We start from the raw sequence: 48,934 nt of genomic DNA on the forward strand, positions 1-48,934 counted from the left end.
TCGCCTGCTGCAGGGATACGCGCGCTTTCTGCTCATGGCGGGGGGCGCGGCCGTGCTTCTGGCGCTGGCGTCGGCGTTCCGCTGGGCGCCGGGGGCGTGGGGCGTGGTGGGCGCGATCCTCGGCGCGGCGGCGGTGGCGGGGCTGCGGATGGGCTCGGTGCAGCTGTCCAAGTTCAGCTACGTCACCATGACGGTGGTGCCGGTGGGCGCGCTTACGCTGCTGGGCGAGCCCGCCGCCGCCGTGTTCGCCGCGTGGGCGGGGACCGCCGCGGGCGACCTGCTGCGCCGCAAGGTGTGGTTCGCCTCGGCCGTGAACGCCGGGCGCGAGGCACTGGCCGCCGTGGCGGGGATCGCGGGGTACCTGCTGGCTTCGCGCGCGGTGGGGCTGGGCCCGGCGGACCTGGACCACGGCTACGCGCCGGCCTTTTCGCTGGCCGGGCTCCCCGTCCTGATCGTCTTTTTTCTGGCGTACTTCGCCGCCAGCCGCGGGCTCTTCTACTTTTCGCTCATCTTTCGCGGCAAGCTGACCGCGGCCGAGCGCAACGTGCTGCTGCGCTACGAGATCGTGTCCGCCGTGCTGGGGATGGTGGGCGCGGTGGGAGTCGCGTCCAGCTTCGCCTTTCTGGGGTGGCCGGGGCCGGTGATCATCGTGGCCTTCGTGGTGGCGACGGGGCTGGTGGCGCGGCTGCTGGTGGTGGAGGCGATTTCGTCGGAGGAGCTGCGCAAGGTGGCGGCGATGGAGTCGGTGATCACCGCCGGCATGCCGCTGGGCGAGTCGATGGCGGCCATCGAAGAGATGGCGGGGCGGCTGATCGAGTGGCGGTGGCTGCACGTGTACTCCGTGCGCGACGGCCGGCTGGTGATGATTCACCCGCCCATGGCGGACCCGGAGGGGCTGGACGCGCTGCAGCCGCTGCGCGAGCAGTCGTTCGCCACGGGCGAGGCGGTGGCGATGTCGGACCTGCACCGCGGCGGGGTGGGGGGCGCGCGCATCCCCGTGCGGTCGCTGGTGCTGCAGCCGCTGCTGTACGGACGCACCGCGCTGGGGCTGCTGGAGGTGGCGCACCACCGCCCGGACGTGTACCGCGGCCCGGAGCACCGGCTGATCGAGCGGTTCGCGCGGCAGCTGGCGCTGGCGCTGCAGCTGGACGGGCTGGTGCGGCCCATGACGGACAGCGCGCGCGAGATGGACGCGGCACTGCGTACGCTGGGCGGCCGGCTCACCAGCCTGCGCGAGAGCGGGCAGGGGGTGGCGAATACCGCGGCGGACATCCGCCAGCGCATCGCGGACCAGGGGCGGCGCACGGCGTTCGGGCTGCGGCTGACGGACGAGCTTTCGGCGTCGGCGCACGCCATGGCCACGGACGCGGGGGAGACGGCGGGGGCCAGCCGGGACACGCGCCGCCTGGCGTCGGAAAACCGCGGCGCCATCGCCGAGGCCATCGGGCGGCTGGTGGACCTGCGCGACTTCGTGGACGCGGAGGCGCGGGAAATGGGGGCGCTGGCCGGGACCTCCGCGCAGATCGCCAGCGTGGTGGAAACGATCCGCGCCATCGCCGACCAGACCAATCTGCTGGCGCTGAACGCGGCGATCGAGGCGGCGCGCGCGGGGGAGCACGGGCGCGGGTTCGCCGTGGTGGCGGACGAGGTTCGCAAGCTGGCGGACGACACGGGGCGCGCGGCGGTGCAGGCGCGCGACATGGTGGACGGCGTGCGCGGGCAGATGGCGACGGCGCTGGGGCGCATGCAGCAGGGCGCGTCGCGGCTGCAGGGGGTGGGCGACCTGTCGCGCACGGCGCTGGACTCGGTGGACCGCATCGTGGCCGCGGCGGAGGGGGCCGAGGGGCTCACGGAGCGGATGGCCGGGCGCGCGGACGAGCAGCGGCGGCGCATCGCCGGGCTGCGCGACGAGTTCGGGGCGGTGGCGGAGATCGCGGACCGCAACGGCGAGGGTGCCAGCGCGGTGGCGGACGCGGCGGCGCTGCAGGCGGAGACGCTGGAGCAGATTGAGCAGGCCACCGCGTCGCTGGCCGACGTTTCGGAGCGGCTCACCGGCTACATCGCGCGGCTGCACGAAGTCAGCTGATCGTCGTTTGATGGAGAAAAGCCGCGTCTCCGCTCGTGTGCGGAGGCGCGGCTTTGTTCATCCCCTGGGTCTGCAAACTGCCCTCACGCGGAGGCCGCGGGGGTTCGCGGAGGTCGCGGGGGGGTCAGGGCAGGTGAGGCGCGGCGAGTTCGACGCACTCGTCCAGCACGAGGGTGATAGTCTGCTGGATCGAAGCTTCGTCGAATGGTCGCAGGAGCCGCAGCGGGAACGGGGCTGCAATGGAACGGCCTTTACCCTGGGCGACGGCGGTGCCGATCGTTGCGGCGTCCAGACCAGGATCCGACTCCATCAGATCCCGAATGACAGCTCGCGCACGATCTCGGAATTCGCCCTCGTGCGGAATCGCACCGCTCGGGTCTGGCCGGGTCAGGATGGCGTGCAGGTCAAGAAAATCGCGGACTTCAAAGCGGTCGCAGATCGCATGCAGCTTACCCGCACAGAGATCTCGATAAGATGCGACCTCAATTGTTTCGGTGGTCACCTCTCGAGGGGCCAGGCGAAACGATGAACTCGCTCCGAAGTCCAGCTTTACGGCAATCCCCGAATCGGAATGCCTCGCCAGAGCCCTGGCATGCCACGCACTGGGCGAACCAACCACTTCCAGGCTGAATCCCGAATCGGCGAGTACTGGCGAGAGCACGCCAACGAAACCAGCCGCGTGGAAATCCGGATCGCCAAAGAAGTCCAAATCCTCCGACTCGCGGTGTCCCAGGAAGTACGCCGAGAGAGCGGTTCCGCCTTCAAGGTGCAGGGAGTGGATGTCATGGCGGCGTGCGGTTTCCGCGACGATGCGCATAAGTGCCGCATGCACGGGAGTAACAACTCCGGGAAGCGGGGTAAGCATTCAATTCCCGCTAGGCAGGATTGTCAAGATGGCGCACGCGCAGTTTGTCGACCATCAGCGCCCAGAACGTCCGCACGTTCCTCGGCAGGATCAATTCGTCGAATTTCTGAATCAGTGCCTCGGTGGGGACGATCCGGCGCACGTGCTCCAAATTTCCTTCGCGGAGGACGCGGCTGATGACCAGCGGATCGGTGCCATCGATCGCGACGTCCTTCTGCAGATCCCAGAACAGCTCCGGGAAGTCGCCATACGTGTACGGCCGGTCGGGCTTGTCCATCACTTGAGCTCCGTTGGGTTGTCAGTCAAGGATGCTGACTGACATACGCCAAAGCAATACTTCCGCCCCGGAATCGTGATCGAGCTGATCCGCCGCGGGAGAGCACCAGGGCAGGCGAAGGGGCGATCGCATTTCGGCTGGCGGCCCGTCTCATTTTCTAGTTTATCGCGATCGCCACGGGCTGCGTTCGGTGGATCGGGGAGTCTACGCCGCGCACGATGCCGCCGTCGAACGATTCCAGCTGCAGCACGCGGTAGATTTCCGGGAGCGCGCGGACTGCTCCCTCCCGCGCATCGATGATGACGAGCTGCTGGCGCCGGTCCAGGTTCCACCGAGGGACGGCGAGGTACCGTGAATCGTCTGACCAGACCATCGAAGGGCTGCACCGTTCCACCGTGAGGCCGGTGGAGAGGATCAGCGTGCCTGACGTCGGGGCCCCCATCGCGATCTCCCCCGCGTCCTCGATGCTCGCGGTAGTGCGCCCGTCCGGGCTGATGAGCGAGGCCGTATCGCTCCACGGAGAAATCACGTGCGCCTCCCGTCACGAATCACGAAGAACAATCCCCTTCCACCCCGCCACCCTACGCAACAATTCGCCCTGCGGAGTCCCCGCGACCTCCGCGACCCCGCGGCCTCCGCGTGAGAGCCGTTTGCGGACTTTCCGCCGGCGCAGGCCTCCGCCCGCGGCGCGGATGAGTGTGCGTACCTCCGCCACCGCGGTGTGCCCTCCGTGCTTCTCAGGGATGGCGCTCGTCGGGGAGCGGGATTTCGCCGCGGGGGCTGTAGTAGCGCCGCAGCCACGCGCTCAGCCCGTCCAGCCCGGGAAACAGCACGCGCTCGGTGACGTTGGCCTGGTCAAGCTTGTCGCGGATTTCCCACTTGAGTTCGGCGGGGATCACGATGCGGCGGTACAGGTCCGGGTGCGCCGCCAGCCAGTCGCCCATCGCGGCCTCGGGGCTCGACATCACGGCGAACGCGGCGTACTGGTTCACGATGCGCTCGTCCAGCGAGGGCGGCTCAAAGAAGAGCGCGAACGTTTCCCCGTCCAGCGCATCGAACTGCTCCAGCGTCTGCGACCGGCGCTGCAGCATCTCGACGGTGAAGACATTCGCCTGCTCAGCCTCCATTTCCGCCAGCAGCGGGGCGGGGAGGCGCGCGTGCACGGCGCCGAAGTCCACCATCCAGATCACCCCGTCGCGCGCGAACTGCTCCAGGCGCGCGGTGGCGAAGTGCATGGCCACCTGCGGCGAGAACGTCCAGTCCAGCAGGCGCGTGGGCAGGCCGTGGTGCTGCCCCAGCGCCAGCCAGTTCCACACGGAGTCGCTGGCCCGGTACTCCCGCGGTGCGTATTTGCGGAAGTTGCGCAGCAGGTGCTGCTCCATGCGCGCAAAGTCGCCGCCCAGCCGGTGCAGGCTGGTGGTGAGGGGATACGTGGCGCAGCTGACGCCGCGAAACACGTGCGGCGAGCGGATGCGCCCGATCTGCTCGTTGTACGACGCGTCGTAGAGCTGGTCGTTCAGCTCGGTCCAGCTGCGGACCCGGATCTCCTCCATCCTCCTCCTCGACCTGTCGTTTGCCCCATCCTCCGGTCTGACGCCATCCCCCCCGCGACCTCCGCGACCCCCGCGGCCTCCGCGTGAGATGCGGTTGGGGAGCCTGCGCCAGCACGGAGCGACGGAACGCGCACGAATCCGCCGCGCAGTTCCCCCGCGTACCTCCGCCAACCCCCGCGTCCTCCGCGTGAAACGGTTTTGTCCCCGCCGCCGCACGCACCAGACGATAGGGTCCGGCAACAAGCGTACGCACCCCGGTCCACCGCACGGGGAACAGATGGAATTGCGCGCGCGGGGCGTGTGCATGCATGTTGGCGCGCGACAGCGACGGGACTTCCGGGGATGACGAGGAGCGGATGGCGGAGATGATCCTGTTTGCGGGGGCGGGGAACCCGGCGCTGGCCAGGGCGGTGGCGGCGGAGCTGGGGATGGAGCTGGGCAGCTGCCGCGTGGAGCAGTTTCCGGATGGCGAAACGTCCGTGCACCTGGGCGAGTCGGTGCGGGGCAAGGACGTGTACCTGCTGCAGCCCACCTGCCCGCCGGTGAACGACAACGCCATGCAGTTGCTGATCTTTGCCGATGCCTTCCGGCGGGCGGCCGCGGGGCGCATTCACGCCGTGCTTCCGTACTACGGCTACGCGAGATCCGACAAGCGCACCGGCCGCCGCGAGCCCATTACCGCCAGCCTGATGGCGCTGCTGATGCGCGAGGCGGGGATCGACCACGTGATCACGGTGGACCTGCACACCACGCAAATCGAGGGCTTCTTTCCCGGCCCGTTCGATACGCTCACGGCCGTCCCCACGCTGTGCGCCGGGCTCAAGCCGGAGCTGCCGGCCGACACGGTGGTCGTATCTCCCGATGCCGGGCGGGTGAAGCTGGCCACGGAGTACGCGGAACGGCTGAACCTGCCGCTGGCCGTGCTGCACAAGCGCCGCGAGTCCGGATCGGAAACGCGCGTCACGCATCTGGTGGGCGAGGTGCGCGGCCGCACCTGCCTGATCATCGACGACATGATCAGCACGGGCGGCACGCTGGTGGAAAGCGTGACCGCGCTGCGCGACGCGGGGGCCAGCGGCTTTCTGGTGGCCGCCACCCACGGCCTGCTGCTGGACGGCGCCATCGACCGGCTGCGCACGGCGGGCGTAACCCGGCTGTGCGTGACGGACACGGTGCCCACCCCGGCGGACGGCGGCGGCATTCTGCACGTGGTGACGGTGGCGCCGCTGCTGGCGGGCGCGCTGCGGCGACTGTCATCCTCCACTTCGCTGGAATCGCTGTTCTGATGTGCTGCTACGACCGATCGTAGCACTTTACGACATATGTCTTGACCGCGGAGCAGTTCTAAGCTACTCTAAAACCTGATCCAATCGGTAGTTGCGGCGCGCGTACCTGTTTACGCCAGGATGCGCGCACCGCCGGGCCCGCCTGATTCCCCTCCGGACGACTGCCCGTGCCCGTCTTTCTGGTATTCGCCACCGCCATGCTCACGGCCCTGCTGGTGACCCCCGCGATCGCGCGGGTGGTGACCCGGCACGGGCTGTACGGCCACGTCCGCCCCTCGTCCGCCGAACGGCGCGTGCCGCGGCTGGGCGGGATCGCGGTGTGGCTGGCGACCACGGCGGGGCTGGTGACCAGCCTTGCCGCGCCGGGCGGGGTGACGGGACCGGACCGCTTCTTCGTGGGCGCGCTGCTGGCGGGAACGCTGCTGTTCGCCGCCGGGCTCACGGACGATCTTGTGAACCTGCGGCCCTCCATCAAGCTGCTGGCCCAGTGCGCGGCCGCGGTGGTGGCGTACGGCTTCGGGTTCCGCATCGAGGCCATCACCTTTGGCAACGGCTCCATCGAGGTGGGCGCGCTGGCGCTGCCGCTGACGCTGCTGTGGATCGTAGGGGTGACCAACGCCTTCAACCTGATCGACGGGCTGGACGGCCTGGCGACGGGGATCGGGCTGGTGGCGCTGACGACCACGCTGGCAGTGGCGCTCATGCTGGGCAACCTGGAGGTGGCGCTGGGATGCGCCGCGCTGGGCGGGGCGCTGGCCGGCTTCCTCCGCTACAACTTCCGCCCTGCGCGCATCTTTCTGGGGGACGGGGGGAGCCTGTTCGTGGGCTTCATGCTGGCGGTGCTATCCGTCCATGGATCCACCAAGAGCACGGCGGCCGTGGTGGTCGCCGTCCCCCTTCTCGTGCTCGCCCTGCCGCTGCTGGATACGCTGCTGGCCATCGTGCGGCGGTGGCTGCGGGGGACGCCGGTGTTTGGCGCGGACGAGCGGCACCTGCACCACCAGCTCATCGCCATGGGCGTGACGCACGTGCGCGCCGTGGTGATCATGTACCTGGCCGCGGCCACGCTGGCGGTCGTCGGCGTCATCCTCGCGTTCGGGCCGCCGTCGCTGGTGGCGGCCACGGCGGTGGGCGGCGCCGCGCTGTCCGTCATCCTCCTCCTGTTCGGCATCAAGCGGCTGGGCTACCACGAGTTCGTGGAGGCCGGCGCCGTGGTCCATTCGGGAATGCGCGGGCTGCGGCAGAGCATTCGCGACCAGATTCACGCGCGCGACGTGGCGCAGGTGCTGCCCCGGGCCGAGTCGCTTTCGCACGTGCAGGCCATTCTGCAGGACAACGCGGCCGCGCTGGGCCTGCTGTACGCCAGCGTGTGCCGCGAATCGTCGCGCGAGGGCGGGCGGTCGCAGCTGCCGCCGGAGTGCGCGGCGCGGGCGTGGAAGCTGGAATGCCCGGTGGACGACGATGATTCCGCCGACGATCCGTACGTGCTGCGCGTGTGGACGGAGGCGCCCGACGACCTGCGCCTGCTGACCGCGGACCGCACGGCGCGCGTTCTGGCCCACGCCGTGGGCGAGTGGCTGCGCGCGGACCGCGCCCCGCCCGCCGCCCCCGTGGCCGCCCTCCCTGACCGCACCCGCCGTGCACCCGCGCGTTCCGGCGCCTCCGCCGTCGCCTGACGCGGCCGCGCGCGACCCGCGCCCGCGGCCTCCCCTCCGGATCGTCTATCTGAGCGCCTCGGGCGCGCTGGGCGGTGCCGAGCGCGCCCTGCTGGACCTGCTGGCCAGCGTGCGCGCGGCGGAGCCGTCGTGGTCCCTGTGCGTGGTGGCGGGGGAGGACGGACCCCTCGCAGCCCGCGTGCGCGAACTGGGCGCGGAGGCGCACGTCCTCGCCTTTCCGCCGCGCCTGGCTTCGCTGGGCGACGCGGGGACGGCGGGGGGACGGCTGGGCAGGGCGGGGCTGATGGCGGGGATGGCCGCGGCCGGACCGTCCGCCGCGCTCTACCTCCTGCGCCTGCGCCGCCTGCTGGCCCGCCTGGCGCCGGACGCCGTCCACACCAACGGCTTCAAGATGCACCTGCTGGCCGCGTACGCGCGGCCGCGGGGCGTTCCCGTCGTGTGGCACCTGCACGACTTCGTGTCCGCGCGGCCGGCCATGCGCGGGCTGCTGCGCTCCGCCTCCGCGCGCTGCTCGGCGGCGGTGGCCGTCTCGGAGGCGGTGGCGGAGGACGCGCGGGCGGCGCTGGGCTCCGGACTGGCCGTGCACACCGTGCTGAACGCCATCGACCTGTCGCGCTTTCGCCCGGACGGCGAGGCGGCGGACCTGGCCGCGCGCGCGGGGCTGGCCCCGGCGGCGGACGGGACGGTGCGCGTGGGACTGGTGGCCACGATGGGGCGGTGGAAGGGGCACGAGACCTTTCTGCGCGCCCTGGCCGCGCTTCCCGCCGGTCCTCCCGTTCGCGGCTACGTGATCGGCGGCGGGATCTACCGCACGGCGGGGAGCGAGGTGGCGGTGGACGACCTGCGCCGCCTGGCCGCGGAGCTGGGGATCGCGCGGCGGGTGGGCTTCACCGGGCTGGTGGACGATCCCGCGGCGGCGATGCGGGCGCTGGACGTCGTCGTCCACGCCAGCACGCAGCCGGAGCCGTTCGGACTGGTGATCGCGGAGGCGATGGCGTGCGGGCGCGCCGTCATCGTGAGCGACGCGGGCGGCGCTCGGGAGATCGTCCGTCCGGGCCACGACGCGCTCACCGCCGCGCCGGGGGACGTGGCCGCGCTCTCCAGCGCCATCCACCGCCTCGCGGCCGATCCGGCGCTCCGCGCGGCGCTGGGCCGCCACGGGCGCGAGTCGGCGCTGCTCACGTTCGACCGCGCGCGCCTCGCGGAGAGGATGGTGCCGCTGTATCGTTCGCTCGCCGCCGCGCATCCGCCCGATTCCGGCCGATGACGACGCGCCTGCTCCGCTGGACCGTGCTCGTTGCCCTGCCCGCCGCGCTGGCCGGCTGCCTTGGCGTCCGGCCCGCGACGAGCACGGCGCCTTCGCCCCTGCGGAGCGCGGCCGCGGGGTGCTGGGAGCTGGAGATCGGCCCGCGCCTGCGGAGGCGGTGGCCGGAACCCGCGCGGGTGCGGCTGGACACGGCCGTCCAGGGCGAGCATCTGGCACTGCGCCTGCTTTCCGCGGAGGCGGATTCCGCGATGCGGTTCCACTTCCGGGGATGGGCTCCCCTGGCCGACGGCCGCGGGGTGTACCTCTGGATCGGCGACGGATTCACCGGCAGCGATGCGCGCCTGCGCGTTCGGGGGAATGCGCTCTCCGGCACGGCGGCCACGACGTCGGACGTCCTGGAACTCATCCGGCACGCGCCGGTCACCGGCCGGCGCATCGCCTGCCCGGACGAGTTGGCGCCCTGATTGCGCTTGGGCCCGTCCGCATCCATCGTCCAGCATCGACCCTCCATCCAATCTGACCATGACCGCACACAACCGAGGACTCCTGCTGACCGTGCTGGCGCTGGCCGGCTGCGCGACCGCGGCTGAACCGGCCGCCGGCCCGTCCTCCTCCGCCTCCACGGTGCAAGCCGCCGCGGGGTGCTGGACGCTCAGCATTCCCGGATCGCGCGGCGGCGCGCTGCCTCCGCTCTCCGTCCTGCGCCTGGACACCGCCGCCATCTCCGCGCGCCCGGCGGACGGAATGCGCCTGCGCCTGTTCAGCCCGGGCGAGATCAACCGGCGGATCGGCGGCCGCAGTTCGTGGATGCAGGTGGAAGGCGGCGAAACGCTGCAGATCCGCGTGGAGGATGAGCGGACCTCCGTGGAGGCGCGCGTGCGGGTGATGGGCAACCGCATGACCGGGCAGGTGCGCGGCGGCAGCGGCACCGTGCCCCGCACCTCGGACTGGATGCCCCTGCGCGGATCGCGCGTCACGTGTCCCGCGGAGCTGTCCTGAGCACCGAGCCATTGCGGGTGATGCACGTCTACGCCGGCAACCTGTACGGCGGCGTGGAGCGGATGCTGGCGGTGTTCGCGGCGGAGGCGTCCACGGACCCGCGGCTGGAGCAGTCGTTCGCCCTGTGCTTCGAGGGGCGCCTGGCGGATGAACTGCGCGAGGCGGAGGCGCCGCTGGACGTGCTGGGCCCCGTGCGCATGCGCCGCCCGCTGACCGTCGTCCGCGCGCGGCGTGCGCTGGCGGAGGTGATGGAGCGGCGGCGCCCGGACGTGGTGGTGTGCCACTCGTCGTGGACGCACGGCATCTTTGCCTCCGTGGCGCGGGACCGCGGCATTCCCGTCGCCTTCTGGCTGCACGACGCGGTCACCGGCCGCACCTGGGCGGACCGCCTGGCCAGACGGACGCGGCCGGACGCCGCGCTCTGCACCAGCGCCTTTGCCGCGACCACGCTGGAGCGGCTGTGGAGCGGCGTGCCGTCCGCCGTCGTGCATCCCCCCATCATGCACCACACGGTGGACCCGCTGCGCGGCACCATTCTGCGCGGCGTGCTGGGGACGGGGCTGGACGAGGTCGTCATCCTGCAGGCCAGCCGCATGGAGGCGTGGAAGGGGCACCGCGTGCTGATCGACGCGCTGGGCCTGATGGCCGGCAGCCCGGGGTGGACCTGCTGGATCGCCGGCGGCCCGCAGCGCCCGGCGGAGGAGGTGTACCTGGAGGGACTGCGCGCCCGCGCGGAGGAACTGGGGATCGCCCACCGCGTGCGCTTTCTGGGGCAGCGGGCGGACGTGCCGCTGCTGATGGCGGCGGCGGACATCGTCTGCCAGCCCAACCTGCAGCCGGAGCCGTTCGGCATCACCTTCGTGGAGGCGATGCAGGCGGGGCGCCCCGTCGTGGGCACCGCGGCGGGCGGTACCAACGAGGTCGTCGTGGAATCCACCGGCTTTCTGATCCCGGTGGATGACGCCGCGGCGCTGGCGGACGCGCTGCGGACGCTGGTGGAGGACGAGGCGGTGCGGCACCGGTTGGGCGCGGCGGGCCCGGGCCGGGCGCGCGAACTGTCGGACCCGCTGCGGCAGATGGAGCGGATGCGGGCGGTGCTGGCCGGCATCGTGCGGGCGGACGGCGCCAGGGCGGATGCCGCGGTCGCGGATGCCGACGCGGCGAGGGCGGGCGGATGACGGACGTGGAAGAGCGCGCGCGCCGCAGTTTGGGCACCAGCGGCGACGCCATCTACCGGATGACGGAACGGGCAGTGGCCGCGCGGCACGCCGGGCGCGGCACGCTGGTGGACGTCGGCTGCGGCGCGGGACGGCTGTGGCCCTTTCTGCGCGCCCGCTTCGACCGCTACGTGGGGGTGGACGTCGTCCGCTACGACGGCTTTCCGCAGGACGGCGAGTTCCACGCGCTGGACCTGGACCGCGGCGACGTTCCGCTGCCGGACGGCACCGGCGACGTGGTGTGCGGGGTGGAAACCATCGAGCACCTGGAAAACCCGCGCGCTTTCGTGCGCCTCCTCGTCCGCCTGGCGAAGCCCGGGGGATGGGTGATCGTCACCACGCCCAACCAGCACAGCCTGCTGAGCAAGAGCACCTTTCTGCTGCGCGGCGAGCACGTCCACTTTCAGGACTCCTCGTATCCCGCGCACATCACCGCGCTGCTGGAGGCCGACTTGCGCCGCATCGCCACCGAGGCCGGACTGGCGGAAATCGCCGTGGAGTACAGCGCGTCCGGCCGCGTTCCGGGGACGGGGAGCCACTGGCCGTCCCTGCTTTCCAACGCGTGGCCCCGCGGCTTCAGCGACAACCTTCTGCTGGCGGGGCGCCGTGCCGAACGCTGACGCGCTGGCCCCCGCGCCGCTCTGGTTCCGCGCCGCGCGCGCCCTCATCCGCCAGCTTCCCGCGGGCCGCTTCCGCGCCTTCAACCGGCTGGCCGGTACGGGGCTGCCGCCCTTTGTGGACTACCTGGGTCCCGACGCCGGGGGGCTGGCCTACCGATGCGACCTGCGCAACCTGATCGCCCGCGAGCTGTGCATCACCGGCCGCTATGCCCCGGTGGAGACGGCCATGGTGCGGCGGCTGCTTCCGCGCGGCGGCGTGTTTGTGGACGTGGGCGCCAACCTGGGCTACTTCGTCCTCGTGGGCGCGGCGGCCGTGGGCGCGGGCGGGCGGGTGATCGCGCTGGAGCCGGACCCGCGCATGGCGGCGGAACTGGAGGAGAACGTGCGCCGCAACGCGCTGGCGCAGGTGGCCGTGGTCCGCGCCGCGGCGTCGGACCACGCGGGAACGGCCACGCTCAGCGGCTACGCGGAGGATGGCGGCAACTTCGGCACGTCCACCCTGCTGGGGGATGGCGGCGGGGTGACGTTCGACGTCCCCTGCGCCCCGCTGGACGACGTGCTGGACGAGCGCGGCGTCTCCGCGGTGGACCTGGTGAAGGTGGACGTGGAGGGCGCGGAGCCCTGGGTGCTGCGGGGAATGCGGCGCGGGCTGGCCGCGGGACGCTACCGCAGCGTGCTGGTGGAACTGCATCCCTGGACGTGGACGGACCGCGACGCCACCGTGCGCGAGATGGTGGGGCTGATGCGGGAGTGCGGATACACCGCGCGGATGAGCGAATCCGCCCCCAGCGCCACCCGCCGCGCCCTGTACGGCGGCGCGGGGGAGGCCGTCTCCGTTCCGTTCGACGAGACCACGCCGCTGGGCGACTGGCCGCACGTGCTGTGGACGCGGGGCGGGGACGCCGCGTGAACACCGCCGCCCGGATGATTCCCGCCACGCGCGTGGTGCAGGGCAGGCCCCCGAAGAAGACCTTCGCCTGGGTGCCCGCCTTCATCATCTTTCAGCTGCTCTGCCAGTTGGCGCTCATCGTGGGCGACATCGGCTGGGCGCGCGTCATCGTGCGCATCGCGGCGTTCGGGGCCAGCCTGCTGCTGGTGTTCGGGCTGCGGGGGCGCGGATCGGGGTATCCCGCGGCCAAGCCGGCCATCGCGGCGCTGGCGGCGGTGGGCATCTGCATCTTCCATCCGGAAACCCGCAGCCTGATGGCGGGCGTGGCGCAGGTGGCGCTGTACCTGGCCGTGCTGGGCCCCGTGTTCTGGGTGCCGCGGCTCACCAGCATCGACCTGGCCATGCTGCGCCGCGCGGTGATGGTGCTGTGGGCGTTCCACACGGCCAGCGCCGCGCTCGGTGTGCTGCAGGTGTACCGCCCGGGCACGTTTCAGCCCCCCGTCAGCGCCGTGGTGGAGAGCAAGGGCAAGGGCTACGTGGAGTCGCTCAAGATCACCACGGCCAGCGGCGAGCGCGTATTCCGGCCGATGGGATTGACGGACGTCCCCGGCGGCGCCTCCATCAGCGGACTGTACGCGGTGCTGCTGGGCGTGGGCTTCTTCCTGACCCGCAAGCAGCCGCTGGCGCTGGCCGCGTCGCTGGGGAGCATCGGGCTGGGGGTGATGACGCTGTACCTGTCGCAGGTGCGCGCGCTGGTGGTGATGACGGGAATCGCGCTGGTGGCCGTGGCGGCGGTGCTCCTGTTCCGCCGCGACGTCAAACGGCTGTCGATGCTGATGGTGGGCGTGGTGGGCGTGGTGGTGGCGGGGTACCTGGCGGCGGTGAACATGGCCGGCGCGGCGGTGGCGCAGCGCATGGCGTCGCTGGTGGCCAGCAAGCCCGGGCAGGTCTACTACGACAACCGCGGCCGCTTTCTGGAGGACGCGCTCACCAAGACGCTGCCGAGAGCGCCCATGGGCGAGGGGCTGGGACACTGGGGGATGACGAGCAGCTACTTCGGCGGCAGCGCCCCGCAGACCAAGAACATCTGGGTGGAGATCCAGTGGGCGGGGTGGATCGTGGACGGCGGCGCGCCGTTCCTTCTCCTCTACCTGGCCACGCTGGCCGTCGCCCTGTGGACGGGATGGGGTATCGCCCGCTCGCGCCCGCCCTCCGCCGAGGCGGCGGACCTGCCGTTCTGGGGGGCGATCGTGCTGGCCTACTCCATTGGCGCCACCGCGCTGACGTTCTCGTATCCCATCTTCCTGTCCCAGTCGGGAATGGAGTTCTGGCTGCTGAACGCCACCCTGTTCGCGGCGGCGCGGCACGCCCGGCTGAGCGCGGCGGCGGCGCGCGGATGATGGCGGAGCGGAGGCCGTGGGTGATCGTGGCCGGCGACTTCGTGCGGACGGGAGGGATGGACGCCGCCAACCACGCGCTGGCCCTGTACCTGGCCCGTTCCGGGCGCGAAACGCACGTCGTGGCGCACCGCATCGCGGACGACCTGGCGGCGGAGCCCAACGTGCTCTTTCAACCCGTGCGCCGGCCGTTTGGCAAGCACTCGCTGGGCTTTCCGCTGCTGGACCGCACGGGGCGGCGGGTAGCGGCGGTGCTGGCGGCGCGCGACCCCATCGTGGTCGCCAACGGCGGCAACTGCGCGGCGGGGAACGTGGTGTGGCTGCACTACGTCCACGCGGCGTATGAGCCCGTGATCGCGGGGCGGAGGATGACGGGGTGGTGGCATGCCGCCGCCCGCCGCGCGGCGCTGGCGGACGAGGCGCGGGTGACGGCAAAGGCGGATCTCGTCATCGCCAACTCCGGGCTGACGGCGCGGCACGCGGTGGACCTGCTGGGCGCGGCGGAGGATCGCGTGCACGTGGTCCACTACGGCGCGGACCCGGACCGCATGCGCCCGCCGACGGCGGAGGAACGCACGGAGGCCCGGCGCGCGCTGGGGTGGACGGACGGGCGGCCCGTGGTGGCCTTCATCGGCGCGCTGGGGGACCGGCGCAAGGGGTTCGACACGCTGTTCGCGGCGTGGACGCGGCTGGCGGCGGACCCGGCGTGGGACGCGCGGCTGGCGGTGGCGGGAACGGGCGGGGAACTGGAGGCGTGGCGGGCGCGCGCCGCGGACGCGGGATTGGCGGACCGCATCGTCTTTCTCGGCTTTCAAGCGGACGTGCGGACGCTGTTGTGGGCGGCGGACGCCATTGCCTCGCCCACGCGGTACGAGGCGTACGGGCTGGCCGTGCAGGAGGCCCTCTGCTGCGGTCTTCCGGCGCTGGTCAGCCGGGCGGCGGGTGTCGCGGAGCGCATTCCCGCGCCGCTGGACGGGCTGCTGCTGGCGGACCCGGACGACGCCGCGGAACTCGCGGGAAAGCTGCGCGGATGGCGGGAAGGGATGGACGGGCACCGGAAGGCCGCGCTGGCGCTTTCCGCCCGGATGCGGGCGTGGACGTGGGATCACATGGCGGAGCGGATCGTGGAATGGGCGGAATGAACGAGGCGCGGTTCGATCCCGTAACGGCGTGCTGGATCTGCGGCGAACGGCGGCTTTCTCCCGTCGCCCGGGCGATCTTCGAGTTTTCCAACTACGCGGGGCAGGATCCCGAACTGCACGCGGCGCTCACGGGCGAGAGCATCGACCTGGTGCGCTGCGCGGACTGCGGCTTCGGGCAGCCGGCCGGCCTTCCGTCGCTGCCGGACTACTTCGGGCGGATGTACGACCAGCGCTGGTCGGCGGAGTGGCTGGAGGCCGAGTTCCACGACGGCACCAAGGACCTCATCTTTCACGAGGTGCTGCGCGGGCTGCAGCGGCGCGTTCCGCCATCGGAGCGAACGCTGCTGGACCTGGGCGCGCACGTCGGGCGGCTGATCCACCTCGCCGCGCAGTCGGGGTGGCGCGCGGAGGGGATCGAACTGAACCCGCGCACCAGCGCGTACGCCGAGCAGGCAACGGGATTGAAGGTGCACCGCGCGGACCTCCGCGATCTGGTGGCGGAGGGGCGGCGCTACGGCGCGGTGACGCTGGTGGACGTGCTGGAGCACATCGCGGAGCCGGTGGATGCGCTGCGGGGCGTGCACGGGGTGATCGCGCCCGGCGGATGGATCGCGGTCAAGGTGCCGCACGGGCCCAATCAGCTGATGAAGGAGCGCATTCGCGGGCGGGTGTTTCGCGGATATCGTCCCACGGTGGCGGACAACCTGGTGCACGTCTCGCACTTTACGCCGCGCGCGCTGCGGATGGCGATGGAGCAGGCGGGCTTTGCGGACATCGACATCCGCCCCGCCGTCCCGGTCGTGCCGCCGCAACGTCCGGGGATGGGCCGCGCCGCCCGCGTCGCCTTTCTGCGCGGAACCGCCGCCGTCGCCGCGGCGCTGCCGGGAGGCGCCAAGTCGCCGCTCGCCATGAACCTGCAGGCGTACGGCCGCCGGGTGTAGAAGGGCAGTGCTCAGGTTCGAGTGATAGTGCCCAAGTTCCAGTGCCCCGGTTCGGTCGCGAAGTCCCAGGAAAGGCGCTAGACGCCGACGGCGTCATCCTGAGGGAGCGTGCGTTGGACTTTCGGCGGCACCGAAGTACGGCGCGACCGAAGGATCTACTACTCGCCCGCAGGTGGCGTGCGTCTCGCGAGGGTGCCCGGCGCGGGAAGGGCAGAACCGTCGGCGGGACCGAGGCCGGGCGGGCGGAGCGGCGTTCCGTCCGGCGGTTGAAACCGCGCCTCGAAAAACACGAGTCCGCCTTCGCGGACTGGGCATCCGGCCGCGATGTGTTGCCCGCAGCGCATCCGTTGGAGCAACGGACGGAACGCGGACGCCGGAGCTCTGCGCCGAATCCGCCGCGGCGCTGAGGTCTCCCTTTCTCCCGCGGAGCGGGGGAGAGGGCCGGGGAGAGGGGGCCCCTCCGCGTGCACGACACCTTGCCGCGAGCGGCCGGTCTCGGCGGAACGATCATCCGCGCCCGGTACCGAAGAATCAGGTCCAACGGATGCCGCCCGGGGGCGGGTCCGCCGCTTTGAATGGAGGGATGGGTGGGGCAATCCGGCATCGAACTGTCCGTCATCATCGCCACGCACAACAACCTGCCCACGCTGCAGAAGGGGCTGGAAAGCTGGGCGCGGTTCGCCGCGGACCAGCCCGTGGAGCTGCTGGTGGTGGAGGACGGCTGCACCGACGGCACGCGCGAGTACCTGGACGGCCTGGCGTGCGGGGGATGGAACGGCCCCGCGTTGCGCGTGCTGCACGAGGACAACGCGCACGAACTCGTCTGCACCAACCGCGGCCTGGCCGAAGCGCGCGGCGACCTGATGCTCAGCTGGCACGATGACATGTTCATCCTGCAGCCGTGGTTCATCCCCGAACTGCTGGCCACCTTTCGCGCCTATGACGATGTCGGCCTGCTGGCGCTGAGCCGCGGCCTGGTATTTTCCCCCATCGACGAGCCCGTGGTCACCTGGGACGACACGGTGGACTGGCGCCGCATGCGCAGCACCGTGGGCCCCGCGCCGCTCAACTGGGCGCGGCTGTACGAGGTGGACGGCGTGATGCGCCCCTGGGCCGTCCGCCGCGCCTGCGTGGAAAAGGTGGGCCCGCTGGACCCCGTCTTCCGCCCGACGGAGTGGGATGAAAGCGACCTGTGCTTCCGCATCCGCGAGGCGGGGTGGAAGGTGGCCACGCATGGATACGAGCGCGACGGCGCCTACGTCCATCAGCTGAGCACCACGTACGGCCGCACGCCCTCCGCCAAGCGGCAGGAGATCGGGCTGCGGAACGGGTCCATCTTCTACGAGCGGTGGAGCGACGCCATCCGCCGGGATCACGCACGCACCCGCAAGACGTGGCTGCGGCGCGCCACGGCGGCGGGATGGGCCTCCACGGCGCGGCAGATCGCGCGGTTCGCGGCGGGGCGGCGGGACGCGCCGTGAGCCGAACCCGCCGCGCGGGGATCGCCGCCGTCTTCGGATACCTGCAGTTCGGGCTGGCGCTGGCCTCCGGAATCCTCGTCGTCCCCTTCGTGCTGGCGAAGGTGGGCGGCGAGGCGTACGGCGTATGGCTGGGCTTCGGCGAACTCGTGGCGTATTCGGCGATGGCGGACCTGGGCGTGCTGGGCGTGCTCCCCTGGCTGATGGCCGAGGCGGACGGCCGCGGCGACCGCGACGAGCTGCGCGGGCTGATCGCGGCGGGAATGGCCGCGGCGGTGCTGGCGGCCGTAGTCTTTGCGGGGCTCGCGCTGGGACTTCTCGCGCTCGCGCCGGGGATCACCGGGGTGAGCCCGGCGCAGCACCACGCGGTCATCGGCCCGCTGATGTGGCTGGTGGCGGGGATGGCGGCCGGCTACCCGGTGCGCGTCTTTCACGCCGCGCTCACCGGGCTGCAGGACGTAAGCTTTCTGGGGATGATGGGAATCGCGCAGGCGGCGCTGAACGTGGCGCTGATGATCGGGATGCTGGCGGCGGGGCAGGGCCTGTACGCGCTGGCCGCCGCGGCCACGATCCCCACGCTCGCCGTCGCCCTCGCCAGCCTGGCGCGGGTGGCGCGGATCGCGCCGGACCTGCTGCGCGGGTGGCGGCTTCCGTCGCGGCGCATGCTGGGGACGCTGACGGGGCAGGGGATCGGATCGTGGACGGCGGGGCTGGGATGGCGGATGATCAGCGCCACCAGCAACCTGGTGATTCTCGCCACCGCCGGGCCCGCCGCGGCCGTCGCCTACTCGCTCACCGCGCGCCTGGGCGACGTGCTGACGCAGATGAGCTGGCAGCTTCCGGACGCCGGCCTCGTGGGCCTCGCGCAGCTGCGCGGAACGGGCGACCGCGAGCGGGTGAACGCCATCGTCGTTTCGCTGTTCCGGCTGACGCTGCTGGGGGCGGGCGCCGTGGCGTGTTCGGTGCTGGCCTTCAATCCCGCGTTCGTGGCGCTGTGGGTGGGCGCGGACCAGTTCGCCGGGCTGGGGACCAACGCCTTGCTGGCGGGCGGCGTGCTGGCGCTGTCGCTGGGGCACGCGGTGTTCGTGACGGCGTCCACGCTGGGCGCGCGGGTGCAGATCGGCGGGGCGTCGCTGGCGCAGGGCGCGGTGCACCTGGGCGCGGCGATCGTGCTGGGGCGGATGTTCGGCGTGGCGGGCGTGGCGGCGGCGGCCATCGTAAGCACGGCGGTGGTGGCGTATCCCGCCGGGGTGCACTGGCTGGCGCGGGGGACGGGGATGTCGCACGGGGAGCTGTGGCGGCGCGCGCTGGGGCCGTGGTTCGCCCGGGCGTCGCTGCTCCTGCTCCTGGGCGCGGCGACAGGGATCGTGGGATGGCGGTCGTCGCCGATGTGGCTGCCGCTGGCCGCGGGGCCGGTGCTGGGCGCGCTCTATCTCTGGTGGATGCGCCCGCTGTACGAGGGCCTGCCACTCCCCGAGCGGGTCCGCCCCGTGCTGATGCGCCTGCGCCTGCTGACCGAGCAGGGCGGATCAGGCGTGCCGCTGCCCTGAGCGCGGCTTCCGCGCGGAAGGCGTCCGCGGCCTCCGCCATCGAACGCCAGCCTCGGCGACTATGCGGGCCGACTACCGGCTCTTCCCCGAGCGCGCGGAGGAACGAGAGCGAATGAATCCGCCGCTCAAACAGCGGTAAGCCCCGACACCGGCTGCTGGCGCATCCGGTTCGGGGCTTCAACTGCTTTGTACCGCGCGATCGCTGCCGTCACCTGCCGCCGGGAGCTGGTCTCCCTTTCTCCCGCGGAGCGGGGGAGAGGGCCGGGGTGAGGGGGCCCTCTCCGACCGCGCAGCACCCTCCAGAACCAAGCTGAGTCGCCGTTCTCCCCTCTCCGTGCGGCTGTTTGCACGGGGAGGGGCCGGGGGAGGGGCCTCCCCGTCCGGCGATAAGCGAATCCTTCCGCTGCACGACCGAACCCGGAATCTCCGCTTTCCGAGTTGCGAACCTGCACGAACTTTCGCCGCAGCGTATCAATTGCTCGCAGCTGTGGCGCGCCGCGGCGGGGCGAAGCTGACGCGGCGGCGCTCGCGCAGGCGGCCGTCGTCCAGCGCGCCCTCCACGATCTCGTATCCCATCAGCGCGAAGACGCGGCCGCGGAGGAAGATGGGACGCGCGTTGCCGTACCAGTCCACGCACGAGGCCACGCATCCATCATCCACCGCGCTCTTCTGATCCGCCACCAGTTCGCCCAGCGCGCGGAACTGGCGGTCGGCGTTGCGCAGGAATAGCACGCCGGCCGAACCCTCGGTCAGCTGCGAATACCCGGATTCGCCTTCACCGCGAAACGGCAGCCCCAGCATCCCGGAATCATCCCCGTCCGCTCGATAAAAGAAGCCGTGGCTGCGCGTCTCTCCCTCGGATGCGTTGCGGCGGACGAAGCGCTGCACGACGGACGGGCGGATGCCCAACCGGATGCCGGTCAGGTACAGGTCCTCCTCGCTGGCGCCCGCGATCACCGCGTCGCGCCCCATCACCTCGATGCGCCCGATGGCGTGCGGCAGCGTGAGCCGCGTGCTCTGGCCGTCCGCGATCCGGACGACCTGCACCGACCCCGCGGCACTCCCCGCCGCGCCCCATCCGCCCCCGGTGCCGTAGAGCAGGTGACTGCCCACGAAGCGGTTCTGCAGCGGGCCATTGTCCTCCACCGGCGGGAGCGGGCGGTAGCGCGACGCGGCCACCTGCCGCGCGCCGGTCCCAAAGGAGGAAACCGGCACGCGCAGCAGCCGCAGCGCGGACGCGCCCCGCTGCGACCGCCACATCCCGTCGCCGCTGCCGTCGCTCGACACAACGACGTTCAGCATGCCGTCCTGCTCCAGGAACGAGAACTGGTCCAGCGGGCTTCCGCGCACCGCCAGCGCGCGCGGCGCCGAGCCGTCCAGCGGCAGGCGGTAGAGCGCGCTTTCCGCGACCGGCCCCCACGAATGCGAGCCGCCGGCCCACACGTATACCGCCGTCGGAGAGACGTAGAAGACGCGCCCGGCCGACCCCAGCACCGCCGTGGACCGGCACTCCACCGGCTGCACGCCCAGCTCGCACGTGGTCACCGTGTGCAGCATCGCGCCGTCATCCGGCACGCGCGGGGCACGGTAGATCCGCGTGGCGGAAAGCGTGCGGCGGTACTCGTCGTCGGTCACGTCCGCGTGCCAGCGGCGCATGGCCGGCATCCAGTCGCCCAGCGGCTCGCCGGCATTCACGTACACGGGAGAGTAGACGACCAGCCGCGTTCCAATCAGCCGGCTCGCGTAGTTCTCGCTGGAGTAGTAGTCGCCCGAACGCAGGGAGTAGGTGTCACGGTGGCGGATGCGCCCGTCCGCGCCGATGCGGAACACCCCCAGCTCCGTTCCCTCGTCCGTGTAGCCGATGACGACGATCTGGTCGCCGGAAATCAGCATCTCGTCATACCAGCCGTCGCCGCCGCCGGGCCGGTACGCATCCACCGCGTCCACCGGGCGCAGGCTGTCGCCGCCGATGGCCAGGGTAAAGAGGCGGCCGCGGCGAAGCACCACGAGGTGGTTTCCGTGCACCTTTACGATGCCGCCCTCATCCACCCCGGCGTGCTGCGTGTTGGTGATGCCTTCCTCTTTCGCCGCACCCGCGACCGCTCCGGTAACGACCACGCTCTCCAGCGCGAGGCCCTGCTCGCAGACACTGAACGAGACGCGGGCGGAGTCACCCGCGTTCATCTCCAGCAGCGTGGTCGTCACACTGTGTCCTATCGCGGCGGCCCGCAGGGCCAGCCGGCCGCCGCCCAGCGCCGTATCGGGAACCTGGAGGCGGAACTCCCCGTCCGTTCCCGTGGTTGCCCCCCAGAGGCGGGCCGGGACGGTAACTCTGGCGCCGGCCACGGCGTTCCCGGACTGGTCCCGCACGCTGCCGGTGATCACCGCCAGTCCATTGGGCGCCGCCACGGTTCCCCGTCCCACCTGCCGGGTTTCGCCGCAGGGGACGGGCGGGGGAGCGGGTGGCTGCGCGGCGAGCCACGCCGCGTGGGCGGCCGCGCGCGCCTTGCTGGCGGAATCCGCGACGATCTGCATGCGCCGCAGATAGGCCGTCAGATCCGTCTCGGAGCGAAAGGGCGTGAGGGTGGCGCCGCGGTCCTGCGCGGCGGCGGGAAGGGTGAGGCAGAGCGCGGCCAGCAGCGGTGCGAACCGGAGTGGTTTCATGGCGGATCGGCGGGTCGGGGTGGCGGGATGTTCCGGTTCAACGCGCGAGGCGGGGCCAATCCGGACAGCGGGCGGAAACAGCAATCTCACACAGAGACGCAGAGACACAGAGAAAGGAAATGGAGAACCGGAATGCGTCTCCCGTCTTTTCTCCTCTGCGGCTCTGCTGCTCTGCGTGAGGATTTTCTTCTCAGGCGACCGCGGCGGCGGCGGCGCGCCCGGCGGTGCGCCCGCTGAAGATGCAGCCGCCCAGAAAGGTGCCTTCCAGCGCGCGGTAGCCGTGCATCCCCCCGCCGCCGAATCCCGCCACCTCGCCCGCCGCGTACAGCCCCGGAACCGGCTGCCCTTCCGCGGACAGAACGCGCGCGGACAGGTCCGTTTCCAGCCCGCCGAGCGTCTTTCGCGTGAGGATGTTGAGCCGTACGGCGATCAGCGGGCCCGCGGCGGGGTCCAGCAGCCGGTGCGGCTTGGCGACGCGGACCAGACGGTCGCCCAGGTAGTTGCGCGCACCGCGGATGGCCGTGATCTGCGCGTCCTTGGCGAACGGGTTGGTCAGCTGCGCGTCGCGCGCCGCCATCTCCCGCTCCAGCGCCGCCGCGTCGATCAGCGGCTGCGGCGTGAGCGCGTTCATCCCGCGCACCAGATCCGCCACCGTGCGCTCCACCACGAAGTCCACGCCCTTCTGCTTGAACGCCTCCACCGGCGGCGGCGCGCCGGGCAGCACGCGCCCCAGCGTCATGCGGATGCTGCGGCCGGTGAGGTCGGGGTTCTGCTCGCTTCCGGACAGCGCGAATTCCTTTTCGATGATCCGCTGCGTCAGCACGAACCAGGTGTAGTCGTAGCCCGTCTTTACGATGTGCTCCAGCGTGCCCAGCGTATCGAACCCGGGAAAGAGCGGCACCGGCAGGCGGCGTCCCGTGGCGTCGATCCACAGCGATGACGGGCCGGGAAGGATGCGGATGCCGTGCATGGGCCAGATGGGATCCCAGTTCTGAATCCCCTCCGTGTAGTGCCACATGCGGTCGCGGTTCACAATGCGTCCGCCGGCGGATTCGGTGATGGCCAGCATGCGCCCGTCCACGTGCGCCGGCACGCCGCTCAGCATCCGCGCGGGCGGCGTGCCCATCCGCGGCGGCCAGTTCTTTCGAACCAGCTCGTGATTGCCGCCGATGCCGCCGGAGGTGACGATCACCGACTGCGCACGGAGTTCGAAGGATCCCACCTCCGTCCGCGAACTGGGCGCGCCGCGGGGGGCGCTGCTGGGCTCCAGCACCTGCCCGTGCACCCCGTCCACCACGCCGCCCGTCATCGACAGGCCATCCACGCGATGGCGGAAGCGGAACGTCAGCCGGCCATCCTTTGCCGCCTGCCGCGCGCGCTGGATGAACGGCTCCACCACGGCCGGCCCCGTGCCCCAGGTGACGTGAAAGCGCGGCACCGAGTTGCCGTGGCCGATGGCGCCGTATCCGCCGCGCTCCGCCCAGCCGACGACGGGAAAGAAGCGGATGCCTCTCTCATTCAGCCACGAACGCTTCTCTCCCGCGGCGAAGTCCACGTACGCCTCGGCCCAGCGGCGCGGCCACGCATCTTCCTCGCGGTCAAAGCCCGCCGTCCCCATCCAGTCACGCAGGGCCAGCTCGCGCGAGTCACGGATGCGCATCCGCCGCTGCTCCGGCGAATCGACCAGAAACAATCCGCCGAACGACCAGAACGCCTGCCCGCCCAGGTTGGCTTCCGGCTCCTGATCCACCACGATCACCCGCTTGCCGGCCCCGGTGATTTCGGCCGCGGCCACGAGCCCGGCCAGGCCGGCGCCTACGATGATGACGTCCGCGTCGTGAGTCATGAAATGCGGTGGATGGCGGGAGTGGATGGGCGGATGTGTTTCGCGGGACCATGCGCGTCCCCAATACTGCATCGGAGAGGGGACGGAGTGCAATCCGCCGCGCCCGGATCTCCGCCCCGACCCGCGCCGGTCCCCGGATTGCAGGGGCGGCGGTCAGCCGTGACGGAAAAGGCTCCGGCTTCGTCTCGCCGGTCCAGGCACGCCGTCACCCCCTGTTCGTGAGCTCATGCCGCACACTCTGGACAACGAATCCGATTCCGCGCACCGCGGCCGCACCGCCGCCCTCGCCGACCGGCTCAAGGAATTTCAATGCGTGGTCACGCGTACGCCCATGCGCTACGCCATTCAGGCGCTGCACGCGCGGGAGTTTTCGCTCGCGCAGGTCAGCACGCTGCTGGCGCTTCGGGAGCGCGGCGCATGGTCCATCGGCGACATGGCGCAGGAGATCGGGCTGAGCCTTGCCGCAACCAGCCAGATGGTGGAGCGGCTGGTACGCGAAGGGCTCGTTCATCGCGAAGAAGACCCCGACGACCGGCGCCGCAAGCACCTGGCGCTCTCGATGCAGGGCGCCGAACTGCTGGAAAGCATTGACCGGGCGTACTTTCAGGCGATGGAAAGCGCATTCCGGCAGGTGCCGCCGGAACTGGTGGACCGGCTGGAAGAGGCACTCGGCGGCGTGATCCGCCACTTTGCCCCTGACGGACCGCCACAGATGGGGTGCTGAGCCGCGGTGGCGTAGCTCCGGCACAATACTTCCAAGGATGAAAGTATCGGGTCTGTTCAAGGCCTGATCTTTTCCGCGTCCCGCTCCATCGCGGCGCGCCGTTCCGCCCCGCGGTCCCGGGTGGAAGGCGCGCTCCGGCCGTTGATCCACCGGTGCCGGCGGGTGGAGCGGAGTGACAAGCGCGGGCCTGTTCCGGGTGCCGAGACATCCGCAAGGAAGCCGATTGATGCCGTACACGTTCTGGAAACGGCGCGCCCTGCCGCTGGTGCTGGGGGCCGTATGCACGCTTTCCGTTCCGCTCGCCGCGCAGACCGGCGAGCCGCGACCCCTTTCCCTTCGCGACGCGCTGGCCCGCGCCGCCGCCAGCAGCGAGGCCGTGGCCGTCGCGCGCGGCGGCATCACGGGCGCGCGCGGCCAGCGCATTACCGCGCGGGCGCAGCGGCTGCCGCAGATCAACAGCAACTTCAGCTACACGCGCACGCTCATCAGCCAGTTCCAGAGCGCGGCGGGCGGCGGGGCGGGGAGCGACACCACCGCGGCGCCGCCGCCGGAGTGCGCCACCCCCTTCATGCCCGACAGCACGCTCCCGCTGGAAACGCGCATCGCGCGGCTGGAGCAGGCGCTGCTCTGCCCGGCGGCGGGGCTGGGCGGGCTGGGCGGATTCGACATCAGCCGCGCCGGGTTCGGCAGCACCAACGCGTACCAGGTGGGCTTTTCCCTCAACCAGCCCATCTACACCGGCGGGCGCATCGGCGCGCAGAACCGCATCGCGGACGCGTCGCTCGCCACGGCGGAGCTGGAAGTGACGGCGCAGAGCGCGCAGGTCGTCGTCGACGTGGCGCAGAGCTACTACGACGCCCTGCTGAGCGCGCGGCTGCTGCAGATCGCCGAATCGTCCCTCGCCCAGGCGGAGCAGACGCTGCGGCTGAGCGAGCTGGGATTTCAGGTGGGCGACAAGGCGGAGTACGACGTGCTGCGCGCCCGCGTGGCCCGCAACAACCAGCGCAACGGCGTGGTGCAGGCGCGCAGCAACCGCGACATCGCCTTCTTTCGATTGAAGCAGCTGCTGGATCTGCCGCTGGACGAGACGGTCGTCCTCACCACCCCGCTCAACGACGAAATCGCCGCGACGGGGGTGACGGAGTACATCGAGCCCGGCGCGGCGGACACGACGGCGTCGGCGCGCGTGCCGGTGCGGCAGGCGGAGCAGGCCATGCGCATCCAGGAAGGGCAGGTGGCCATCGCCCGCTCGCAGGCGCGCCCAAACGTGAGCGTCGTCAGCAACTACGGCCTCACCGGCTATCCGCAGGGCCTGATCCCCACGCGCAGCGACTTCGCGGACAACCTCACGGTGGGGCTGCAGGTGGCGCTGCCGATCTTTGACGGCGGGCGCATCCGCGGCGGCGTGGTGCAGGCGCAGGGCAGCCTGGAGCAGGCGCGGGCGCGGCTGGCGCAGACGCGCGAGGGCGCGGTGCTGGACGCGCGCAGCCGGCAGGAAGCGGTGGAAACGGCGCGCGCCACCCTGGCCTCCAGCGAGGGCTCGGTGGAAGAAGCGCAGCGGGCCTACGAGATCGCGCAGATCCGCTACCAGCAGGGGATCGCGACGCTGATCGAGGTGAACGACGCGCGGCTGGCGCTGAGCCAGTCGCAGGCGGACCGCGCGCAGGCCACACGCAACCTGCTGGTGGCCGAGGTGCAGTACCGGCTGGTGCGCGACCTTCCGCTGGGCTCCGGGGCGGGGACGGCGGCGCCGCGCGCCACCGGGACCACGACGGGGGCCGCGGGCGCGGCGGGAACGTCCTCGGGGTTCGGGACGGGAGCGGGAGCGTCGGGCGCGTCGTTCGGCGGGGCGGGTGCGAGCGCCGGAGCGGCCGGCGGCGCGGGTCAGGCGGGGATCAATCCTGGAGCGGGGGGCGGGCGATGAGCGGGGATCGGGCAGGTGCGGGGCCGCGGGGCTGGATTGTGGCCGCGGCGCTGGTGACGGCGGCGGCGTGCGGCGGCAAGGAAAAGACCGCGCCGGACCCCGCTGCGCAGGGCGCGGTGCTGGAGCAGGCGGACGTTGCCACGGCCGAGATGGGGCAGATCAGCGCCGGGCCCGCGGTCTCCGGATCGCTGCAGGCCGCCACGGAAGCCGTGCTCCGCGCCGAACTGGCGGGCACCATCGCCAGCGCGGCGGCGGAGGAAGGCGAACGCGTCCGCGCGGGAACGCTGCTGGCGCGCATCGCCGACCCGCGCCTTTCGGAGCAGACCCGGTCCGCGGAGTCCGCCGTGCGCTCGGCGGAGATCGCCGCCAACAACGCGCGGCGCGACGTGGACCGCTACGAGACGCTGGTATCCGCCGGGGCCAGCCCCCGGCGCGATCTGGAGAGCGCGCGGACATCCCTGGCCTCCGCGCAGGCGCAGCTCGCCAACGCCCGCTCGCAGCAGGCGGACGTCCGCGCGACCGTGGGCGACGCGACGGTGGAGTCGCCTATCACGGGCATCGTAAGCTCGCGCTCGGTGAGCGACGGCGACGTGGTGCAGGTGGGAACGGAGCTGTACCGCGTGGTCGATCCGTCCACCATGCGGCTGGAGGCGTCGGTGCCGTCGGAGCAGCTGTACAGCATCCGCGTCGGCGCGCAGGTCGTCTTTCAGGTGCGCGGCTATCCGGGGCGCACCTTCACGGGCAAGGTGGAGCGCATCAACCCCACCGCCGACCCGGCGACGCGGCAGGTGACCATCCACGTCTCCCTGCCCAACCCGGGCAACGCGCTCGTCGCCGGGCTGTTCGCCGAGGGGCGGGTGACGGCGGAGGCGCGGCAGGGGATTCTGGTTCCCGCCGACGCGGTGGCCACGGAAGAGGGAAAGAGCCACGTCATGCGGCTGCGCGGCGGCGTGGTGGAGCAGGTGCCCGTGCAGGTGGGCATTCAGGATGAGGAAACGCGCCGCGTGGAGATCGTCTCCGGGCTGGCGGCCGGCGACCAGGTGCTCGTGGGACCCGCACGCGAGACGGCGCCGGGCACCAAGGTGCGCGTGGGGACGGCCGTCGCCGCCCCCGCACGAAAGTAGACGGCGATGTTCATATCCGATTTCTCCATCCGGCAGCCCATCGTCACCATCGTCATCATGTTGTCGCTGGTGGTGTTCGGCATCGTGGCGCTGATGGGCCTGCAGACGGACGAGTTTCCCGAGATCAACCCGCCCATCATTTCCGTGGCCGTGCCGTATCCCGGCGCGTCGCCGCAGGGGGTGGAGCGGGAAGTGGTGGACCCCATCGAGGACGCGGTGGCCAGCATCAGCGGCGTGGACGAGATCACCTCGTCGTCCACGGACAGCTATGCGCAGATCACCGTCAGCTTCCTCTTCGGCAAGGACGTGCAGGTGGCCTCGCAGGAGGTGCGCGACGCGATCTCGACGATTCGCGGCGAGCTGCCGCTGGAGATGGAAGATCCCATCATCTCCCGCTTCGATCCGAATCTTCAGCCCATCGTTTCGCTGACGCTGTCGTCCACCACGCTGTCGGTGGCGCAGCTGACGCAGCTGGCCGATCCGGGAATCAACGGCCAGCTGAGCGGCATCAACGGCGTGGCCAGCGTGGAAGTCGTCGGCGGCGTGCAGCCGGAAATGACGGTGCTGCTGCGGCCGGACGCCCTGCAAGCCTCCGGCGTGAGCGCCACGGAAGTCGTGCAGGCGCTCCAGGCGCAGAACCTGGCCGCGCCCGTGGGCCGGGTGAGCGGCGAGTCGGAAGAGCGCAGCATCCGCCTCGTCGGCCGGCTGGAGGACGCCAAGGCCTTCGAGCAGCTGGTGGTGACGGAGCGCGGGGGGACGGTCATCCGCCTGGGCGACGTGGCCACGGTGGCGGAGGGGAGCGAGGAGCAGCGGTCGCGCGCGCAGTACAACGGGCGCGAGGCGGTGGGCATCGACGTCGTCAAATCGACGGGGTTCAGCACCACGGAAGTGGCGGGGGGCGTGCTCAAGGAGGTGGAGCGCATCCGCAAGACGCTGCCGCGGGGGACGGAGCTGAACGTCGTCCGCAACTCCGGCGTGCGCGTGGAGCAGTCCGTGAGCAACGTGGAGCACACGCTGGTGGAGGGGCTCGTCCTCACCATCCTCGTCGTCTTCCTCTTCCTGAACTCCTGGCGCTCGACGGTCATCACCGGCCTGGCGCTGCCGGTGAGCATGCTGGCGGCGTTCATCCCCATCTACCTGTTCGGGTTCACGCTCAACAGCATGAGCCTGATGGGGCTGTCGCTGGCGATCGGCTTGATCATCGACGACGCCATCGTGGTGCGCGAGAACATCGTGCGGCACGTGGAGATGGGGAAGGACCACATGCAGGCCAGCGAGGAAGGGACGAGCGAGATCGGCCTGGCCGTGACCGCCACGACCTTTGCCATCGTGGTCGTGTTCGTCCCCATCGGGATGATGCCGGGGCTGGCGGGGCAGTTCTTCAAGCCGTTCGCGCTGACCATCGCGGCGGCGGTGCTGGTGTCGCTGTTCGTGTCGTTCTCGCTGGACCCCATGCTGTCGGCGTACTGGCCGGACCCGCACAAGCCGTTTGAGCAGCAGGGATGGCTGACGCGCACGGTGAGCCGCTTCAACCACTGGTTCGACCGGCAGGCGGACCGCTACAAGGGCGTGATCGCCTGGGCGCTGGACCACCGGTGGATGATGGTGTTCCTGGCCGGCGGCACCTTCGTCGCGGCGCTGGCGCTTCAGGTGATGTTCGGCGGCAGCGGGTTCGCCCCGCCGCAGGACCGCAGCGAGCTGCAGCTGGCGGTGGAAACGCCGCCGGGCTCCAGCCTGGACTACACCAGCCGCAAGGCCGAGGCGGCGGCGCGGCTGGCCCGCACGCACAAGGAGGTGGCGTACACCTACACCACCGTCGGCGGCGCCAGCGGCGCGGTGGACGAGGGGCAGGTGTACGTGAAGCTGGTGCCCAAGGCGGACCGCGACATCGGCCAGGCCGAGTTCAGCGGCGTGCTGCGGCGCGAGGTGGGGCAGATTGGCGGCGCGACGTTCTCTACGCTGGGCAGCGGCTTCGGCGGCGGGCAGAAGCCGCTTCAGGTGCAGCTGCGCGGGCCGGACGCCGCGGTGCTGACGCGCCTGGCCGAGCAGGTGGCGGACCGGGTGAAGAAGGTGCCGGGGACGGCGGACGTGTCGCTGTCCACGCGCGGGCAGCGGCCGGAGCTGGTGGTGACCATCGACCGGGCGCTGGCGGGAACGCTGGGCCTTACCGTCGGGCAGATTGCCCAGGCCATGCGCCCCGCCTTTGCCGGCGTGGACGCGGGCGACTGGGTGGACGCCGCAGGCGAAACGCGCGACGTGACCGTGCGCTTGGCGCCGGAGGTGCGGACGAGCGCGGTGGACCTGCGCAACCTGCCGCTGGTGATCGCGCCGGCGGGGGCGGGCGCGGGTGCCGGCGCCAACGCGGGTGGCGGCGGCGGGGTTCCGGGCGGGGCGACGGGTGCGTCGGCCGGGCCCACGCTCATTCCGCTCAGCCAGGTGGCCACGGTGGAAGACGGGCTGGGGCCGGCGATCATCAGCCACGTGGACCGCGAGCGCGTGGTGACGGTGGAAAGCAACCTGGCCGGGGCGGACCTGGGTACGGTGACGCAGGCCGTGAACCAGGCGGTGAGCGGAATCGCCTTTCCCGCCGGGTACGAGGTGGTGCAGGGCGGCGAGGCGGAGGACCAGGCCGAGGTGTTCGGCGCCATGTTCACGGCGCTGGGGACGGCGGTGCTGCTGATGTACCTGGTGCTGGTGCTTCAGTTCAGGTCGTTCCTGGACCCCATCGCGATTCTGCTTTCGCTGCCGCTGTCGCTGATCGGCGTGGTGCTGGCGCTGCTCATCACCGGCGACACGCTGAACATGATGAGCATGATCGGCATCATCCTGTTGATGGGGATCGTGGCCAAGAACGCCATCCTGCTCATTGACTTCGCCAAGTGGAACCACGAGCAGGGCACGCCGCTGCGCGAGTCGCTGATCGAGGCGGGGCGCGTGCGTCTGCGGCCCATTCTGATGACGACGTTCGCGCTGGTGGCGGCGATGATCCCGGTGGCGATCGGCGCGGGCGAGGGCGCGGACTTCCGCGCGCCGCTGGGCCGCGCGGTGATCGGCGGCGTGATTGCGTCGACGGTGCTGACGCTGCTGGTGATCCCGACGTTCTACGAGATTCTGTACGAATGGCGGGAAAAGCTGATGGGGTTCATGAGCCGGCGGTTTGGCGGGCACAAGCCGCCGCACACGCCGGGTCCGCACCCGCACCCCGCGCCCAGCCCGGCGGGCGACTGACGGAGCGGCGGACAATGCAGGACCGGCTCCCGCGCAGATGCGCGGGAGCCGGTTTATTCTTGCGATCAGACATCGACCCGACGAGCCGGCCTCCCGGCGGCCCCCACCCGGGCCGGCACCACCGGCCCACCCTCCCCCAAAAAAGACTGGGGGAGGGTTGGGGCGGGCGGATGGTCTGGAGTGCAGAGCGGGAATCGGGTGAGCGGATCTCGTTGAGCGGATGAATCCGCCGCTCAAACAGCGCAAAGCCCCGACACCGGCCGCTGGCGCGTCCGGTTCGGGGCTTCCAACTGCATCAGGGACGACAACAACGGAGATCGCGCCGCGGGCCGAACTCGTCGCTCGCGCCGAACGGCTCCCCCTCTCCCGCTTGCGGGAGAGGGGGTTGGGGGGAGAGGGGTGCCTCAGCATGCGCCAAACCATCCGGAATGGGGTGAGTAGCCGTTCCCCTCCATCCACTCCCTCACGAACGCAAAAGCGCCCGCCGGGGATCATCCCGGCGGGCGCTTCTCATTGCTCGCGGTCTCCAGCGTGACTGCGCGCGAACGGCGTCAGACGTTGGTGACGGTCACGCTCTGCAGGATCTTGCCCTCGCGCACCAGCGCGTACCCGGTCAGCTTTCCCTGCTTCTTCCACGTGTTGGACGGGTTCTGAAACGCCCACACCTCGTCCCCCTCGGTCGCCTGCCGCTTCAGCTTCTGCCACGCCATGCGGATGCGCAGCGCGGCCATGTCCGGCAGGTGGCGGTGATAGGAAGTCGGCGCATTTTCAACCCGCTCCGTAAGCCACTCTTCAATGATCTTCATCGGTCCCGCCTTCGAACTGGTTTGACCCACCCCCGACGCGTCCGCCCGGGGAAAGGCATCCGCTTCCAGACCGTCAGGGCGATGGAAGAACCTGACCCTCGCAACCTACCGCAACCGCACGTTCCCCGCCACCGCCGTCCATCTCCTCTGCCTGCCCCGCCGTCGCCCGCCGCCTGTGCGGATGCATCGCGCCGTGTGGCGCAGCCCGGACGCGCCCGGCCGGGTCAGGCCACGTGCACGGAGCCGCGCGTTTCACGGGCGCTGGCCACGGCGTGCAGCAGGTTTTCGGCGTAGAAGCGGATCTTGTCGGCGGGGATGCCGGTGGCGGCCTCGATCTGCCCGGCGGCGTCGCGCACCGTCCGCGCCTCGTGCCGCAGTTCATCCAGACCGTCTTCGCGGACGATGAACCCCCACTCGCTCCCCAGCGACGGCAGCAGCGTCAGGCCGAGATCCTTCATCACCGGCGTGCCCCACAACTCCGTGCGGTACGACTCATCGCCGATCATCCCGCCGCCGGGGCCGAGCTCCACGTGCACCTCTCCACCGTCCGGGCTCGCGGCCCATACACTCACGTTCAACGTCATCGCGCGTACCCGATCCAGATGAAGTGCGTTCGTCGTGGATGAAGCCGGCGGCGACGGGAGCCTCGTCTGAAGGCGACTGAAGTCGCGGCAACAACGGCGCGAAGTCCGCCTGCGCGGACTGTGCCGGCGGCCCCCGCGTGGTCCCGGACGATGGCGCGGCCGCGGCGCCACGAGGGAATGAATTCCCCGCTGGTGAAGCACAAAGTCCGCCGTCGCGGACTGCGGCGGCGGCTCCAGCGCGGGGGGCCGGCCGTTTGTGCCGGGCGATCCTTGCGGCGCCCGCACCGCTGCCGCGCGCCCGAACCTCTGCCCTGGCTCAGCTTGGCCCACGTGCCGACTCACGCCGCCTACGGCGTCATCCTGAGGAGGCGCCGATGTAACTCTCTGCCGCGCCGATGCTTGGCGCCGACGAAGGATCTACCATCCGCCGGTCCAACCGTCCCACGTCCACCGAACTCGCCCCACGATGCAGTTGAAGCCCCGAACGGCGCCTGTGGGCGCCGTGTCGGGGCTTACCGCCTTCGGGAGCGGCGGATTCATCCGCTCCCGAAGGCCGCGCGACGCAACCTGTCCATCACCCGCCGCACGCCATCCTTTTCCTCTCGCCTCGCACCTGATCGATCCCGTATCTCCGCCCTGCGTCTCCGGCCGCATGATCGCCTCGCATCTGATCGATCCCGCATCTCCGCCCGGCGTCTCCGCCTCGCATCTCCGCCCCCGCACCTTGTCGATCCCGCGTCTCCGACCGCATCGCCGCCTCGCACCCTGTCGATCCCGCGTCTCCGCCTCGCACCTTATCCGCCCCGCATCTCCCGCGAACGCCGGCACTCGTGACTCATCCACCACGCGCGTCCCTCACTCCGGCGCGCCGTTGAACCGGGCCGTGAACCGCTCCATGCGCGCGCGGTTCACGCCCATGTCGCCGCGGCCAACGCGCGATGCTGACCGAAAACGAACCACGCCCGCCGTGCTGTCCACCAGGATCTCCACGTCATCCACAAACCGCATCAGCCGGCTGCGCGACTCCGCGTGCAGGTAGTCCGCGCGCTCGTCCACGATGCGCGTGCGCGGTTCCCGCAGCAGCGCGGCGCGGGCACGCTCCAGCGCCGCCGCGGGCGTGTCGCGAAAGGGCAGCGGCGGCATGGCGTGCACCGCATCCGCCGCGTCCGTCGACACGCAGTTGGGCGAATCGGGGCACGGGCCCAGCGGTCCGCCCGGCGTGGCCAGCCCGCGCGGGGCGGCGTTGCATCCGGCCAGCAGAAAGGCGGCGAGAGAGGTCATGGCGCGTCGTGTCATGTCGTGAACCGGCAGCGGGGTGCTGAAGCGGGGGCGACACCGGTTCTTGCACAGAGCCTGCCGCGCCCAAACGTTCTCATCAACCGTACGGACGCCGGATGCCCGCCAACAATCACGACCTGCACGGAAACGCGCCCGACACCTCGTCGGCGGTGCTGATCATCGTGGACATGATCAACGACCTGGAATTTCCCGGCGGCGACGAGCTGGTTCCGCAGCTGATTCCGGTCGCGGAGCGCATCGCGTCGCTCAAGGCCCGCGCCCGCAAGGCCGGGATCCCCGTCGTGTACGCCAACGACAACTTCGGCAAATGGCGCTCGGACTTTCGCGAAGTGGTGGATCACGTGCTCAACGGCGACGTGAAAGGCAAGCCGCTGGCGGAGGCGCTGCGTCCGGATGAGGATGACTACTTCGTGCTAAAGCCCAAGCATTCCGCCTTTTTTGCCACGACGCTGGATACGCTGCTTCAGTACCTGGGCGCGCGCCACCTGATTCTGACCGGCGCCACCGGCGACACCTGCGTGCTCTTTACCGCCAGCGACGCGTACATGCGCGACCTGCACCTGCACGTTCCCGCGGACTGCACCGCGTCCATCGATCCGGATGAAAACGCCCGCGCCATCGACTACATGGCACGTGTTCACCACGCCGACGTCACGCCGTCCGGCGAGCTGGACCTGCAGAAGCTCGCCCGCGCCTGAATGCCGTCTGGCGCCACGCGCGTCCGCAGGCGGCTACCGGGCGGCCGGAGCGGGCGCGCGGTCGGGCGCGGAATGGGGAAAGCGCTCCCGCCAGTCCGGCGTGACCGGGTGCGTCTGGCCAGTGACCGCGCTCCAGCCGCAGCGGGCCACGTTGCCGGGATGGAAGGCCGAACCGCAGTTGCCCATGGTGTACATGGGCCCGAACGACATGGGTTCCCGCGGCGGCGGATGGATGGCGGCGTAGCCGCTCCACCCCGCGGCGATCGCGAGGCACGCCAGCCCGGCCAGCGCGACGCGCGTTTGCAGAGGGCCGCGCCACCGTCCGCGGACGAGCCTCACGGCGAGGGTGACGAGGTAGATGGCTCCCGCCGCGCCCGCCCACTGCATGGCAAAGAGCGACAGACACACCCACGACGACACGGAATACTGCGGCTGCACCCGCGCCGCCTCATCCACGCTCAGGCCCAGGCGCCGGACGGAATCCGCCATGCGCGGATCACGGGCGAGTTGCGGCACCCGGGCATGGTTGGCCGTCGCGCGGATGGCTGCCACTGAGGACTCTTCTCCCGCGCTCTCCAGCAGGTACGCCACCGCGCACCGCGTTTCCACCGCGTCCACGAACACGGGGCGGGGTGCGCCGCGCCCGCCGTGCCGGGGAAAGAGGCCGCGCCGTGCATACGTTTCCAGACGGCGGATCGTCTCCCGGCGGGGCTCGTCCGCCTCCCGCGCGCGATCCGCCTTCAACTCGCCGATCACCCGCGCAAAATGCCGGCGCAGGCGCACGCGTTCCATCAACCCGAGAACGTCCAAGGGCAACTCCGGTGGATGAGGGTGATGACGGGCCGGCGGGCAAGGGCACCGCGGCATTCCGGAGAGCCGGCGCGAGGGCGCGTTCGTCTTGGATCGCGGATGCCGACGCAGTTGAAGCCCCGAACGGCGCCTGTGGGTGGTGTGTCGGGGGTTCCCGCTGTTTGAGCGGCGGATTCATCCGCTCAAGACAACCCGCTCACGCGACGACCTCCGCCCTGCCCGTCGGAACATCCGCCGCACCCAACCCTCCCCCGGCCTTTTTCGGGGGAGGGTGGGCCGGTGGTGCCGGCCCGGGTGGGGGCCCGCCGCGGAACTCGCCCCACCGCTGAATCCGACGTCATGGGGTGGCGAGCGGACAGGCTGCCGATCGCGTTACGGAAACTGCAGCAGCAGCGGGATGACCACCCAGACCGCCGCCGGGCGCCCCTCCACGCGCGAGGGCCGGAAGCGAAGGGCCTGCGCGGCCCGGACCGCCTCCTGGTCCACGTAGTCCGCGCCCGGCGACACGGCGTTCGCCTCGATCGGGATCCCGTCCTCGTTCACGCGCATCCGTACCCGCACCTCCACCTGCATTCCCTGCAATTCGCTGTCGCGCCGCAGAATCCGCTCTGCCCCCTCACGTAGCGCCGACTCCATCGCACTGACGTTGCGCGGCACGGGAGCCGTTTCATGGGGAACGCGCAGCAGCGGCCGGGGACCCGGAACCGCCGTCACCACCAGCGGCTGGGGGTCGGGGGCCGCCGCACGCGGGCGCGCGGCGGCCAGCAGAATCCGGGCGACTTCCGCCTGCGCACTCGCCGGCTCCCGCGGGGTGAAGAACATCCGCACGCCGGAAACAGTGCCTTCCGGCGTGTACTCGATCGAGAACACCCAGGCGTGGCGCGGCTCCCGCGTCGCCGGAAGCGCGGCGAGCTGGGCGGCCACCTGCGCGCTGTCCAGGCCAGCGGAAAGCGGCGCGGGCTGCCAGCGTTCCGGCGCGGCGGCCGTCTGCTGCGCGGCGAGCAGGGCGGGGGAGGCGAGCGCGATCAGCGCGGGAATCAGGGCGTGGGTAATCTTCATCGATCAGGATATCGGTTGGGAGAAGAACCCGCCGCGTTACCGGAACTCGAACGTGAGCGGAAGCTGAATCCAGACGGCGACCGGCCGCCCCTCGATCATCGCGGGGCGAAAGCGGAGGAGTTCCGCGCCGCGCACCGCCTCCTGCTCGATCTCCGGATTTCCGGCGGGCGGGACGACGGTGATGCCGCCCGGAACGCCGTCCGCGCCCAGCCGCATGCGGACCATCACCACAGCCCGCGTGGCGCGCAGCCCGCTGTCCGCACGCACCAGCCGCTCGGAGGCACGCGCGATGCCGCGCTCAATGGCGCGCCTGTTCAGGGGCACGGGCTGGCTTTCCAGCGGCACGCGCAGCACGGCCCGGCGGCCGGGAACCGCCGTGATGGCCACGATTTGCGGCTCTCGGGCGGGCGGGCGGCGGCGCGCGTTCGCCAGCAGAATCCGCGCGACCTCCGCCTGTGGCCCAGCCGGCTCCTGCCTGGAGAAGTACATCTGCACCCGCGAGGCAATCCCCGAAGGCGGCCAGGTGATCGCGAACGTCCATTCAGCGGCGGGTTCGCGGGCCGCGGCAAGGCGCGCAAGCTCCCCCGCGACCACGGCGCTGTCCACCGTGGCGGAAACCGATTCGTAGGCCGGGGCTCCGGCGGGCTCCTGTGCCGCCAGAAGGGCGGGGAGGGCGAGCGCGGCCAGCGCGGGGAGCAGGATGCGCGTAATCTTCATCGATCAGGGAATCCGCATGCGAAAAGATTCCGCCGCGCGCGGGTCAGCGCGGCGGAATGCGAAAGGTCAGGGGAAGCTCGATCCAGACCGGAACCGGTCGGCCGTGCAGCCTGGCGGGGCGAAAGCGCAGCCGTCTGGCCGCGCGGATGGCGGCGCGCCTGAACGGCCCCGGTGTGCCGGGCGTGACCACCTGAATGCTGTCCGGAACGCCCTCGCGGTCCAGCCGCATCCGCAGGCGCACCCGCAGCGTCGAGCCGGGGACCACGCGCGAATCACGCGCGCCCAGGCGTTTTACGTCATCGGTCAGCATCCTTACCACCTCACGCCCGTCCCGCAGCCTGGGGTAGCGCTCCACCATCCGCTCCCGCACCGCCGAGTGCATCCGCGTGATCGCCCGGTCCAGGCGGATCATCCACAATCCTGCACGGCTCATCCGTCGGGGGACCGGCGGCGCGGTTCCGTCGCCGGCGTGCGGACCGGGGTTCATCGCCCGCCCGCCACGCGGATGCGCGCGGAAAAATCCGGCTTTCCGGCCGCGGCCTGCGCGCGCGCGTTGATGCGGAACCGCTCGCGCGCCTGCTCCAGCGGCAGATCCGTATCAATCAACCCATGCTCGTACGCCAGCTCATCGGAGTAGCCGGGGAGCAGGATGTCGATGCCGAACGGAATGCGCCGCGAGGCGATCTGGTTCACCGGGTCCAGGATGTTGGTGGTGCAGTTGTTGGTGAACGTGTTGTAGAAGTCCGGCCGGCTTTCCAGCGCCTGCGCGCGGCGCATCATGGCCACGAACAGGGCGCGCGCCTGCGCCGGCGTGGCACGGACGGGAAACAGGTATACCGGATCATTCCACGTCACCGCGCGCAACCCGATCACGTCGCGCTCCTCGCCGATCACGTACATCAGTTCGTACTGCCGCAGCGCGCCCTTCCACACGGAATACTCCTCGTCCGCCTCGCGCCGCGCCTCCACCGACACGCTCACGTACTGCGAATCAGAGAAGCTGAACGAGAGAAAGCTGTGCGCCGGCCCGCGCCAGTCGGGGTTGAACGGCGACAGCACGAACCACACGCGCTCGATCTTGTTCAGGTCGTAGCGGCGGTCGCGGTACCCCGGCGTAAAGTCCGTCGGCGAGCGAAAGGTGAAGTCGCGCACGTTGCGGACGGTCACGATGCTGTCGGAAACCGCCACGCGCGGCAGCACGCTCTGCTCGGTGCGCCACGTACGCGCGTGCGATGGCCGCGTGCTCAGGCGCAGCGCCGCCCAGCCCACGGCGGCGGCCGCGATCAGGCAGAGCAGGGCATTGCGCGTCCAGCGCAGCAGTCGCGGCAGAGTCTTCAATGGATGGGAAACGGATCAGCGGGGGAGGATGGATGCGACCACCGTCGGCCGCGCGAGCGGCGGCCGACGGTGGAGCTCACTCCTTGGAGCGCGGCGCGGCGAACCGGTCCAGCATGTTGAGGTGCGCGCGGACGGCGTCGCGGCCGCCACGGCGGAAGATGCGCAGCAGCTGCTTGTACTTGTCGTTGAACCAGTGCCCGGTGTCCGACTGCCACAGCCGCTTGGCCAGAAAGTACGTCAGGTCGTTCACCTGGCGCGCCTGGGTATTGCGGTCCTCCGCCTCCTCCGGCTCCATCAGCTCCACGGAGTACGAGGCGCCCACGGGCACCAGCAGCAGTTGCGCGTACGGCTCGCCCGGGCGGAACACGTGCGCCTCGCCGGGCGCCGGAGCGCGGAAGACCGCAAAGAACATCGGCGGCCAGAAGCGCTGCAGGTGGCCGGGCAGCGCCAGGGGCACGTCTCCGCCGCGCTCGGTAAAGTAGCGGGGATGCGGGCCCAGGCGCAGGGCGTACCCCGGCGGCGGAAGCAGGTCCAGCGCCGTCGCCATCCCGTAGTGCCCCGCCGCGAACTGGCCGAACGGATGCGGCAGTCCGGCCTCCTCCATCTCGTCCTTGAGCGGACCCTCGAACCGCACCTTTCCCTCCTCGCTGCGCACCGTGCACCCGTTGCGGTACGGGTACACGAGTTCCAGCCCGTACGTGGCGCCTTCTACGAACGGCTGGCAGTGCCACGGCATGGCCGGCGCCCCGTCCCCGCGCTCGGTGGACTGCCCGGCCCACCCAGGAATCTGCAGGCGGATGGGGCGCGGCGGCGGCGCGCCGTACGTGGTGCGCCAGCGCAGGGGGATCTCGGGGCCGGAGCCGCGGACGTCCGCTTCCTCCGCCGCGTGTGCGGGCGTGTCGCTCATGGCGGGATGGGTGGATGATGAACGGCGGGGAGTCCGCCCCCGCGCGTGGCGGAAAGCGGATGCCCGCGACGGGCGGATGCGGGCCGTCCATCCCGGGGATGGGGCGGACGGCCCGACATGATCGCCGGGCGCGGGCGGATTGTAAAGCGGGATGGATGATGATCGATGGAAAGCGCGGCTCAGCCCTCTCCGTCGTCTTCAGACATCCGGTGCAGGATCGCCGGCACCTCGGCCGGCAGTTCGCGCGCCAGAAAGCCGACCGCGCCGGTGCGGCGGGCCAGCGCGTTGCCCGCCTCGCCGTGCAGGTACACGCCCCACACCGCCGCCGTCACCGGCTCCGCGCCGCGCGCCAGCAGCCCCGCCACGATCCCGCCCAGCACGTCGCCGGAGCCGGAGGTGGCCAGCCCCACGCCGCCGCCCTCGTACTGGTACGCCGTCCCTTCCGGGCCCACGATGATCGTCCGCGGCCCCTTGAGCGCCACCACCGTGCCGAAGCGCGCCACCGCGGTGCGCGCTGCGGCCTCGGGATCGGCCTCCACGTCGTCGCGTTCCATGTCCAGCAGCTGCGCCATCTCGCCCGCGTGCGGCGTCAGCACCACGCGCCCGTCCAGGTGCCTGGCCGCGTCCGCGTCCTCGCGCAGCGCGGCCAGGCCGCCCGCGTCCAGCACCACGGCGGGGTGCTCCAACTCGCGCAGAATGCCGCGGGCCAGGCGGGCGGCCGCGTCCTCATCCACCAGCCCTGGCCCCACCAGCAGCGCATTCACTCGATTGGCGCGCTCGGCAATCTCCTGCGCCGCGCGCGGGCTGATGCTGTCCGGCTTGCCGGGATGGCCAAAGACGCGCGCCTCCGGCACCGCGATCGCGACGGCGACGGACACGGCGTGCGTGGTGGCCAACTGCAGCTTTCCCGCGCCGGCCCGCATGGCCGCTTCGGCCGCCAGCAGCAGTCCGCCGGGGTTTTCCGCGCAGCCGCCCACCAGCAGCACGCGCCCGCGGGCATCCTTGTCCGCCTCGTCGTCCAGCGAGGGAAGCGCGAGGCGGCGGAGCGACGCGGGGGTGACCTGAATGGGCTTGTTCATCGGGCGGCGACGGCCTCGTCCGGGCGGGTGGTGACGGGCGCGCCCGCCACTTCCAGCGGCGCGACAAAATTGAACCGGGTGAGCTCCATCTTGCCCTTGGGCCCCAGCCGGGGATTGAACTCGTACGAGGTGACCGAACAGTTGGCCACCTCCTGCGCCGCGTCGATCCCCAGGATTTCCGCCTCCGTCATGCACTCCAGCAGGTAGCGCATGCAGAGGACGACGACCTGGTGGCAGACGATGAGGACGCGCTCCTCGCGCTGGTGCAGCGACAGCGTGTCCAGCGCGCTGCGCAGGCGGAGGATGACGTCGCACCAGCTTTCGCCGCCGGGCGGGCGATGGTAGAACTTGCCCAGCAGGCGGCGGAATTCCGCCTGCTCCGGAAAGCGCTCCGCCACGCCGCCGCGCGTAAGCCGGTCCAGGATGCCGAACTCCTTTTCGCGCAGCCGTTCATCCGCGTCGATGCCCAAGTCCGCGGAAAACCCGCCCGCCTCGCGGATCAGCTCCGCCGTCCGCCGCGCGCGCAGGTACGGCGACGCCAGCACCACCGTCGGCCGCTCGTGCTCCGGCATGGCGGCGAACCAGCGGCCCAGCGCCGAGGCCTGCTGCTCTCCCAGCGCGCTCAGCGGCACGTCCACGTCGCGCTCGGCGATGGCGATTTCCGACAGTCCGGCCAGGTGCGCCGCGTCACTCGCCACATTTCCCGCGCTCTGCCCGTGCCGCACGATCCACAGCACGTCCGGCCACCTTCTCTCCATCCCGACTCCCTCGCGTTGAGCGTTGGCGCCGCGAGGGGTCAAGGAGCGTACCAGCCCGTGCACGCGGCCCGTGCGAACCAAAGCCGCCGTGTCCGATCAGTCAGATTGACGACATTGGGGGGCGATTCAGAAGCGAGCCCGAATCCCATCGCCGCTCAGGGCCCGCGCAGCCGGGCGTCGTCGATGCGGTCCAGCACCCGCAGGTTGCTGAGGGTGAGGTCGAAGAAGGGCTCGCCGTTCTGCAGGATGGTGATTCGCGCGGGCCAGCGGATGCCGGCCGCTTCCAGCGTTCCGCGCAGCCACACATCCTGCCGCACGGGCTCGCCGCCCTCCGCGTTGTCGATGGTAGTCCGCAGGTGCGAAAGCCGACCGTCCCCGTCCACGAACAGGTCGATGGCGGGGCGGCCCGGCCGCTCCGCGCGGAATCCGCGCTGCCCGGTGGAGTCGGGCGGGATGGCGGTAAGCGTGACGTCCGCGTCGCGCAGCGGCACCAGCCGCATCACGTCGTACAGATAGAATTCGTCGCGTTCGCTGGCGAGCATGGCGGCGGGCATGGGCGCAAACGACGCGGGCGACCACAGCCATCCGCGCGGCGCGGCGACGACCAGCGCGCGCATCGTCTGCGGCCCGCGCGTGACGTCCCACGTGGCAACGACGGCGGTATCGGGCGCCTGCACGGCCCAGTTTCCCGCGATGCGCACCGTGCGGCCGCCGCCGTTGATGGTCGCTTCGCCGTCCCACGTGAGCGCGCGGGCCCGCTCCAGCGCCTGCGCCCCGCCCGCCTGCGTGATCGCCCGGTCCAGTATGTCGCGCGGACCGCCACCCGACGCGCGGCCCGCGGCCGCGCTACCGGCGGCGCCGGCCATCACCAGCATGGACAGGGAGATACGGCGGATGTGGATGAATCGCGAGATCATCGGCATTCGTGCGCGGCGGGGAACGTCGGGCGTAAACTCATCCAACGTAGCGCGGAGGGAACGCGGCGCCAGACTCTTGTGAACAGGCGGGGGCTGATCATCCCACGAACGGCGAAAGCGGGCTCCGGAGATGATCCGGAGCCCGCTCACTTCATCTCAGGGAAGCGATCACGTCTGCGTGGGGCAGGGGACCTCGTGCTCGGCGCAGTAGGTTTTTCCGGCGATGACGGTGCAGGTTTCCGCATAGCACCTGCGGATCTGCGCCTGCAGATGCCCCGCGGCGGAGATGACACCGCTGAGCGCCACCACGGTGCCGAGCGCCACCAGCGTGCGGAATCCCGGTTTCATCATGATAAAAGGCTTTCTTTGGATGAACGGTGTGAGGCTACGTTGCGGGGCTGCGCTGATACCGGTCCAGCCGTACGATCTCGCGCTGCTCGTCGTCCAGCGAGGTGCTCAGAATCCAGTCCGGGCCGATCTGATGGATGGTCAGCCGTCCCGGAAGGGCGAGTTCGGAAAGGAGGGCGCCCTCCGGCGAAAAGACGCGCCAGCGCGAGGTTCCGTCCCACTCGTGGGGGAGCGACGCGTCCTGCACCCAGATGTTGCCGTCCGTATCCACCAGCATGCGCTCGTACGGCGGCAGGGTCTTGGGATACGGGATGCGAGCGCGGACGGCCGTCGTCTGGGGATCGTCGCGCTCCCCGCCGCCGACGGTGACCATCCGCGCCCAGTAGTCGCGAATGTCGTCGGGCGACACCCTGCGCGGCGTCCACGCGCGGCGGATCAGCTCCCGCTCGTCCCCCGCGCCCTGCACGGCGCGAATCCGGTACTCCTCGCCCGTGCCGAACAGAAGGCTGTTTCCCGCCACGGCCGCGACGGTCCGCCGCCCGAACGGCAGGTCCTCCGCCACGCGCCCGGTCGTCCCGCGCGAGTACGAGTAGCGCTCTCCCGACCGTGCGACCTTCACCGTGTCCATCACCCGGCCGTCGGGCGCGACGCGGATGAAGCGCAGCGTGCCGCGCCATGGCCGTCCTTCCGCCGCGGTGGTGGATGGCTGGTTTTCGACGGCCACGAGCAGGCTGCCGTCCGCGTACTGGCCGGTCACGGAGGGAAAGAGCGCGCCGCCCAGCTCCGGCGCGGCGGAACGGACGAACTTTCCACCCGGACCAAAGACGGAAAGCCGGCCCGAATCCCACACCAGCAGGCTGTCCGCGCGCGTGCCGATCCACGTGGGAAACCGGAGCTCTCCGGGTCCGCTTCCCTTGCGGCCCACGCTGTCCACCAGTCCGCCCCGTCCATCAAAGATGCGGATCTGCCCGGCGCCCGCGCTGGCCACCGCGATGCGCCCGTCCGCCATCCGCAGGGCCGAAGTGGCGATGTACAGCGCGTCGGCGCCGTCCCCGCCGCCGATGCGCACGGCCGGCTCAGGCGCGAGCGTCCACTGCGCGACGGGACCATCGGCGGGTGCGTCGTCCCGGCCGGCGCACGCGGCCAGGAGTGCGGAAACCAGCGCGATCGCCAGCCTGCCACGAGCCAAAGCGGTCACAGCTGCGGCAGGGCGGCGTTCGGGGCCGCCTGGTACCGCGCCCGCAGAAGGTCGGCGGTGCGGAGCAGCTCGCCCATCCTGTCCGGCTCGGCGGCAAGGACGCGCTCGAGGTTGGCCGGCTCCAGTTCCCCCGCGGCGATGCCGCTGGCCAGTTGCTGGTTGCTGCGCGTGAGTGCGTCGATCGCTTTCACCGACACGCCTGTGCGCGCGGCGAACGCCTCAACCGCAGCCGGCGCCGGGGAAACCGCCACCGGAGCCGGGCGCTCGCATGCGCCCAGCAGCGAGGCCGCCGCCAGCACGACGAGCGCGCCGTGCGTCCGCGCCGCCGTGCTGAAATGGCGCGGGATCATGTGGCCTCCGGGCAGGCAACTTCGCGCACTTCGCAGACGCGGGTTCCGTTGGGGAAAACCAGGCAGTCCTTGAAGAAGCACTTGGTCTGCGCGTGCAGCAGAGCCGCGCCGGCGGGTGCCCCGATGGCCACGGCGAGCAGCAATGCCGCAGCACCGCCACGGACCCGTCGAGAAGTCTTCATGCAACACCTTGTGAAGCGAGAATCAATGCCGCCGTATCGAGTGTCTACAAAGTACAGGTTGGCGAATGATTCCGCAAGTAACTTCGTAAAATGTGTGTTTGCCCCTGCGTGGGGAATTCCGTTTTTCTCGGTGACCTGTTTGGCCCGGTCGGTTGATACGACCTTTCATGAGCAGAAACCTCCCCGTACGAGCAGGCGCACGGGAGGTTCAGAGTGGGTCAGCAGCGCGCGGCGGGAAGATTCTCCGCCGGTTTTGCGGCGCAATCCGTGCGGGTCAGACGTTCAGTACGCCGACCGGTTGGCGGGAGGCGACGCTCTGCGGCATCGCGGGCGCGCCGGCGGTCAGCAGGCGTTCGGTGAACTCGACTTTTTCGCGCATCTCGGAAAGCTCGATGCGAAGCTGCGCCACTTCTTCCGCCAGCGCCGCGGTTTCCGGCAGCGGTCCCCGGACCTGCGCCGGAGCCTTGATCGCGGCGACCAGGCGCGTCGCCATCCCCAGAAGCGGGATGCACAGCGCGAAAATCGGGATCATCAGCGGAGAAATCTCCATCGGTCCGTCTGCTCCAGTCGGGTTTGTTCGTCGTCAGTCCTGCCGTGCGCAGTCATACGGCGCGGCCCACGCAAAGATTCGGGGGATGGCGGAATGCCGATCAACCTTCGCCCTTGAACAAGCGAAGGGCCGGACTCGCGCGAGTCCGGCCCTTTTCCGTCATCCGTGCCCCGCGCCGTGAACGGCGCGCGGCCAGAAATCAGGCCTCGCCGACCGGCTGGTCGATGATGAAGCAGCGCTCCGGACACGCCGTGTTCTGCGAGCAGCCGTACGTGCAGTCGAAGTTGGGGTCGGTCGGGTAGCAGGGCGCCAGGATGGAGTTGCACTGCAGCCGCGACACGGGCTGCGGCGCGATGGCGTTGCCCTGCACGGTGCCGCGTTCCGACGAGATGGCGGAGGTCTCGAACGACGTGACCTCGAGCGTGTCCAGCGAGAGCTTCTTCATGATTGGGATCTCCGGCGGGAGTCTGCCGTCCGCGGGCTGCGGGGCGGCGTGGCTGAAGATCATATATTAACGGCGTGAAATGCGCAACGTAAAATGCCTGTGGGGCAGAAGATAGGCACACCGTAGACACCCTTTTGCGCCGTCGCGGATGTTTCCCCGCGTGGCCGGCCCCAATCGCGGTTTCGCACTGCGCGGCGACCGCGCTCCACAAACGATGCGTTCGCATGATGGCGCGAACCGGATCCGTCGTGGACGCTGCCGGTCTGTCCTGCCGCGCGCGCGGGGCGGTGATCCGGCTACCGGAACCAGGTTGCGATCGTGTAGCGCACGCCGTGGGTTACAGGCGTGACCTCGTGCGTCGTTTCCGCGCGAAACGTGACCAGCGAGCCGGGACGGCCCTCCGCCGCCACCTGCACCGGCGGACCGGTAGACGGGCCGTGAAAGACCAGCGATCCGCCGCCGTACGTGCCGGGCGCGTCCTGTTCCGCGCGGTGGCTGAGAAAGATGACCGCGGACACGCGCCGGAACCGCGAATCGTCGTACACCATGGGCGTATTGCCATCCTGGTGCGGGACAAAGAAGTCGCCCGTCTCATACCGCAGAAACTGCGGATCTTCGCACTCGCGGAGCTCCACGCCGAAGTGCGCCCCGATCTCCGCCGCGCGGCGCATGAGCGTGTCGCGGACGCGCGCGCGGGTCTCGGGAGAAACGGCCAGGCGTGTCGTCTTACGCACGGCCGGCTGCACGCGGCCGCCGGGATCGGCGCTCAGCACCGTCGCGGGCGCGCCGCCGATGCGGTCCAGTTCCGCGACAATTTCCGCGCGCGCCGCGTCATCCAGAAAACCATCGATTTCGTAGAGGTCGATCATCGGGCGGAGGCGGGAAGTGGTGGGGTGGGGTGGATGAGATGCGCGGTCGGACGATCCTCAGTCCGGGGTGCCCGGCGCGTCCGCCGCGCCGTCATCGGGCTTCCAGCGATAGCGCTTGAGGGATGTGCGGCCGTTGGCGTCAAAGTGCAGCCCCTCTGCTTCCAGCAGCGAGCGCTGAACCAGTTCTCCGCCCGGCCATGCGCGCCCGGTGCTGATGCCGCCCTTGTGGTTGATGACGCGGTGCCACGGAACGGCGCTGTGCTGCGGCAACGCGTGCAGCGCGTACCCCACCAGCCGCGCGTGCTCCGGCATCCCCGCGAGCGCGGCCACGTCGCCATAGGTGAGGACGTGCCCGGACGGAATGCGCCGCACTACGGCAAAGATGCGGTTGTGCGTGCCTTCCGAGTCGCGGCGGATACCCATGCGGTGCAGCCCGTTGTACGCGGGTCAGGGCCGCGCGCCGGGCGGCAGCGTCCGGTCCCACCCCAGGGCGTTGTAGCGGCGCAGGATTTCCAGCGTCCGGTCGATGGGGAGCGCCTCCACGGTGGCGGCTCGCGTGCGGACGGTGGTGGCGCGGAAGAGCGAGTTGTACACGGCTTCCTCCGCCGCCTCGGCCGCGGCCTGAAACAGCGGCGACATGGCGTCGTTCGGCAGGTCGGTGATGGCGCGCGGCGCCGATCCGGTGCGCCGCCGCACGGAATCCGCCGTGGAAAAGGCGATCACATAATCGCCCGAGCCGTTGGTGAAGCTGCCGCCCGTCCGCGCGATTCCCGCCAGGGCGCGCATGGCCACGCGGTCCAGGCTGGCGGCGCTGAGCGGCGCGTCCGTCGCCACCACGATCATCACGCTGCCGTCGGCGCGCTCGCGCACGGGGTTCATCGCGGTGCCGGAGGGCGGCGCCGCCTGCAGCTGGCGCTGAAAGGCGAACTGCCTCATTTCCCGCCCGACCGGCGCACCGTTGATGGAGAGCACGCCGCCGTAGTTGGTCTGCACCAGCACGCCCACCGTGTAGCCGCCCAGCGACGCGGGCAGCCGGCGCGAACTGGTGCCGATGCCGCCTTTCCAGCCAAAGGCGACCGTTCCCGCGCCCGCGCCCACGTTCCCCTCCGCCACCGGCCCGGCGGACGCGCTCTCCAGCGCGGCGGTCACGTGCTGCCACGCCACGGGGCGCAGGCGGATGGCGTTCAGCACGCCGTCATTGGTCTCGCCCACGACGGGGTTGATGGAGCGCACGTCCTCCATCCCCGGGCGCGCCAGCATCCAGCCAACCATCGCGTCCGCGGCTTTCCAGACACAGAGCGTGCAGGTGAGCAGAATGGGCGTCTCCAGTTCGCCCAGTTCATCCACCTGCGTGCTTCCCAGCAGCTTGCCAAACCCGTTGCCGACATGGATGGCCGCCGGAACGCGCTCGTGGAACAGGTCGCCCCCGTGCGGCAGAATGGCGGTCACGCCGGTCTGCACGCTGTCGCCTTCGGTGATGGTCGTTTGCCCCACGCGCACGCCCGCCACGTCGGTGATGGCGTTCAGCGGCCCGGGTGCCAGCACGCCGACCACCACGCCGGCCTCGCGCGCACGCGGCCGCTCGGGGGCGCGCTGGCCGTACGCGGGCGCGGCGACCACGCCGAGGGCGAGAATGACAGTCGCGAACAGGCGCATCGTGGCGGGATGTGAAGGGTGAAAGTCGTCCGGATGGAAGCCAACATTGCGGCCCGGGCCCGCGCTGCACAAGCAGGCGGGCCCGGGCCGGTCATCGATCGTCCTCTTGGAACCGAGCGCCTCGCGGTTCAGCTGGCCGGCGCGGCGGGAAGCAGGGGACAGCTCTGCGCGGGCTCCAGGCGGGCGTTGACCGGCGGATCGGGAAAGTACTGGATGCTGATCTGCACCTGCTCGGCAACCTCTCTGCCGAACAGCATCAGCACCAGCTGCAGCGCCTCGTCCAGCCCGGCGCTGATGCCGGCGCCGGTGACGCGGGTGCCCAGGGCGCCGGGCGCGGGCTCTGGCGGGTCCACCACGAAGCGCGGCCAGCGGTCGTCGGTTCCGCCCACGGGAATGATCTTGCCGAACCGGTCGAAGCAGGGGAGAAAGGCCCAGTGGGTGGTCGCGTGGTAGCCGTCCAGCAGCCCGGCGGCGGCCAGCAGCATGGCGCCTTCGCAGACGGAGGTGACGAAGCGCGCGCCCTCGCTCCACCGCCGCAGCGCGTCCAGGTAGGGGCCGCCCTTCATCAACTCGTGCAGGGCCTGCACGCTGCCGCCGGGCACCCACAGCACGTCCAGCGCGGCTACGGCGTCAAAGGTGGTTCCGGGCACCAGCGGCATGCCGAAGCGGCAGGGCACCGGATTCACGGTTTCGGCCATCACCAGGACGTTGACCGTGCACTGGTCCGCCACTTCTTGCGCCATGGTGCTGAAGATTTCGTACGGCGCGACGACGTCCAGCGGGTCGATGCCCGGGTAGATGGGGATGCCGATGGTCAGCGTCGTGGTCTCGTTCGTCATGGCGCGTCGAGGGTGCGGGGGGGGTGCGGTTTCCGGATGGATCGGGTTCGGTCCCGGGGCAGGCTGGGGCGACTGAAGTCGCGGCAACAACGGCGCAAAGTCCGCCTTCGCGTAATACCATTCACTTTGAGCTCCCGGAGTGTTATCGTGAAATACAGATCTCAGCCCGGGAGAGCGGAATGGCGCGTACGAAGCAGCTTCGGCAGGAAGAGAACCGGCTGGCTGACCTGATGAATATCGGCGTGCTCACCACGCGGTTCCCGATGGACCAGGTGCACGCCATCCTCAACCAGACCGGCCGGGCGAGTGAACGGGTGCGTGCGCTGCCCGCGCACGTCCTTGTTTACTACATCATCGCGCTGGGGCTCTTCCGGCCGCTGAGCACGCAGGAGGTTCTGCGCGTGCTTCAGCAAGGGCTGAAGGACATCGCGATGCGGACAGGGCGGGTAACGGGCGCCAAGCCGGTGAAGACCGCCGGAGCACCCGCGATCTCCCAGGCAAGGACCCGGCTGGGCGTGGAGCCGGTGAAGCAACTGTACAAGCAGGTGGTGCGGCCGGTAGCGGAGCGCGGCACCGAGGGCGCGTGGTATCGCGAGCGGCTCCTGGTGGCGATGGACGGCTTTACGCTGGAGGTGCCGGATTCGGAGGCGAACCGGACGGCGTTCGCGCGGCCGGAGTCGCCCTCCGGGGGAGAAAGCGCCTACCCGCGAATCCGCGGCGTGGGGCTGGTGGAGGTGGGCACGCACGTGCTGTTCGGCGCGGCGCTGGACAG

Annotated in this window: 48 protein-coding genes (1 of these 48 running past the window's edge); 20 read left to right on the forward strand and 28 right to left on the reverse strand. The window is 71.1% G+C overall.

Annotated features, from left to right (window positions below):
- A protein-coding gene (locus HNQ61_RS29725; protein WP_205762055.1) for a methyl-accepting chemotaxis protein crosses the window boundary here: on the forward strand, positions 1-2,086 show its 3' portion. 32 nt of this gene lie to the left of the window's left edge; 2,086 of the gene's 2,118 nt are visible here — the last part of the coding sequence; the start codon falls outside the window, past its left edge; the stop codon is at positions 2,084-2,086.
- Positions 2,087-2,210: 124 nt separating this feature from the next.
- Here HNQ61_RS29725 and HNQ61_RS23795 read toward each other — a convergent pair whose 3' ends face one another.
- The 4 genes from HNQ61_RS23795 to HNQ61_RS23810 all read right to left on the reverse strand — a co-directional run bounded on the left by HNQ61_RS23795 (position 2,211) and on the right by HNQ61_RS23810 (position 4,781).
- Positions 2,211-2,903: a nucleotidyl transferase AbiEii/AbiGii toxin family protein gene (locus HNQ61_RS23795; protein WP_170038662.1), complete on the reverse strand. Its 693-nt coding sequence runs from the start codon at positions 2,901-2,903 to the stop codon at positions 2,211-2,213.
- Positions 2,904-2,961: 58 nt separating this feature from the next.
- Positions 2,962-3,228, reverse strand: a complete 267-nt coding sequence (locus HNQ61_RS23800; protein WP_170038660.1) for a hypothetical protein — start codon at positions 3,226-3,228, stop codon at positions 2,962-2,964.
- Between the two features lie 157 nt (positions 3,229-3,385).
- Positions 3,386-3,757, reverse strand: a complete 372-nt coding sequence (locus tag HNQ61_RS23805) for a hypothetical protein (RefSeq protein ID WP_170038658.1) — start codon at positions 3,755-3,757, stop codon at positions 3,386-3,388.
- 208 nt (positions 3,758-3,965) lie between these two features.
- Positions 3,966-4,781, reverse strand: coding sequence for an FRG domain-containing protein (locus HNQ61_RS23810; RefSeq protein ID WP_170038656.1), 816 nt, complete (start codon positions 4,779-4,781; stop codon positions 3,966-3,968).
- A gap of 356 nt (positions 4,782-5,137) precedes the next feature.
- Here HNQ61_RS23810 and HNQ61_RS23815 point away from each other — a divergent pair, with 356 nt between their 5' ends.
- The 13 genes from HNQ61_RS23815 to HNQ61_RS23875 all read left to right on the forward strand — a co-directional run bounded on the left by HNQ61_RS23815 (position 5,138) and on the right by HNQ61_RS23875 (position 19,243).
- Entirely contained in the window at positions 5,138-6,067 is a 930-nt protein-coding gene (locus HNQ61_RS23815) for a ribose-phosphate diphosphokinase (RefSeq protein WP_170038654.1), read from the forward strand.
- 167 nt (positions 6,068-6,234) lie between these two features.
- Positions 6,235-7,743: an MraY family glycosyltransferase gene (locus tag HNQ61_RS23820; protein WP_170038652.1), complete on the forward strand. Its 1,509-nt coding sequence runs from the start codon at positions 6,235-6,237 to the stop codon at positions 7,741-7,743.
- A complete protein-coding gene (locus tag HNQ61_RS23825) occupies positions 7,706-9,010 on the forward strand; it encodes a glycosyltransferase (RefSeq protein ID WP_170038650.1) in 1,305 nt (434 codons plus the stop codon). The genes HNQ61_RS23820 and HNQ61_RS23825 overlap by 38 nt, the downstream gene beginning before the upstream one ends.
- Positions 9,007-9,474: a hypothetical protein gene (locus HNQ61_RS23830; RefSeq protein ID WP_170038648.1), complete on the forward strand. Its 468-nt coding sequence runs from the start codon at positions 9,007-9,009 to the stop codon at positions 9,472-9,474. The genes HNQ61_RS23825 and HNQ61_RS23830 overlap by 4 nt, the downstream gene beginning before the upstream one ends.
- Before the next feature lie 58 nt (positions 9,475-9,532).
- The gene (locus HNQ61_RS23835; RefSeq protein ID WP_170038646.1) at positions 9,533-10,009 is read left to right on the forward strand and encodes a hypothetical protein; all 477 of its coding nucleotides are present in this window, start codon (positions 9,533-9,535) and stop codon (positions 10,007-10,009) included.
- 20 nt (positions 10,010-10,029) lie between these two features.
- Entirely contained in the window at positions 10,030-11,187 is a 1,158-nt protein-coding gene (locus tag HNQ61_RS23840) for a glycosyltransferase (RefSeq protein WP_170038644.1), read from the forward strand.
- The gene (locus HNQ61_RS23845; RefSeq protein WP_170038642.1) at positions 11,184-11,846 is read left to right on the forward strand and encodes a class I SAM-dependent methyltransferase; all 663 of its coding nucleotides are present in this window, start codon (positions 11,184-11,186) and stop codon (positions 11,844-11,846) included. Before HNQ61_RS23840 ends, HNQ61_RS23845 begins: the two co-directional genes overlap by 4 nt.
- Positions 11,833-12,756, forward strand: coding sequence for an FkbM family methyltransferase (locus HNQ61_RS23850; protein WP_170038640.1), 924 nt, complete (start codon positions 11,833-11,835; stop codon positions 12,754-12,756). Before HNQ61_RS23845 ends, HNQ61_RS23850 begins: the two co-directional genes overlap by 14 nt.
- Positions 12,753-14,135 carry a hypothetical protein gene (locus tag HNQ61_RS23855; protein WP_170038638.1) on the forward strand — a complete coding sequence of 461 codons (1,383 nt, stop codon included), beginning with the start codon at positions 12,753-12,755 and terminating at the stop codon, positions 14,133-14,135. Before HNQ61_RS23850 ends, HNQ61_RS23855 begins: the two co-directional genes overlap by 4 nt.
- Entirely contained in the window at positions 14,135-15,274 is a 1,140-nt protein-coding gene (locus HNQ61_RS23860) for a glycosyltransferase family 4 protein (RefSeq protein WP_205762053.1), read from the forward strand. Before HNQ61_RS23855 ends, HNQ61_RS23860 begins: the two co-directional genes overlap by 1 nt.
- On the forward strand, positions 15,262-16,215 hold the full coding sequence (locus HNQ61_RS23865) for a class I SAM-dependent methyltransferase (RefSeq protein WP_170038636.1): 954 nt from the start codon (positions 15,262-15,264) through the stop codon (positions 16,213-16,215). Before HNQ61_RS23860 ends, HNQ61_RS23865 begins: the two co-directional genes overlap by 13 nt.
- 587 nt (positions 16,216-16,802) lie before the next feature.
- Positions 16,803-17,696, forward strand: coding sequence for a glycosyltransferase (locus HNQ61_RS23870; RefSeq protein WP_170038634.1), 894 nt, complete (start codon positions 16,803-16,805; stop codon positions 17,694-17,696).
- A complete protein-coding gene (locus tag HNQ61_RS23875) occupies positions 17,693-19,243 on the forward strand; it encodes a polysaccharide biosynthesis protein (protein ID WP_170038632.1) in 1,551 nt (516 codons plus the stop codon). The genes HNQ61_RS23870 and HNQ61_RS23875 overlap by 4 nt, the downstream gene beginning before the upstream one ends.
- A 471-nt stretch (positions 19,244-19,714) precedes the next feature.
- Here HNQ61_RS23875 and HNQ61_RS23880 read toward each other — a convergent pair whose 3' ends face one another.
- Both HNQ61_RS23880 and HNQ61_RS23885 read right to left on the reverse strand, forming a co-directional pair.
- Positions 19,715-21,907, reverse strand: coding sequence for a beta-propeller domain-containing protein (locus HNQ61_RS23880; protein ID WP_170038630.1), 2,193 nt, complete (start codon positions 21,905-21,907; stop codon positions 19,715-19,717).
- Positions 21,908-22,097: 190 nt separating this feature from the next.
- Positions 22,098-23,753, reverse strand: coding sequence for an FAD-binding dehydrogenase (locus HNQ61_RS23885; protein WP_170038628.1), 1,656 nt, complete (start codon positions 23,751-23,753; stop codon positions 22,098-22,100).
- Positions 23,754-23,979: 226 nt separating this feature from the next.
- Here HNQ61_RS23885 and HNQ61_RS23890 point away from each other — a divergent pair, with 226 nt between their 5' ends.
- The 4 genes from HNQ61_RS23890 (at position 23,980) to HNQ61_RS23905 (ending at position 30,753) form a co-directional block, all read left to right on the forward strand.
- Positions 23,980-24,477: a MarR family winged helix-turn-helix transcriptional regulator gene (locus HNQ61_RS23890; protein WP_170038626.1), complete on the forward strand. Its 498-nt coding sequence runs from the start codon at positions 23,980-23,982 to the stop codon at positions 24,475-24,477.
- A 226-nt stretch (positions 24,478-24,703) separates the two neighbouring features.
- Complete coding sequence (locus HNQ61_RS23895) at positions 24,704-26,401, forward strand: TolC family protein (protein WP_170038624.1); 1,698 nt, start codon at positions 24,704-24,706, stop codon at positions 26,399-26,401.
- Complete coding sequence (locus tag HNQ61_RS23900) at positions 26,398-27,525, forward strand: efflux RND transporter periplasmic adaptor subunit (RefSeq protein ID WP_170038622.1); 1,128 nt, start codon at positions 26,398-26,400, stop codon at positions 27,523-27,525. The genes HNQ61_RS23895 and HNQ61_RS23900 overlap by 4 nt, the downstream gene beginning before the upstream one ends.
- Positions 27,526-27,531: 6 nt before the next feature.
- On the forward strand, positions 27,532-30,753 hold the full coding sequence (locus HNQ61_RS23905) for an efflux RND transporter permease subunit (RefSeq protein WP_170038620.1): 3,222 nt from the start codon (positions 27,532-27,534) through the stop codon (positions 30,751-30,753).
- 551 nt (positions 30,754-31,304) lie between these two features.
- Here the strand turns inward: HNQ61_RS23905 and HNQ61_RS23910 are convergent.
- The 3 genes from HNQ61_RS23910 to HNQ61_RS23920 all read right to left on the reverse strand — a co-directional run bounded on the left by HNQ61_RS23910 (position 31,305) and on the right by HNQ61_RS23920 (position 33,424).
- Positions 31,305-31,559, reverse strand: coding sequence for a hypothetical protein (locus HNQ61_RS23910; RefSeq protein ID WP_170038618.1), 255 nt, complete (start codon positions 31,557-31,559; stop codon positions 31,305-31,307).
- A gap of 224 nt (positions 31,560-31,783) precedes the next feature.
- A complete protein-coding gene (locus tag HNQ61_RS23915; protein WP_170038616.1) occupies positions 31,784-32,143 on the reverse strand; it encodes a hypothetical protein in 360 nt (119 codons plus the stop codon).
- 855 nt (positions 32,144-32,998) lie between these two features.
- Positions 32,999-33,424 carry a DUF1499 domain-containing protein gene (locus tag HNQ61_RS23920; RefSeq protein ID WP_170038614.1) on the reverse strand — a complete coding sequence of 142 codons (426 nt, stop codon included), beginning with the start codon at positions 33,422-33,424 and terminating at the stop codon, positions 32,999-33,001.
- 113 nt (positions 33,425-33,537) lie between these two features.
- Here HNQ61_RS23920 and HNQ61_RS23925 point away from each other — a divergent pair, with 113 nt between their 5' ends.
- On the forward strand, positions 33,538-34,140 hold the full coding sequence (locus HNQ61_RS23925; RefSeq protein WP_170038612.1) for a cysteine hydrolase family protein: 603 nt from the start codon (positions 33,538-33,540) through the stop codon (positions 34,138-34,140).
- Between the two features lie 33 nt (positions 34,141-34,173).
- Here HNQ61_RS23925 and HNQ61_RS23930 read toward each other — a convergent pair whose 3' ends face one another.
- From HNQ61_RS23930 to HNQ61_RS24020, 19 genes are all read right to left on the reverse strand, one after another.
- Entirely contained in the window at positions 34,174-34,950 is a 777-nt protein-coding gene (locus HNQ61_RS23930) for a hypothetical protein (RefSeq protein WP_170038610.1), read from the reverse strand.
- A 372-nt stretch (positions 34,951-35,322) separates the two neighbouring features.
- Positions 35,323-36,009: an energy transducer TonB family protein gene (locus tag HNQ61_RS23935; protein WP_170038608.1), complete on the reverse strand. Its 687-nt coding sequence runs from the start codon at positions 36,007-36,009 to the stop codon at positions 35,323-35,325.
- 36 nt (positions 36,010-36,045) lie between these two features.
- Positions 36,046-36,726: a TonB family protein gene (locus tag HNQ61_RS23940; protein WP_170038606.1), complete on the reverse strand. Its 681-nt coding sequence runs from the start codon at positions 36,724-36,726 to the stop codon at positions 36,046-36,048.
- Between the two features lie 43 nt (positions 36,727-36,769).
- Positions 36,770-37,138, reverse strand: coding sequence for a TonB family protein (locus tag HNQ61_RS23945; protein ID WP_170038604.1), 369 nt, complete (start codon positions 37,136-37,138; stop codon positions 36,770-36,772).
- 71 nt (positions 37,139-37,209) lie between these two features.
- Positions 37,210-38,064, reverse strand: a complete 855-nt coding sequence (locus HNQ61_RS23950; protein WP_170038602.1) for a lipoprotein N-acyltransferase Lnb domain-containing protein — start codon at positions 38,062-38,064, stop codon at positions 37,210-37,212.
- A gap of 76 nt (positions 38,065-38,140) precedes the next feature.
- Positions 38,141-38,971, reverse strand: a complete 831-nt coding sequence (locus HNQ61_RS23955; protein WP_170038600.1) for a hypothetical protein — start codon at positions 38,969-38,971, stop codon at positions 38,141-38,143.
- A 179-nt stretch (positions 38,972-39,150) separates the two neighbouring features.
- Positions 39,151-40,050 (reverse strand): NAD(P)H-hydrate dehydratase, encoded by a 900-nt coding sequence (locus HNQ61_RS23960; RefSeq protein WP_170038598.1) that lies wholly within the window; start codon positions 40,048-40,050, stop codon positions 39,151-39,153.
- Positions 40,047-40,808, reverse strand: a complete 762-nt coding sequence (locus tag HNQ61_RS23965; RefSeq protein ID WP_170038596.1) for a histidine phosphatase family protein — start codon at positions 40,806-40,808, stop codon at positions 40,047-40,049. The genes HNQ61_RS23960 and HNQ61_RS23965 overlap by 4 nt, the downstream gene beginning before the upstream one ends.
- Positions 40,809-40,963: 155 nt before the next feature.
- Positions 40,964-41,725 (reverse strand): hypothetical protein, encoded by a 762-nt coding sequence (locus HNQ61_RS23970; RefSeq protein WP_170038594.1) that lies wholly within the window; start codon positions 41,723-41,725, stop codon positions 40,964-40,966.
- 168 nt (positions 41,726-41,893) lie between these two features.
- The gene (locus HNQ61_RS23975) at positions 41,894-42,076 is read right to left on the reverse strand and encodes a hypothetical protein (protein WP_170038592.1); all 183 of its coding nucleotides are present in this window, start codon (positions 42,074-42,076) and stop codon (positions 41,894-41,896) included.
- Between the two features lie 34 nt (positions 42,077-42,110).
- A complete protein-coding gene (locus tag HNQ61_RS23980; protein WP_170038590.1) occupies positions 42,111-43,262 on the reverse strand; it encodes an NHL repeat-containing protein in 1,152 nt (383 codons plus the stop codon).
- Between the two features lie 5 nt (positions 43,263-43,267).
- Complete coding sequence (locus HNQ61_RS23985) at positions 43,268-43,621, reverse strand: hypothetical protein (RefSeq protein ID WP_170038588.1); 354 nt, start codon at positions 43,619-43,621, stop codon at positions 43,268-43,270.
- On the reverse strand, positions 43,618-43,803 hold the full coding sequence (locus HNQ61_RS23990; protein WP_170038586.1) for a hypothetical protein: 186 nt from the start codon (positions 43,801-43,803) through the stop codon (positions 43,618-43,620). Before HNQ61_RS23990 ends, HNQ61_RS23985 begins: the two co-directional genes overlap by 4 nt.
- A 274-nt stretch (positions 43,804-44,077) precedes the next feature.
- Complete coding sequence (locus HNQ61_RS23995) at positions 44,078-44,353, reverse strand: hypothetical protein (protein WP_170038584.1); 276 nt, start codon at positions 44,351-44,353, stop codon at positions 44,078-44,080.
- Positions 44,354-44,552: 199 nt separating this feature from the next.
- Positions 44,553-44,798 carry a pinensin family lanthipeptide gene (locus HNQ61_RS24000; RefSeq protein WP_170038582.1) on the reverse strand — a complete coding sequence of 82 codons (246 nt, stop codon included), beginning with the start codon at positions 44,796-44,798 and terminating at the stop codon, positions 44,553-44,555.
- Between the two features lie 296 nt (positions 44,799-45,094).
- Positions 45,095-45,667: a 2OG-Fe(II) oxygenase gene (locus HNQ61_RS24005; protein ID WP_170038580.1), complete on the reverse strand. Its 573-nt coding sequence runs from the start codon at positions 45,665-45,667 to the stop codon at positions 45,095-45,097.
- Between the two features lie 57 nt (positions 45,668-45,724).
- Positions 45,725-46,090, reverse strand: a complete 366-nt coding sequence (locus tag HNQ61_RS24010) for an MGMT family protein (protein WP_170038578.1) — start codon at positions 46,088-46,090, stop codon at positions 45,725-45,727.
- Between the two features lie 24 nt (positions 46,091-46,114).
- Entirely contained in the window at positions 46,115-47,323 is a 1,209-nt protein-coding gene (locus HNQ61_RS24015; RefSeq protein WP_170038576.1) for a P1 family peptidase, read from the reverse strand.
- Between the two features lie 128 nt (positions 47,324-47,451).
- A complete protein-coding gene (locus HNQ61_RS24020; RefSeq protein WP_170038574.1) occupies positions 47,452-48,162 on the reverse strand; it encodes a DJ-1/PfpI family protein in 711 nt (236 codons plus the stop codon).
- Positions 48,163-48,341: 179 nt separating this feature from the next.
- Here HNQ61_RS24020 and HNQ61_RS24025 point away from each other — a divergent pair.
- The coding region (locus HNQ61_RS24025; protein ID WP_184430779.1) for a transposase domain-containing protein at positions 48,342-48,934 on the forward strand (593 nt) is incomplete at its 3' end.

This window comes from Longimicrobium terrae (assembly GCF_014202995.1).
GTDB classification, from domain to species: domain Bacteria; phylum Gemmatimonadota; class Gemmatimonadetes; order Longimicrobiales; family Longimicrobiaceae; genus Longimicrobium; species Longimicrobium terrae.

Bases quoted from the DNA above. Each gene is read 5' to 3' on its own strand.
- HNQ61_RS23985 (WP_170038588.1), bottom strand. From the start codon at position 43,621: ATGATCCCGCGCCATTTCAGCACGGCGGCGCGGACGCACGGCGCGCTC.
- HNQ61_RS24015 (WP_170038576.1), bottom strand. From the start codon at position 47,323: ATGCGCCTGTTCGCGACTGTCATTCTCGCCCTCGGCGTGGTCGCCGCG.
- HNQ61_RS23955 (WP_170038600.1), bottom strand. From the start codon at position 38,971: ATGAGCGACACGCCCGCACACGCGGCGGAGGAAGCGGACGTCCGCGGC.
- HNQ61_RS23975 (WP_170038592.1), bottom strand. From the start codon at position 42,076: ATGATGAAACCGGGATTCCGCACGCTGGTGGCGCTCGGCACCGTGGTG.
- HNQ61_RS23945 (WP_170038604.1), bottom strand. From the start codon at position 37,138: ATGATCCGCCTGGACCGGGCGATCACGCGGATGCACTCGGCGGTGCGG.
- HNQ61_RS23970 (WP_170038594.1), bottom strand. From the start codon at position 41,725: ATGATCTCGCGATTCATCCACATCCGCCGTATCTCCCTGTCCATGCTG.
- HNQ61_RS23920 (WP_170038614.1), bottom strand. From the start codon at position 33,424: ATGACCTCTCTCGCCGCCTTTCTGCTGGCCGGATGCAACGCCGCCCCG.
- HNQ61_RS23885 (WP_170038628.1), bottom strand. From the start codon at position 23,753: ATGACTCACGACGCGGACGTCATCATCGTAGGCGCCGGCCTGGCCGGG.
- HNQ61_RS23880 (WP_170038630.1), bottom strand. From the start codon at position 21,907: ATGAAACCACTCCGGTTCGCACCGCTGCTGGCCGCGCTCTGCCTCACC.
- HNQ61_RS23830 (WP_170038648.1), top strand. From the start codon at position 9,007: ATGACGACGCGCCTGCTCCGCTGGACCGTGCTCGTTGCCCTGCCCGCC.
- HNQ61_RS23800 (WP_170038660.1), bottom strand. From the start codon at position 3,228: ATGGACAAGCCCGACCGGCCGTACACGTATGGCGACTTCCCGGAGCTG.
- HNQ61_RS23965 (WP_170038596.1), bottom strand. From the start codon at position 40,808: ATGGAGAGAAGGTGGCCGGACGTGCTGTGGATCGTGCGGCACGGGCAG.
- HNQ61_RS23990 (WP_170038586.1), bottom strand. From the start codon at position 43,803: ATGAAGACTTCTCGACGGGTCCGTGGCGGTGCTGCGGCATTGCTGCTC.
- HNQ61_RS23815 (WP_170038654.1), top strand. From the start codon at position 5,138: ATGGCGGAGATGATCCTGTTTGCGGGGGCGGGGAACCCGGCGCTGGCC.
- HNQ61_RS23860 (WP_205762053.1), top strand. From the start codon at position 14,135: ATGGCGGAGCGGAGGCCGTGGGTGATCGTGGCCGGCGACTTCGTGCGG.
- HNQ61_RS23915 (WP_170038616.1), bottom strand. From the start codon at position 32,143: ATGACGTTGAACGTGAGTGTATGGGCCGCGAGCCCGGACGGTGGAGAG.
- HNQ61_RS24020 (WP_170038574.1), bottom strand. From the start codon at position 48,162: ATGACGAACGAGACCACGACGCTGACCATCGGCATCCCCATCTACCCG.
- HNQ61_RS23905 (WP_170038620.1), top strand. From the start codon at position 27,532: ATGTTCATATCCGATTTCTCCATCCGGCAGCCCATCGTCACCATCGTC.
- HNQ61_RS23900 (WP_170038622.1), top strand. From the start codon at position 26,398: ATGAGCGGGGATCGGGCAGGTGCGGGGCCGCGGGGCTGGATTGTGGCC.
- HNQ61_RS23835 (WP_170038646.1), top strand. From the start codon at position 9,533: ATGACCGCACACAACCGAGGACTCCTGCTGACCGTGCTGGCGCTGGCC.
- HNQ61_RS23925 (WP_170038612.1), top strand. From the start codon at position 33,538: ATGCCCGCCAACAATCACGACCTGCACGGAAACGCGCCCGACACCTCG.
- HNQ61_RS24005 (WP_170038580.1), bottom strand. From the start codon at position 45,667: ATGATCGACCTCTACGAAATCGATGGTTTTCTGGATGACGCGGCGCGC.
- HNQ61_RS23845 (WP_170038642.1), top strand. From the start codon at position 11,184: ATGACGGACGTGGAAGAGCGCGCGCGCCGCAGTTTGGGCACCAGCGGC.
- HNQ61_RS24000 (WP_170038582.1), bottom strand. From the start codon at position 44,798: ATGAAGAAGCTCTCGCTGGACACGCTCGAGGTCACGTCGTTCGAGACC.
- HNQ61_RS23995 (WP_170038584.1), bottom strand. From the start codon at position 44,353: ATGGAGATTTCTCCGCTGATGATCCCGATTTTCGCGCTGTGCATCCCG.
- HNQ61_RS23940 (WP_170038606.1), bottom strand. From the start codon at position 36,726: ATGAAGATTACGCGCATCCTGCTCCCCGCGCTGGCCGCGCTCGCCCTC.
- HNQ61_RS24010 (WP_170038578.1), bottom strand. From the start codon at position 46,090: ATGGGTATCCGCCGCGACTCGGAAGGCACGCACAACCGCATCTTTGCC.
- HNQ61_RS23935 (WP_170038608.1), bottom strand. From the start codon at position 36,009: ATGAAGATTACCCACGCCCTGATTCCCGCGCTGATCGCGCTCGCCTCC.
- HNQ61_RS23865 (WP_170038636.1), top strand. From the start codon at position 15,262: ATGGGCGGAATGAACGAGGCGCGGTTCGATCCCGTAACGGCGTGCTGG.
- HNQ61_RS23795 (WP_170038662.1), bottom strand. From the start codon at position 2,903: ATGCGCATCGTCGCGGAAACCGCACGCCGCCATGACATCCACTCCCTG.
- HNQ61_RS23810 (WP_170038656.1), bottom strand. From the start codon at position 4,781: ATGGAGGAGATCCGGGTCCGCAGCTGGACCGAGCTGAACGACCAGCTC.
- HNQ61_RS23895 (WP_170038624.1), top strand. From the start codon at position 24,704: ATGCCGTACACGTTCTGGAAACGGCGCGCCCTGCCGCTGGTGCTGGGG.
- HNQ61_RS23840 (WP_170038644.1), top strand. From the start codon at position 10,030: ATGCACGTCTACGCCGGCAACCTGTACGGCGGCGTGGAGCGGATGCTG.
- HNQ61_RS23890 (WP_170038626.1), top strand. From the start codon at position 23,980: ATGCCGCACACTCTGGACAACGAATCCGATTCCGCGCACCGCGGCCGC.
- HNQ61_RS23960 (WP_170038598.1), bottom strand. From the start codon at position 40,050: ATGAACAAGCCCATTCAGGTCACCCCCGCGTCGCTCCGCCGCCTCGCG.
- HNQ61_RS23910 (WP_170038618.1), bottom strand. From the start codon at position 31,559: ATGAAGATCATTGAAGAGTGGCTTACGGAGCGGGTTGAAAATGCGCCG.